A 55,579-nucleotide genomic window follows, 5' to 3' on the forward strand; every position below is an offset into this window, starting at 1 on the left:
GGCGTTGCGCGCCAGCAGGCCGGCGGCGATCACGTTTCGCGGGTTGCTGGTGTTGGTGCAGCTGGTGATGGCGGCGATGATCACCGCGCCATCCGGCATCTGCCCCGGCACTTCTTGCCACTGGCCGGCGATGCCCTTGGCCGCCAGGTCGCTGGTGGCCACCCGGGCGTGCGGGTTGGACGGGCCGGCCATGTTGCGCACCACGCTCGACAGGTCGAAGCTCAGGGTGCGCTCGTACTCGGCCTTGGCCAGGCTGTCGGCCCACAGGCCGGTGGCCTTGGCGTAGGTTTCCACCAACTGCACTTGCTGGTCATCGCGGCCGGTGAGTTTGAGATAGTCGATGGTCTGCTGGTCAATGGCGAACATCGCCGCGGTGGCGCCGTATTCCGGGGCCATGTTCGAAATGGTGGCGCGGTCGCCCAGGGTCAACGCGCTGGCGCCGGCACCGTGGAACTCCAGGTAGGCGCCGACCACCTTCTGCTTGCGCAGGAACTCGGTGAGCGCCAGCACCAGGTCGGTGGCGGTGATGTTCGGTGCCAGGCGACCGGTCAGCTCGACACCGACGATCTCCGGCAGGCGCATCCACGAGGCGCGGCCGAGCATCACGTTCTCGGCTTCCAGGCCGCCGACGCCGATGGCGATCACACCCAGGGCATCCACGTGCGGGGTGTGGCTGTCGGTGCCGACGCAGGTGTCCGGGTAGGCCACGCCGCGATCGTTGTGGATCACCGGCGACATCTTCTCCAGGTTGATCTGGTGCATGATGCCGTTGCCCGGCTGGATCACGTCGACGTTCTTGAACGCCTGCTTGGTCCAGTTGATGAAGTGGAAACGGTCTTCGTTACGGCGGTCCTCGATGGCGCGGTTCTTCTCGAACGCCTGCGGGTCGAAGCCGCCGCATTCGACGGCCAGCGAGTGGTCGACGATCAGCTGCACCGGCACCACCGGGTTGACCTGGGCCGGATCGCCGCCCTTGTCGGCGATGGCGTCGCGCAGGCCGGCCAGGTCGACCAGGGCGGTCTGGCCGAGGATGTCGTGGCACACGACGCGGGCCGGGAACCAGGGGAAGTCGAGGTCGCGCTTGCGCTCGATCAGTTGTTCCAGCGAGGCGTTGAGGGTGGCTGGGTCACAGCGGCGCACCAGGTTCTCGGCCAGCACGCGGGAGGTGTACGGCAGGCCGTCGTAGGCGCCGGGCTTGATCGCCTCGACCGCGGCACGGGCGTCGAAGTAGTCCAGGGCGGTGCCTGGCAGGTTCTTGCGGAATGCGGTGTTCATATCGTTATCGGGCTCGGTCACGGTTTACCTGGGCAGGCATCGGCAGATTCGTGGGAGCGGGCTTGCCCCGCGATTGCGTCGCATGCGCCAGCGAGGTTGAACCTGCTGGCGCAATCGCGGGGCAAGCCCGCTCCCACAACAGACCTACAGCCTGACTCTTCTAATCAACGCTGCTCGATCGGCACGAACTGGCGCTGCTCGACGCCGACGTACTCGGCGCTCGGGCGGATGATGCGGTTGTTGGCGCGCTGTTCGAACACGTGCGCGGCCCAGCCGGTCAGGCGCGAGCAGACGAAGATCGGGGTGAACAGCTTGGTCGGGATGCCCATGAAGTGGTACGCCGAGGCATGGTAGAAGTCGGCGTTGGGGAACAGGCGCTTCTGCTCCCACATGGTCTTGTCGATGGCTTCGGAAACCGGGTACAGGACCTTGTCACCGACTTCGTCGGCGAGTTGCTTCGACCAGCCCTTGATCACCTCGTTGCGCGGATCGGACTCTTTATAGATGGCATGGCCGAAGCCCATGATCTTGTCCTTGCGCTCGAGCATGCGCAGCAGCTCGGCGGTGGCTTCCTGCGGAGCCTGGAAGCGTTCGATCAGTTCCATCGCCGCTTCGTTGGCGCCGCCGTGCAGCGGGCCGCGCAGCGAGCCGATGGCCGCGGTCACGCAGGAGTACAGGTCGGACAGGGTCGAGGCGCAGACCCGGGCGGTGAAGGTCGAGGCGTTGAACTCGTGCTCGGCGTAGAGGATCAGCGAGACGTTCATCACCTTGACGTGCAGCGCGCTCGGTTTCTTGCCGTGCAGCAGGTGCAGGAAGTGGCCGCCGAGGGTGTCCTCGTCGCTGGTGCAGTCGATGCGCACGCCGTGGTGGGTGAAGCGGTACCAGTAGCACATCACCGCCGGGAACAGCGCCAGCAGGCGGTCGGTCTTCTCGCGCTGGGCGTCGAAGGTCAGTTCCGGCTCCAGGGTGCCGAGCACCGAGCAGCCAGTGCGCATCACGTCCATCGGGTGGGCGTCGCGCGGGATGCGCTCGAGCACTTCCTTCAGCGCTTGCGGCAGGTCGCGCAGGCCCTTGAGCTTGCGCTTGTAGTCGGCAAGCTCCGCCTTGCTCGGCAGCTCGCCGTACAGCAGCAGGTAGGCGACTTCCTCGAACTCGGCGCCGGCGGCCAGGTCACGCACGTCATAGCCGCGGTAGGTCAGGCCGGCCCCGGCCTGGCCGACGGTCGACAGCGCGGTCTGGCCGGCCACCTGGCCACGCAGGCCCGCGCCACTGAGTACTTTTGCTTCGGCCATGGTGTTTCTCCTTTCTTGAATTTGTTATCGAAGTCTTTTCTGGCTAATCAGGGGTGGCTGTACCAGCGCATTCGCGGGGCAAGCCCGCTCCTACAGGTACAGCGTCAGGCCTTTCTACCCTTTCTTCTGGGCGAACAATGCATCGAGGCTCTGCTCGAAGGCGTGGTAGCCGATGGCATCGTAGAGCTCCATGCGGGTCTGCATGGTGTCGATCACGTTTTTCTGGGTGCCGTCGCGGCGCAGCGCGGTGTAGACGTTCTCGGCCGCCTTGTTCATGGCGCGGAAGGCCGACAGCGGGTACAGCACCAGCGACACGTCGACCGAAGCCAGTTCCTCGGTGGTGTACAGCGGCGTGGCGCCGAACTCGGTGATGTTGGCCAGGATCGGTGCCTTCACCCGGTCGGCGAAGGTCTTGTACATCGACAGCTCGGTAATGGCTTCCGGGAAGATCATGTCGGCGCCGGCCTCGATGCAGGCGGCAGCGCGGTCCAGGGCGGCGTTCAGGCCTTCCACTGCCAGCGCGTCGGTGCGCGCCATGATCACGAAGCTGTCGTCGCTGCGGGCATCCACGGCGGCCTTGATGCGGTCGACCATCTCCTGCTGCGAGACGATCTCCTTGTTCGGGCGATGGCCGCAGCGCTTGGCGCCGACCTGGTCCTCGATATGAATGGCCGCGGCGCCGAACTTGCTCATCGACTTGACGGTGCGGGCGACGTTGAAGGCCGAGGCGCCGAAGCCGGTGTCGACATCCACCAGCAGCGGCAGGTCGCAGACGTCGGTGATGCGCCGTACGTCGGTGAGCACGTCGTCCAGGCCGCTGATGCCCAGGTCCGGCAGGCCCAGGGAGCCGGCGGCGACACCGCCGCCGGACAGGTAGATGGCCTTGAAGCCGGCGCGCTTGGCCAGCAGGGCGTGGTTGGCGTTGATGGTCCCGACCACCTGCAGCGGATGTTCGGCGGCGACCGCGTCACGGAAACGCTGGCCGGGCGTGCTCTTCACTGTCATGACTCACCTCGTGGGCTATTGTTGTCGGCACCTTGGTAGTGGCGCTCGATATTGCGTTTGGATGCGCCGATGTGGCGACGCATCAGGAGTTCTGCCAGTTCGCCGTCGCGAGCTTCGATGGCATCGAGGATGCGGTGGTGCTCGGCGAAGGCTTGGCGCGGGCGGTTGGGCGTGCTGGAGAACTGGATGCGGTACATGCGCACCAGCTGGTACAGCTCGCCGCAGAGCATCTTGTACAGCGTCTGGTTGCCGCTGCCCTGGATGATCCGGTAGTGGAAGTCGTAGTCGCCTTCCTGCTGGTAGTAGCCCTGCCCGGCCTGGAACGCGGCATCGCGCTCGTGGGTGTCGAGCACGTGGCGCAGCTCGTCGATGGCCGCCTGGCTCATGCGCTCGGCGGCCAGGCGACAGGCCATGCCTTCTAGGGATTCGCGGATTTCGTACAGTTCGATCAGCTCGGCATGGCTCAGCGACACCACCCGGGCGCCGACATGGGGCACGCGCACCAGCAGGCGCTGGCCCTCCAGGCGATGGATCGCCTCGCGCAGCGGGCCGCGACTGATGCCGTAGGTGCGCGCCAGCTCCGGCTCGGAGATCTTGCTGCCGGGCGCGATGTCGCCCTTGACGATGGCGGCCTGGATGCAGCGGAAGACGTGCTCCGAGAGGGTCTCGGTCTCGTCCTGGGGCAATGGGGTGGCCGGGGCTGTGTCCAGCATGATTGTCGACACCTTCAGAATCAGTGACGCCAAAACTAGCCAAATAGAGGACTGGAGTCAAAGACAAAAAGAATATTGTCGACAATCGTCTAATAACGAACTTACCCCGCTTTCATGGGGTCTGATCGCGGGCGCGCTGGCGTCAAGACATCGGCGTGATAGAATGCCGCGCTCCTTCGGGAGCATGGATAGTGTGTCTGTCATCATTTCATGTTGTTGACAGATCAATGAGGACGCTTGGCCAGTCGCCTTGCCCTGAAACCTGCACAGCACCGCGCCAGGATTATGAGACTCAAACCCGCTTTATTGCTGCTCTGCCTGACCCTGCTGCCGGCGCTCGCGCCCGCGGCCGAGAAGACCGTGTACGGTCTGAACGAGTACGCCCGCCTGGGCGACCTTGACCTGGAAGTGGCGGCCAAGCTCGACACCGGCGCCAAGACCGCCTCGCTCAGCGCCCGCGACATCAAGCGTTTCAAGCGCAACGGCGAGAGCTGGGTGCGCTTCTACCTGGCCATCGACGCCGCGCACAAACACCCCATCGAACGCCCCCTGGCCCGCGTCAGCAAGATCAAGCGCCGCGCCGGGGACTATGATGCCGAATCCGGCAAGGCCTACACCGCCCGTCCGGTCATCGAACTCGAGATCTGCATGGGCCAGACGCAACGCACCATCGAGGTCAACCTCACCGACCGCAGCGCCTTCCAGTTCCCGCTGCTGATCGGTTCCGAGGCCCTCAAGCACTTCGGTGCGCTGGTCGACCCAAGCCTTAAATACGCGGCCGGCAAACCTGCCTGCGCCACCGAAGCTCCCAAAGCAGAGTAATTCCGATGCGCTCTCTTACCCTTCACCTGAAAGTCCTGATCACCGTCCTGGTAGTGCTGGGCATCGCGATCACGGCCTACCAGATCTTCGCCCTCGGCATCCCGGTGACCGAGGACGAGACCGACGACCTGTGGAACATCGACGCCAAGGTCGAGTTCGTCGCCAGCGCCAAGGACCCGGTCAAGGTGCAGATGTTCGTGCCCCCGCTGAACCGTGACTACGTCAGCCTCAACGAGAGCTTCATCTCCAACAACTACGGGGTCAGCGTCAACCGCGCCGACGGCAACCGCAAGGTGACCTGGTCGGCCCGTCGCGCCAGCGGCAACCAGACCCTCTACTACCGCCTGGTGCTGACCAAGCGCTACAGCAACGAAAAGACCAAGATCAAGGGCCCGACCTTCCGCGACAGCCTGGCCGTCGAGGGCCCGGAGAAAATCGCCGCCGAAGCGCTGATGGCACCGATCCGCCAGCACTCGGCCGACGTCGAGACCTTCGTCAGCGAGACCATCAAGCGGGTCAACAATGCCAACGACGACAACGCCAAGCTGCTGCTGGCCGGCGACAACTCGCCGCTGAAAAAAGCCCAGGTCATCGACCTGCTGCTGTCCATCGCCCACGTGCCGCTGGAGAAGGTCCACACCATCCGCCTGGTGGCCGATACCCCGCAGAGCCCCGAACTGTGGCTGCGCAGCTTCAACGGCAACGACTGGCTGTACTTCAACCCAGAGACCGGCGAGCAGGGCCTGCCCAGCGACCGCCTGCTGTGGTGGACCGGTGACGACAACCTGATCACCGTCGATGGCGGCAAGAAGGCCACCGTCACCTTCAGCATGAACAACAGCGAGATGAACGCCATCCGCCTGGCCAAGCTGACCGACGAGAACACCGACGCCGACTTCCTCGAATACTCGCTGTACGGCCTGCCGTTGCAGACCCAGCAGACCTTCATGATCATGGTGATGATCCCGATCGGCGTGCTGGTGATCCTGGTGCTGCGCAACCTGATCGGCATCCAGACCCTGGGTACGTTCACCCCGGTGCTGATCGCCCTGGCCTTCCGCGAGACCCAGCTGGGCTTTGGCATCATCCTGTTCACGGTGATCACCGCCCTGGGCCTGTCGCTGCGCTCATACCTTGAGCACCTCAAGCTGCAGATGCTGCCGCGCCTGTCGGTGGTACTGACCTTCGTCGTGGTGCTGATCGCCGCCATCAGCCTGTTCAGCCACAAGCTGGGCCTGGAGCGCGGGCTGTCGGTGGCACTGTTCCCGATGGTGATCCTGACCATGACCATCGAGCGCCTGTCGATCACCTGGGAAGAGCGTGGCGGCGGCCATGCCATGAAAGTGGCCGTCGGCACCCTGTTCGCCGCCTCCATCGCGCACCTGCTGATGACCGTGCCGGAAGCGGTGTACTTCGTCTTCACCTTCCCGGCGGTGCTGCTGATCCTGGTGGGCTTCATGCTGGCGATGGGTCGCTACCGCGGCTACCGCCTGACCGAGCTCGTGCGCTTCAAGGCATTCCTGAAGAAGGCTGACGCCTGATGTTTGGCCTGATCAAGACGTGGAAAGCCCTGGAGGCCCGGGGCATCATGGGTATCAACCGGCGCAACGCGGACTACGTGTTGAAGTACAACAAGCGCCACCTGTACCCGATCGTCGACGACAAGATCATCACCAAGGAGCGCGCCCTGGCGGCCGGCATCCATGTGCCGGAAATGTACGGCATCATCGAGACCGAGAAGCAGATCGAGAAACTCGACGAGATCATCGGCGGGCGCAGCGACTTCGTCATCAAGCCGGCCCAGGGCGCCGGCGGTGACGGCATCCTGGTGATCGCCGACCGCTTCGAGGACCGCTACCGCACGGTGTCGGGCAAGATCATCAGCCACGAGGAGATCGAGCACCAGATCTCCAGCATCCTCACCGGCCTGTACTCGCTGGGCGGGCACCGCGACCGCGCGCTGATCGAGTACCGGGTCACCCCGGACCAGATCTTCAAGAGCATCAGCTACGAAGGCGTGCCGGACATCCGCATCATCGTGCTGATGGGCTACCCGGTGATGGCCATGCTGCGCCTGCCGACCCGCCAGTCCGGCGGCAAGGCCAACCTGCACCAGGGCGCCATCGGCGTGGGCGTGGACCTGGCCACCGGCCTGACCTTGCGCGGCACCTGGCTGAACAAGATCATCAGCAAGCACCCGGACACCACCAACGCGGTGGACGGCGTGCAACTGCCGAACTGGGACGGTTTCATGAAGCTCGCCGCCAGCTGCTACGAGTTGTGCGGCTTGGGCTACATCGGCGTGGACATGGTTCTGGACCAGGACAAGGGTCCGCTGATCCTCGAGCTCAACGCACGTCCCGGCCTGAACATCCAGATCGCCAATGACTGCGGCCTGACCCAGCGCACCCACGCCATCGAGGCGCACCTGGAGATGCTGGCCAAGGAAGGTCGCAGCGAGGATGCCGAACAGCGCGTGAAGGTCTCGCAGGGGTTGTTCGGGCACGTCAATCCGCTCTAACCGCGCTTCCCGTGTAGAAGCGGCCTTGCGCCGCGAAAGGGCCGCGAAGCGGCCCCAGGATCTCAGCGTTGATGCGAAGATCGCCGGGGCTGCTTTGCAGCCCTTTCGCGGCGCAAGGCCGCTCCTACAGGGGGATTGCGCAAATCCGGATGGCGAATGTCGTTGCCAGCGCTAGGCGCATTTCCCCCACAGGTCTACAATCGCCCACCTCGCTTGTTCATCGCCGTCCATCCTGATGCCGACCTGTACGCTCCACCCCCTGCCCTACCAGCCCGACCCCGCCTTCTACTTCGAACGCCTGCGCCGCGCGCCCGGTGCGATCCTGCTCGACAGCGCCCGACCAGGCGCCGAACGCGGCCGCTACGACCTGCTCAGCGCCTGGCCGCTGCAGCAGTTGCAGGCACACCCCGAGGAAGACGGTCGCGACTACCTGCAGCGCCTGCGCCAGGCCCTGGCCGACCTGGGGACGGCACAACTGCCCGAGGGCATCGAGCTGCCGTTCGCCGGCGGCCTGATCGGCTACCTGAGCTACGACTTCGGCCGGCGCCTGGAGCAGTTGCCGACGCACGCGGTCGACGACCTCGGCCTGCCCGACGCCCGGTTAGGGCTGTATGCCTGGGCACTGGTGTCCGACCATCGGCTGTGCAGCAGCCAGCTGGTGTTCCATCCAAGCCTGCCCGAGGCCGAGCAACAACGGCTCATTGCGTTGTTCGAGGCCAGCACCCCGGGCGATAGCGGCGACTTCCACCTGCTCGCGCCCATGACCGGTGACCTTCGCCCCGAGCAGTACCGGGCGGCGTTCGACCAGGTGCAGCGCTACATCCAGGCCGGCGACTGCTACCAGATCAACCTCACCCAGCGCTTTCGCGCCCCCTGCCAGGGCGACCCGTGGCGCGCCTACCAGGCCCTGCGCGCCGCCTGCCCGACGCCGTTCTCCGGCTACCAGCAGTTGGATGAAGGCACGGCGCTGCTGAGCTTCTCCCCCGAGCGCTTCATCCGCGTCAGCCAGGGCGCGGTCGAGACCCGCCCGATCAAGGGCACCCGCCCACGCGCCGCCGACCCGGCCGAGGACGCGCGCAACGCCGCCGAGCTGCTGGCCAGCCCCAAGGACCGCTCGGAAAACCTGATGATCGTCGACCTGCTGCGCAACGACATCGGCCGCACCTGCCAGACCGGCTCGGTGAAGGTGCCGGAGCTGTTCAGCCTGGAGAGCTACCCCAACGTTCATCACCTGGTCAGCAGCGTGGTCGGCCGCCTGGCCGCCGACAAGGACGCCCTGGACCTGATCGCCGGCAGCTTCCCCGGCGGCTCGATCACCGGCGCCCCGAAGATCCGCGCCATGCAGATCATCGACGAGCTGGAGCCGGCGCGCCGGGCGCTGTACTGCGGCTCGCTGTTGTATCTCGATGTGCGCGGCGAGATGGACAGCTCCATCGCCATCCGCAGCCTGCTGGTCAAGGATGGCCAGGTCAGTTGCTGGGGCGGCGGCGCGGTAGTGGCCGATTCGGACTGGCAGGCCGAGTACGAGGAGTCGATCGCCAAGGTGCGGGTGCTGATGGAAACACTGCAGGCCCTGTAAGACTCCGTGGGAGCGGGCTTGCCCCGCGATCGCCAGGCGTCTGCCCCGCCATTTTTTGTTACCATCTGACCACTACGAGCGCACAGCGCCACTCAACCGATGGAAACCGCCTGATGAGCCAACCCTTCGACGTCGCCGCCCTGGCCGCGACCTACGCCAGCAAGTCCCCGCAGGAGATCCTCAAGCTCGCCTTCGAGCATTTTGGCGATGACCTGTGGATCTCCTTCAGCGGTGCCGAGGATGTGGTGCTGGTGGACATGGCCTGGAAGCTGAACAAGCAGGTCAAGGTGTTCAGCCTCGACACCGGGCGCCTGCACCCGGAGACCTACCGGTTCATCGACCAGGTGCGCGAGCAGTACAACCTGCCCATCGAGATCCTCAGCCCGGATCGCGACAAGCTCGACCCGTTCGTCAAGGAAAAAGGCTTGTTCAGCTTCTACAAGGATGGTCACGGCGAGTGCTGCGGCATCCGCAAGATCGAGCCGCTGCGCCGCAAGCTGGCCACCGTCAGCGCCTGGGCCACCGGCCAGCGCCGCGACCAGAGCCCCGGCACCCGCAGCCAGGTGGCGGCGCTGGAGATCGACAGCGCCTTCTCCACCCCGGAGCGCACCCTGTACAAGTTCAACCCGCTGGCGCAGATGACCAGCGAGGAAGTCTGGGGCTACATCCGCATGCTCGAGCTGCCCTACAACAGCCTGCACGAGCGCGGTTTCATCAGTATCGGCTGCGAGCCGTGCACCCGCCCGGTACTGCCGAACCAGCACGAGCGCGAAGGACGTTGGTGGTGGGAAGAGTCGACGCAGAAGGAATGTGGGCTGCACGCCGGCAACCTGATCAGCAAGGCTTGAAATAGTTGGGGCCGCTTCGCGCCCCTTTCGCGGCACAAGGCCGCTCCTACAAGGAAACGTGATCCCCTGTAGGAGCGGCCTTGTGCCGCGAAAGGGCCGCAAAGCGGCCCCAGCTATTTCAGATCAGTGCACCGGCAGCTCAACACCCTCGAACAGCTCTTCGAGTTCCTGCTTGTTATGGCACTGGATCGCCTTGGCCATCACCTCACGGGTCAAGTGCGGCGCGAACTTCTCGATGAAGTCGCACATGAAGCCACGCAGGAAGGTGCCACGACGGAAGCCGATCTTGGTGATGCTGGCCTCGAACAGCTCGCTGGCATCCAGGCACACCAGATCACTGTCGAGCTTCGGGTCGACCGCCATCTTGGCCACGATGCCCACGCCCAGACCCAGGCGCACATAGGTCTTGATCACGTCGGCGTCGGCGGCGGTGAACACCACCTTCGGCGTCAGGCCGCGGTGGTTGAACGCCTCGTCGAGCTTGGAACGGCCGGTGAAGCCGAACACGTAGGTGACGATCGGGTACTCGGCCACCGCTTCCAGGGTCAGCTTCGGCAGCTTGGTCAGCGGATGGCCCTGTGGCACCACCACGCAGCGGTTCCACTTGTAGCACGGCATCATGATCAGGTCGCCGAACAGCTCCAGCGCCTCGGTGGCGATGGCGAAGTCGACGGTGCCGTCGGCCGCCATCTCGGCGATCTGCATCGGCGAGCCCTGGTGCATGTGCAGGGCGACTTCCGGGTACTGCTTGATGAAGTTGCTGATCACCGGCGGCAGCGCGTAGCGCGCCTGGGTGTGGGTGGTGGCGATCGACAGGGTGCCCTTTTTCTCGTTGGAGAATTCCTGGGCGATCTGCTTGATGCTCTCGACCTTGCGCAGGATCTCGCCGGCGGTATTGATGATGCGCTCGCCCGCCGGGGTGACGCGGGTCAGGTGCTTGCCGCTGCGGGCGAAGACCTCGACGCCCAGCTCGTCCTCGAGCAGGCGGATCTGCTTGCTGATGCCCGGCTGGGAGGTGTACAGGCTCTGCGCCGTCGCGGAAACGTTGAGGTCATGGTGCGCCACTTCCCAGATGTAGCGCAGTTGCTGAAGCTTCATAGATATCCCTCAAAGGCGGTAGGTCACCGGCGCGCCGGCAGCGACGAGTTATAACTATATTAGTGGCTTGAGAAATAAATCTAGAACTATTTTGTTACGTTCGCTGGAAAAAGTCCTACCGCTAGGTTCACGATTTCCTACGTCCAAGATGGTGAGCCAACGGCACCATGTACACCGGCACCGGTGACAGTTGCAGCAGCCGCACCGCCGTGCGACCGATCGGCACATCCACTCCCGCGCCGGCGCTGTGACTGCCGAAGATCAGCAGGTCGACCGACAACCGCTGGGCCTGCTCGAGGATCACCTGGGCCGGGTCGCCCTGGCGCACCCGCACCGCGCGGATCAATGCCAGGTCGGCCGGCTCGGTCATCTCGTCGCGAAAGTTCTCCAGCACCCGCTGCTCGATATTGGCCATGACCGTGTTGACGCCCTCGCTGTGCAGCGCATCGAGGGTCTGCTCATCGAGGTAGCTCTGCAGCAACGATTCGGCGAACTGGCCCATGGGCTCCACGGCATGGATCACATACAGCTCTGCGTTGAAGGTCCGCGCCAGGGCCAGGGCGTGCTGCATGACAAAGGGCGCATAGACACCGAGGTCAGTGGCAAACAGCATGGAACGGATCATTCGACCTCCTCGACTGCCGCGACGGCAGAGCAAGCTTGAGCTTAGCAGCGCCATCGGCGGTCGCCTGGCCGTCCGGCGCACAGCTGCCGCGGGCTTCAGGCCTGCCGACTGCGCCGGTCGATGAACGCCAGGGCCTGGTACAACGCCTCCATGCGCGGCAACGCGCAACCGGCCGCACGGGCCCGGGCCAGGGGCTCGGCATAGATCGCCTGCAGCTCAAGCGGCCGCTGCTGGACATGGTCGTGGTACATGCTCGGCCAGTAGTCCGGCATCTTCTCGGTGATGCGGAACAGGTGCTCGGCGTAGCCCGCCGGCAGCTCGCGGCCACAGGCCTTGGCGCCCGTCACCACTTCGGCCATCAGCGCCTGGATCAGCGTGCGGCTGTCGGCATCGCCCATCAAGGGCGTGGTGCTGGCCTGCAGCAACACCGAAAGGCCGTTGTAGGGCACGTTCCACACCAGCTTCTGCCAGCGCGCCTGGTCGAGGTCGGCCATGGCCTGGGAGTCGATGTTCGCGGCCCGGAACAGCCCGGCACCCTCCTCCACCACGGCGGCCCCGCCATCCTTCGCCGGGCCACTGTGATAGCCCAGGTTCACCGCGCCCAGCGACTGGTGGCGGATTTCGCCTGGGCCCTCGCGGTTGACGCAGATGAAGCACAGGCCGCCGAGCAGGTGCAGGTCCGGGCGCAAGGCCGGGCGCAACTGCTCCTCGACCCCAAGGCCGTTCTGCAGCAACACCACCCGGGCGTCGGGCGCCGCTGCCTGCACGATCAGGGGCGCCAGCTCCGCGTTGCTGGTGGCCTTGGCGCCTACCAGCAGCCAGTCGCAGGGCGGCATGTCGGCGGCACGGGCGTACGCCTGCACCGGCATGTGCACCTGGCCGTGTACCGTGCTGTCGAGACGCAGCCCCTGCTCATGCACAATCTGGTACTCGCTGCGCAGCAGAAAGTGCACGTCGAAGCCGGCGCGAGCCAGCATCAGGCCGTAGAAGCCACCGATTGCGCCGCTGCCGATAATGCCGATGCGGGGATTGCCAATGCGAGGGTCGAGGGACGCCATGCCGTGCTCCTGGTCGAGAGTCATTGTTGTTGGACAGCCACTATACCTGCGTACCTGCCCGCATTTGCCAGCCGATGGGCAAAAACCCCGTATCGACGGGCCCCAGCCCATTGTCGCGCCCCCGCTAACGCGCTAAGGTTCGGCCTCCCCGCTGCGAATAATCTGCTGCTGGGCCGCACGGGGAACGTTGGCGGCCGGCACCCGTGACCTGACGAGTAACACGATGGCTGATTTACCGATCGATGACCTTAACGTTGCCTCCAACGAGACCTTGATCACCCCCGATCAGCTCAAGAAGGAAATTCCCCTCAGCGCCAAGGCCCTGCAGACCGTGACTGCCGGCCGCGAAGTGGTGCGCAACATCCTCGACGGCAAGGACCATCGCCTGTTCGTGGTGGTCGGCCCCTGCTCGATCCACGACATCAAGGCCGCCCACGAGTATGCCGAGCGCCTGAAGGTGCTGGCCGAGGAAGTCTCCGACACCCTGTACCTGGTCATGCGTGTGTACTTCGAGAAGCCGCGGACCACCGTCGGCTGGAAAGGCCTGATCAACGACCCGTACCTGGACGACTCGTTCAAGATCCAGGACGGCCTGCACATCGGTCGCCAACTGCTGCTGGACCTGGCCGAGAAGGGCCTGCCCACCGCCACCGAAGCGCTCGACCCGATCTCCCCGCAATACCTGCAGGACCTGATCAGCTGGTCGGCCATCGGCGCCCGCACCACCGAATCCCAGACCCACCGTGAAATGGCTTCGGGCCTGTCCTCGGCGGTCGGCTTCAAGAACGGCACCGATGGCGGCCTGACCGTGGCCATCAACGCCCTGCAGTCGGTGTCCAAGCCGCACCGTTTCCTGGGCATCAACCAGGAAGGCGGCGTGTCCATCGTCACCACCAAGGGCAACGCCTACGGCCACGTGGTGCTGCGTGGCGGCAACGGCAAGCCCAACTACGACTCGGTCAGCGTCGCCCTGTGCGAGCAGGACCTGGCCAAGGCCAAGATCAAGCCCAACATCATGGTCGACTGCAGCCACGCCAACTCCAACAAGGACCCAGCCCTGCAGCCGCTGGTCATGGAGAACGTCGCCAACCAGATACTCGAAGGCAACCAGTCGATCATCGGCCTGATGGTCGAGAGCCACCTGAACTGGGGCTGCCAGGCCATTCCGAAGAACCTCGACGAGCTGCAGTACGGCGTGTCGGTCACCGATGCCTGCATCGACTGGGCGGCCACCGAGAAGACCCTGCGCAGCATGCACGCCAAGCTCAAGGACGTGCTGCCCAAGCGTCAGCGCGGCTGACTTCTTGCGCAAACGAAAACGCCGGGCAATGCCCGGCGTTTTCATGTGTGGGTAGCTTAGACCTTGCTTGAATGGCGCTGCTGGCGCTCCATGTAGCGCTCGACGTAGGAGCACGACGGAATCACGGTGTAGCCCATCTGCTCGGCATAGGCCAGGGCCTGCTCGGTGAGCGCCGCGGCGATTCCGCGACCACGCAAGGCGTTGGGCACGAAGGTGCGATAGATGTCCAGCGTCTGCTTGCCCAGGTCCATGTACGTCAGATAGGCCCGGTGACCGTCCACGGTGGTCTCGAACTGATGACCGGCCTGGTCATGGTGGATGGTCAGCGTTTCGCTCATCACTACTCCTCGCAGGTCTTGTCGGCAGACCCTTACCTTACCGATGTGGTTTATCCGGCGGAGGAACCTCTACGCCACCTGTTGCCCCTTGGACAGCAGCGCGACTGGGATCGTTCTGCGTCGATGGCACCCTCAAATAGTAGGCGCCGCCGGCGAGAATGCTCAAGCTGCGCAGAATGAAAATGCTGACAGCCTCCCGCCCAAGGCCCGGCAACAGCAACCGGATGTTCTTGGGCTATGACGCCCGCCGACAGTTAAAGTCACCCTTAGTTCAACAAAAAGTTCCTGTACTACAATCGCTTGCGAACGCTGGCCAGGATTTTCACAGTTTGTTTACAAACCCCGTCACCGGAGGCCTGCGCAGCATTTTTTTTGCAGTTCTTGCGCTCAGTCAGTTTACTTACTACAAGTAATGGGTACTATGTACGCCGGCCAGTTTCTCTTTTCCGAGAGATGGCTATTTAATAGAAAGTCCTTGAAGGGGAACACGATGAACAACGTTCTGAAATTCTCTGCTCTGGCTCTGGCCGCAGTTCTGGCTACCGGTTGCAGCAGCGTATCCAAAGAAACCGAAGCTCGCCTGACTGCTACCGAAGACGCAGCAGCTCGCGCCCAGGCTCGTGCAGACGAAGCCTACCGCAAAGCTGACGACGCTCTGGCAGCTGCTCAGAAGGCTCAGCAGACCGCTGACGAAGCCAACGAGCGCGCTCTGCGTATGCTGGACAAAGCCAGCCGCAAATAATAATCCTCACGGATTGTTATGGAGCCGACCCACTTGTGGGTCGGCTTTTTTATTGCCTGGAGCAAAAGCCGGACGGTGCCACCCAAACAACTGGGGCCGCCTGGCGACCCACCCCGGGACAAGCCTACGCCTAAAGGCATGGCGTTCGCCGTACCTGTAGGAGCGGGCTTGTCCCGCGATGGGCCGGAAAGCGGCCCCAAAGTGCCCCGCTAGTTGCCAGCGGGCAATCGCTTACTGCAGTTCTGGCGGAATGCTCGATACCATCGGCGCGCTTGCGCCATTGGTTGGCACCGCGATCTCGACCGGCATGCCGTCCTCGGCCGCCACCACATCGCGAACCATGTCCCAGTTCATGCGCAAGTTGTTGGCCAGGTCTTCACGCTTGAGCAGGGCGTTGATGACCGCGGTGTGCTTGTCGACCACCGACGGGTTGCCGTGGTCGTCCAGCGGCGTGTGCGCTTCAAGGTAGACCTTGCCGGCGCTGATACCGAACTTGTACGGCTCGTTGATGATGCGCACCGGAGTGCCCACCGGAACCATCTTCGACAAGGTCAGCACGTTATTGTTGAGCATGCGGAAGCAGCCGTGGCTGGTGCGCATGCCGATGCCGAACTTCTTGTTCGAGCCGTGGATCAGGTAACCCGGCACACCCAGGGTGAACTTGAATGGCCCCAGCGGGTTATCCGGCCCGGCCGGCACCACGGCCGGCAGGATGTCGCCATCGGCGGCATGCTCGGCGCGGATCGAGGCTGGCGGGGTCCAGGTCGGGTTCGGGGTCTTGGCGGTGATCTTGGTGTTGGCGATCGGCGAACCCCAACCCTCGCGGCCGATTCCCAGCGGGAAGGTGTGCACCACGTTCTGCCCTTTCGGGTAGTAGTACAGGCGGTACTCGGCCAGGTTGATGACGATGCCTTCACGCGGGCCCGGCGGCAGGATGTAGCGGGTCGGCAGGACGATCTCGGTGCCGGCGCCCGGCAGCCAGGGGTCGACGCCCGGGTTGGCGGCGATCATCTCGAGGTAGCCGAGGTCGTTGGCGGTGCCGATATCGGCGAAGGTGTCTTCGTACTTGGCCTTGATGGTGTGGACCTGGCCGACGACGTCTTCACCGGGAGGTGGCAACGGCAGTTCCAGCGCAACAGCGGGGCCTGTCGCCAGCATGGCGGCCAGGGTCAGGCTACGGGTGACGGCGGGAAAGCGCGGCAACATCCGGGAAATCCTTCGAAAGATCAGTCAAGACAACGATTGTACACCCGCGCCTATAAAGAGCGGGAGGCGCATGCGTTTCAGATGATGAAAGGCGTTCAGAGTTCCGGCCACACCGGACGCATGCCGCGCCGCTGGGCATCGAGGATCGCCCGGCACAGCGGGCACAGGCGCTCGTCGCGGTAGATCGCCCGCTCCACCCCCGACCAGCGCGGCTGCGCCGGCAGCAGGCCGCCGCACAAGGTACGGTCGACCGGCACGCCCAGCTCGAGCTGGCGGGCGGCCAGGTGGATGCGCACTTCCTGGCAGGCAAACAGGTCGAGCTGCTCATCGGGCTCGATCAGTTGGTAGGCGTACAGGGACCAGGCGGGGCGCGGCATCGGGGGCACTCGAAACGGGGGGCGCAACATTAGCCGAAAGCGGCCCCCGATAAAAGCGTCACAGCAAGGGTTTTATCGTCGGCCAGGCATTTTCCAGCAGGCGCTGCTGGGCAGCCGCCGCCGGGTGGATGCCATCGGCCTGCATCAACTCCGGCACCCCGCCCACGCCTTCGAGGAAGAACGGCACCAGCGGCACCTTTTTATCGGTGGCCAGCTGTTCATAGACCTGGGCGAACGCCGTGGTGTAGCGCACGCCATAGTTCGGTGGCAGGCGCATGCCCAGCAGCACTACCTTGGCGCCAGCCTGGCGGGACTGATCGATCATCGCGGCAAGATTCTGTTGCAATTGTTGCGGCGGCTGTCCGCGCAGGCCGTCGTTGCCTCCCAGCTCCAGCACCACCAGGTCCGGCTTGTGCGCCGCAAGCAGCGCCGGCAGCCGCGCCTGGCCACCTGCGCTGGTATCGCCGCTGATCGAGGCATTGACCACATGATCGTCGAAACCCTCCTGCTTCAGCTGCTGTTGCAGCAGGCTGACCCACCCCTGGCGGGTATCCAGGCCAAAACCGGCGCTGATACTATCGCCGACAACCAACAGCGTTCCCGCCGCCGCGCCCTGGGCCAGGCAACACAGGGCCAGGCCGGCACTCAACCACCACATTCGCATCGGATTCTCCATGGGCCCCAGCATTCTCGTTGCGCAGAACCTTAGCAAAGTGGTCCCCAGCGCGGAAGGCGACCTGACCATCCTCCACGCCCTCTCCCTCGACCTCGCCCAGGGCGACAGCCTGGCCATCGTCGGTGCCTCCGGCTCCGGCAAGTCCACGCTGCTGGGCCTGCTTGCCGGGCTCGACCGACCCAGCGCCGGCAAGGTGATCCTCGCCGGCCACGACCTCGGCCCGCTCGACGAGGACCAGCGCGCCCGGGTGCGCGCCGAGCACGTGGGCTTCGTGTTCCAGTCGTTCCAGTTGCTCGACAGCCTCAACGCGCTGGAGAACGTCATGCTGCCGCTGGAACTCGACGGTCGGCGCGATGCCCGCGAACACGCCCGCGACCTGCTCGAGCGGGTCGGTCTGGGCAAGCGCCTGAGCCACACCCCGCGCCAGCTCTCCGGCGGCGAGCAGCAGCGGGTGGCGATCGCCCGCGCCTTCGCCGCGCAGCCGGCGGTGCTGTTCGCCGACGAGCCCACCGGCAACCTCGACAGCCACACCGGCGAGCGCATCAGCGACCTGTTGTTCGAACTGAACCAGGAGCGCGGCACCACCCTGGTGCTGGTGACCCACGACGAGCGCCTGGCCAAGCGCTGCCGCCGCCTGATCCGCCTGGATGCCGGTCGCCTGGTGGCGCCCCTGGAGCCCTGATGACCCGCCTATCGTTCCCGCGACTGTGTGTCCTGGCCCTGCGCCAGTTACTGCGCGATGCTCGCGCCAGCGAAGTGCGCGTGCTGTTCTTCGCGCTGCTGGTGGCGGTGGCGGCCAGTACCGCCATCGGCTACTTCGGCGCCCGCCTCAATGGCGCCATGCAGTTGCGCGCCAGCGAGTTCCTCGGCGCCGACCTGGTCCTGCAGGGCAGCGCCCCGCCCAGCGCGCAGCAGATCGCCGATGGCACGGCGCTGGGCCTGAGCCATGCGCGGGTGGTGGAGTTCACCAGCGTGGTCGGCGGCGACAGCGGCATCCAACTGTCCAGCATCAAGGCTGCCGACCCCGCCTATCCCCTGCGTGGCCAGTTGCGCAGCGCGGCAGCGCCCTACGCCGAGGAAGCGCCCGGCGGCGGCCCGGCACCGGGCGAAGCCTGGGTCGAGTCGCGCCTGCTCGCGGCGCTGGGCCTGGCCATCGGCGACAGCATCGACGTGGGCATGAAGACGCTGCGCATGAGCCGCGTGCTGACCTACGAGCCCGACCGCGCCAACAATTTCTACAGCCTGACCCCAAGGGTGCTGATGAACCTCGCCGACCTCGACGCCACCGGGGTGATCCAGCCCGGCAGCCGGGTCAGCTACCGCGACCTGTGGCGCGGCGATATCGATGCCCTGCAACAGTACCGGCAGACGGCGGAAAAAAGCCTGGCCGCCAACCAGCGCCTGCTCGACACCCGCGACGGCAACCGGCAGATCGGCGGCGCCCTGGGCAAGGCCGAACGCTACCTGAACATGGCCAGCCTGGTGGCAGTGCTGCTGGCCGGCGTCGCCGTGGCCCTGTCGGCCAGCCGCTATGCCGCGCGGCGCCTGGACGCCAGCGCCCTGTTGCGCTGCCTGGGATTGTCCCGCCACCAGGCCCTCGGCCTCTACAGCCTGCAACTGGCCATGCTCGGCGTCGCCGCCGCGCTGGCCGGCGCCCTGCTCGGCTGGCTGGCGCAGCTGGGGCTGTTCCGCCTGCTCGAGGGCCTGCTGCCCAGCCAGGTGCCACCCGGCGGCCTTACCCCGGCGCTGGCCGGCATCGGCACCGGGCTGGTGGCCCTGGCCGGCTTCGCCCTACCGCCGCTGGCGGCCCTGGGTCGGGTGCCGCCGCTGCGCGTGCTGCGCCGCGACCTGCTGCCGCTGCCACCAAGCAGCTGGCTGGTGTACGGCGCCGCCCTGCTTGCCCTGGGTCTGATCATGTGGCGCCTGAGCCTGGACCTGCTGCTGACCTTCGCCCTGCTCGGCGGCGGGCTGATCGCCGCCTTGCTGCTGGGTGGCTTGCTGTTGCTCGGCCTGCGCAGCCTGCGCCGCTTGCTGGCCGGCGCGCCGCTGGCCTGGCGCCTGGGCCTTGGGCAATTGCTGCGCCACCCGCTGGCCGCCGCCGGCCAGGCCCTGGCCTTCGGCCTGATCCTCCTGGCGATGGGCCTGGTCGCCTTGCTGCGCGCGGAACTGCTCGACACCTGGCAGGCGCAGTTGCCCAAGGACGCGCCCAACCATTTCGCCCTGAACATCCTGCCCGACGAGCGCCAGCCGTTCGCCGAGCGCCTGGCCCAGATCAACGCCAGCGCCGCGCCGCTGTACCCGGTGATCCCCGGCCGCCTGACCCATATCAACGAGCAGCCGGTACGCCAGCTGGTCAGCAAGGAGTCCACCGGCGAGCGCGCCATCCAGCGTGACCTCAGTCTGACCTGGGCCGCCGAGCTGCCCCAGGGCAACGCCCTGAGCGCCGGCCAATGGTGGCAACAAACGCCCGCCGACGATGAAGTCCCCGGAGTTTCCGTGGAGGCGGAGCTCGCGCAGAGCCTGCACCTGCAACTGGGCGACCTGCTGACCTTCGACATCGGCGGCCAGCAGCGCCAGGCGCGGGTCAGCAGCCTGCGCAGCGTGCACTGGGACAGCTTCCAGCCCAACTTCTACATGATCTTCCAGCCAGGCACCCTGCAAGGCCTGCCCACCACCTACCTGACCAGCTTCTACCTGGCGCCGGGCCACGACCAGGAGATCGTCGCGCTGTCCCGGGCCTTCCCGGCGGTGACCGTGCTGCAGGTCGACGCGTTGCTGGCGCAGCTGCGCAGCATCCTCGCCCAGGTCACCCTGGCGGTGGAGTACGTGCTGCTGTTCGTACTGGCGGCGGGGCTGGCGGTGCTGTTTGCCGGCCTGCAGGCGACCCTCGACGAGCGCATCCGCCAGGGCGCCCTGCTGCGGGCGCTGGGGGCGGCGCGCCCGTTGCTGGTCAAGGCGCGGCGCATCGAGTTCGGCCTGCTCGGCGCGGCCAGCGGCGTGCTGGCGGCGCTGGGGTGCGAGCTGATCACCTGGGCGCTGTACCGCTATGCTTTCGACCTGCACTGGGCACCGCACCCGTGGCTGCTGGCGCTGCCGCTGGCCGGGGCGGTACTGGTGGGCGGGGCCGGAGTGGTCGGCACGCGTCGCGCGCTCAATGCCAGCCCGCTGGCGGTGTTGCGCGAGGGTTGAAAATGAAGCCTTGCGCAGTGATCGGAGGCTTACGCTTTCTCCTGTAGGAGCGGCCTCGCGCCGCGAAAGGGCTGCGAAGCAGCCCCGGGATATCAGCACCAAGGCAACGATTGCTGGGGCCGCTGCGCGGCCCTTTCGCGGCGCAAGGCCGCTCCTACAGGAATCGCCAGCTAGAGGTTGTAGCGGATGCTGTTCACATACCAGGTCGCCTCGCCCGTGGGCGTGTGCACCAGCACTTCGTCGCCCTCCCCCTTCTTGAGCAGGGCCCGGGCCATGGGCGAGTCGATGGAGATGTAGTCGTTGCGCCCGTGGATCTCGTCATAGCCGACGATGCGAAAGCGCAGCTGCTCGCCGTCATCGTTCTCGATCTCCACCCAGGCACCGAAGAACACCTTGCCTTCCTGCTGGGGCGAGTACTCGACCACCTTGACGTCTTCCAGACGCTTGCGCAGGTAGCGCACGCGGCGGTCGATCTCGCGCAGCAGCTTCTTGTTGTACTGGTAGTCGGCGTTCTCGCTGCGATCGCCCAGCGAGGCCGCCCAGGTGACCTTCTGGGTGATTTCCGGGCGATAGACCCGCCACAGGTGATCAAGCTCCTGCTTCAGCGCGGCATGGCCTTCTACGGTGATGATGTTGGTGCTCAACGACTGTCTCCTCAGTGCATCCACGGCGAGCGTCATGCGCCCACCGGGAGACCGAGCTTAACGAAAAACGACTGGACGCGACACGCCCTCAACGGCGGGTGATCAGGCCCTGGCGAGCGATGCGGGTGAGCTGGCCGATGACCTCGGCAGCCTCTTCTGCCGCGGGCGCCTGGATCACGGCCAAGTCGAAGCGATCATTGCCGTACTGGTCGAGCTGTTCACAGCTGTCGGAGAACTGGATGAGGAAGGCACAGGCCTGGCCCTTGCGCCGGGAAAAGCCGTCGAGATTGCGCAAAAGCGTGGGTTGATGCTGGCCGCCGAGCAGGATGCGCGGGGTACGGGAAGCCTGGTTCTTGGCCAGGGGGGTCAAGCAGACACTGGTACGTGGGCAACTCATGGAGTCTCTCTCCGCCTCGCTGTTCCCGCTGGGCAGCGGTGGGAGGCGTCACCGAACCAGCGCTTTAGCGGTATTTCGGATGACCCGTCGGGGCCTCTCCTGCGCCCCGCAAGTAGCTGTTTAAATCGGCGCAATCGGTATGCTAGAGGCTGACGCAGGAAGTTACAAGCGCTTGTGCAAACGCAATCGCGGGCCCAGCCCGCTCCCACACGTTTCGTGGGAGCGGGCTGGGCCCGCAATCGATAATCAGCGTGCGATCAGGCGGTCCAGCGACAGGCGACCCGCGCCCTCGATCAGCACCGCCACGGTACCGGCCATCAGCGCCAGGGCGAACTCGTAACCGTTGTTGGACATGAACAGCCCGTTGCCGATATGCACCGAGAAGATCGCCACCACCAGGGTCACGCTCAACGCCAGCGCCGCCGGGCGGGCCAGCAGGCCGACCACCAGGGCCAGACCGCCGAAGAACTCGGCGCTGCCGGACAGCAGGGCCATCAGGTAGCCCGGGGCCAGGCCGATGCTTTCCATCCACTGGCCGGTGCCTTCCAGGCCGTAGCCGCCGAACAGGCCAAACAGTTTCTGTGCGCCATGGGCCATGAAGATGATGCCGACCAGGATACGCACGACGCTCAGGCCATAACCGGCGCGGGTGGTGAACAGGGCTTTGAGGGAGTGATTCATGTTTGCTTCCTTGTTTGAGCAGGTGTGTGTTGGATGAGCGCCATCTTAATCAAATCATCGAATAAGAAAATCGCAATAATCGCGTAAATTCTATCGAGTAATTCGATTTGTTTAGCGCTTCGCCACACGCTCCAGGGAAGCCCGCTCGCGGTTGAACGCGAGGAAGTACTTGTTGACGCTGTTGACGAAGTTCACCGGCCCCATGCCCACCTGCTCCATCGCGATGCGCTCGGTCTGGAAGAACCACTGGTTGCCATTGAGACCCCGTCGCCGGGCCTCGGCACGCATGGCCTGGACCCGCTCCGGGCCGAGGTTGTAGGCGGCCAGGATGAAGGCCATGCGCTCACGCTCGTTGAGCTGCGGGCTGGCGAAGAACTTGCGGCGGATCAGCGCCAGGTAGCGGGCGCTGGCCTGGACATTGCCGTCCACCGTGGTGGTGTTGCTCACCCCCACCCGCTGGGCCGCCGACGGGGTGATCTGCATCAGCCCGTGGGCGCCACCGGTACCACGCGCCTTGGGATCGAGGGTCGACTCCTTGAACGCCAGGGCGGCCAGGTTGAGCCAGTCGAACTGTTGGTCGCCACCGTGCTTCTGCAGCACCGGGCGCACCGACTCCAGGCGCTGGCGATCCTGTCGAGCCAGCGGGTTGTGCACCCGGTACTGGCGCCGATAGATGCGCTCGAAGGCCGCGTCCTGATTGTCGGGCGCGCGGTAGGTGGCGAGAAAGCGATCCACCGCCGCCTGCAGCATCGGCGCGTCCTGGCGCACATACCAGCGCATGGCCTGGGGCGGGGCCAGCTGCAGCTTGCTGTCCACCCGCAGGCGCGGCATCACCCGCGCCCAGCGCTGGGCGATCGGTCGCTCCACCACGGTCAGCGGGTAGATGCCGGCCTGGACCATCTCCAGCACATCCTCCACCGCCAGCGTCGGGTCGACCCATTCCACCTTGATCGGCGCCCGCTTGCGCAAGGCCAACTGCTGGTTGATCGCCTGGATCGCCGCGCCCGCGGCACTGGCGGTGGTCAGCGCGACGGTGCGCCCGGACAGCTGCTCGGGGCGGCTGTAGCCGCGTTCGCCCTTGCGCCCGACCAGTTGCAGCGGCACCTGGTCGACCACCGGGGCACTGACGCCGACTCCGCGCACCACGCTCGGGTCGAGCAGCTCGCCGGGGGCGGCGAGATCGCCCTCGCCGCGCTGCAAGGCCGCGAGCAGCTGCTCCTTGGCGCGGGGGATGATCTTCAGGGTGATTTCCTGGCCGTCGGCGACCCGGGCATTGAGGGCGTGCTCCAGGGCGCGCAAGCGGTAGTACTCGACGCCCACCGGCTCGCCCTTGACCTCGCCGGAGCTGTTGCGGCTCTGGTTGACCAGCACCCGCAGCACCTTGCTCGAACGGATCTGCGCCAGGTCGCGCGCCTGGCTGGTCGGTACATGTTGCTGCGGCCCGGCATCAGCGGCAGCGGCAGGCCCGCCGGCCAGCAGCCCGGACAGCAACAGGCCAGTCAAAAAGGTTCGCAACATGGGGAAAAGGGTCCGAGAGCGGTTGGCGGGCACCATGTGCTGTGATCGATCCGTGATAAATGACCGCAACAGACCACGGCAAACGTTTGAAGTTCTTGGTTTTTTCTCGATATCCCGGTTTTTGCTATGCTGGCCGCCCCGCGGCACGAGGTAGCACCATGCAACTGATCGATATCGGCGTCAACCTGACCAACAGCAGTTTCCACGACCAGCAGGCCGCCATCGTCGAGCGCGCCGTGGAAGCCGGCGTGGCGCAGATGGTCCTTACCGGCACCAGCCTGGACGTCAGCGCCGAAGCCCTGGAACTGTGCCAGCGCCTGGACGAGCCCGGTCAGCGCCTGTTCAGCACCGCCGGTGTGCACCCCCACGACGCCAGCCACTGGAACAGCGGCAGCGAGCGCCAGCTGCGCGAACTGCTCGCCCAGCCACGGGTGGTGGCCGTGGGCGAATGCGGCCTGGACTTCAATCGCGACTTTTCCCCGCGCCCAGCCCAGGAAAAGGCCCTGGAAGCGCAGCTGGCGCTGGCGGTCGAGCTGCGCCTGCCAGTGTTCCTCCACGAGCGCGAGGCCAGCGAGCGCCTGCTGGCAATCCTCAAGGACTACCGCGACCAGTTGCCCGCCGCCGTTGTGCACTGCTTCACCGGCGAGCGCCAGGCACTGTTCGCCTACCTCGACCTCGACCTGCACATCGGCATCACTGGCTGGATCTGCGACGAGCGCCGCGGCACCCACCTGCATCCCCTGGTCGGCAACATCCCCGAGGGCCGCCTGATGCTCGAAAGCGACGCGCCCTACCTGCTGCCCCGCAGCCTGCGGCCCAAGCCGAAGAACGGTCGCAACGAGCCGGCCTTCCTGCCCGAGGTGCTGCGCGAAGTGGCCCTGCATCGCCATGAAACCGCAGCGCACACCGCCGCCCACACCAGCGCCTGCGCCCGCGCGTTCTTTGGCCTGCCTGAGGTTTCTTGACGCATATCAACAAGGCCCCTGGCCTTGGCGGGCACAATGATGGCACCTTGCCAATAATGTTTCCGCCAACTCAGAGAAGACCTGCCATGGGTGCCTGGCTTAGCAACGTTTCCCTCAAATACAAGTTCTGGGCCGTCAATGCCGTGGCCTTCGTCACCACCCTGATGCTGGTGCTCTACGCGGTGTACCTGGAGCAGCAGGCCCGCGCCACCGGCGCCCAGGCAAAAGTCCAGGCCCAGGCCGAACTGCTGGCGGCCTGGCCCGCCGGGCAGGCCCTGCCCGCCCAGGCCAACCTGATCACCTGGCGCAATGGGCAAACGCCACAGTTCGCCGGCGAACCCCTCGAAGCCCTGCGCGACGGCCAGGGCTGGGTCGAGCTGCCCGGTGCCTGGATCCTCGGCGACAACCCGCTGCGCGGCGCCCAGGTACTGCGCCGGGGCGACCAGCAGCTCGCGCTGATCGCCCAGTCGCCGAGCCTGCGCCAGGTCTATTTCGACCGCTTCAGCAACTACGCCGTGTGCGTGCTGATTCTGATGCTGGCGATGCTCTGCGCCTCGCAGCTGTTGATCCGTTTCCTGCTCAGCCAGCTCAACACCCTCAAGGACGTGATGCTGCACGTGGAGAAGACCGGCGACCTCTCGGCCCGGGTGCCACTGGCCTGCGGCGACGAAGTCGGGCAGATGGCCGGCGCGTTCAACGCCATGCAGACCACCTACCACCGCGTGGTCAGCACCGTGGCGCGCACCGCCGCGCAGCTGGACTCTGGCGCTGCGCGCCTGGCCGGCAGCATGGACGAGGTGCGCCACGGCATGATCGGCCAGCAGAGCGAGACCGACCAGGCAGCCACCGCCATCAACGAGATGACCGCCACCGTCCACCACATCGCCCAGCATGCCGGCGCCACCCGCGACCTGTCGCAGACCGCCGACACCCTGGCCGGCAGCGGCCAAGCCGTGGTCAGCCGGGTGCAGGACTCGATTGCCGGGCTGTCCAGCGGCGTGCAGCAGACCGCCGAGATGATCCGCCAGCTGGCCGACGACAGCCAGAAGATCAACGGCGTGGTCGGGGTCATCCACAGCATCGCCGAACAGACCAACCTGCTCGCCCTCAACGCCGCCATCGAGGCGGCCCGCGCCGGTGACCTGGGCCGCGGTTTCGCCGTTGTCGCCGACGAGGTGCGCAACCTGGCCAAGCGCGTGCAGACCTCCACCGACGAGATCACCACCATGGTCGCCGACCTGCAGGCCGGTACCCGCGATGCGGTGGATTTCATGCAGGAAAGCTCGTACAAGGCCGACGATTGCGTCAAGCAGGCCCGCGAAGCCGGCGAAGCCCTGGCCGAGATCACCAGCGCCGTGGCGCAGATGCGCGAAAGCAACACCCAGATCGCCGTGGCTGCCGAGCAGCAGAGCCAGGTGGCCGAGGAGATGAACCGCGCCGTGGTCAGTATCCGCGACGTGACCGAGGAAACCGTGCAGCAGACGGTGGGCTCGGCCACCACCAGCAGCGAGCTGGCAACCCTCGCCGGTGAGCTGAACAAGGCGATCGGCCAGCTCAAGCTGTGACCTTCGCCGGCTATGGCCACCATAGCCAGCCTCGATTGGCCCCCGCCCGGGGGCCGCACTAAGCTTTGGTCAGGCCCCAGAGGATCTGTCCATGAGCAAACGACTGCCCAACCTGCCCGCCTGGCAATGGCGCGGCTATCACCACAACCATCGCCACCCCGCCAACCTGGTGCTGCACCTGATCGCCGTGCCGCTGTTCATCCTCGGCGCGCTGCTGGTACTGTCGGGGCTGTTCGCGCTGGACCTGTCGCAGATCGCCGTGGGCATCATCGCCCTGGCGGCCGGGCTGGGCCTGCAACGCCAGGGGCACCGCCTGGAAGCCGAGCAACCCGAGCCGTTCACCGACCGCAAGGACGCCGTGCAGCGCCTGCTCACCGAGCAGTTCATCACCTTCCCGCGCTTCGTGCTGAGCGGCGCCTGGTGGCGGGCCTGGCGCGAGCGCCACAAGCACCGCCACTGACTGAAAACATCACCCGGCGTGGGAGCGGGCTTGCCCCGCGATTGACTTGATGAGATGGTTCAGGCGAACACGGTCACCGTCTGCCGGCTCAACGCCAGGAGCTCACCCTCTGCCGTCCACAACGCTGCGGCCGCATGCCCATAGCCATCACGGGCATACTCGGTCTCGACCACATAGCGGCACCAGTCGAGGGTCGACAGCTGCGGCGTGGGCTGCACGAACTCGATGGTCCAGGTCAGCGTGCTGCCCGCGGCGGGCTGCTTGAGATACGGTAGCAGGCTGGGCGGCCAGGCATCGACCAATGCCAGCAGGTGCGCCACCCCGACCGGCTCCTCGGCGACATCGCGCAGGCGTACCCAACCACCCATATGGCGTGAGTCGTTGCCACTGAACGGCAGGCCGCCCACCGCCCAGCGAAACGCCACGTGCTGCATGAACTGCGGTGTGATGCCCTTGATGAAGGGCAACTCCGGCGCCGCCTCCTGCAACGGCTTCATCGGCATCGCGGCGGGCGCGTCGACCGCCACCACCGAAGGGCGGCCGGCACCGAAGCTGCCCTGCACCAGGGTCACTACCTGGCCATCCTGCACGGCGCGTCCGAGCAAGGTGCTGACCGCCTTGCCCTCGCGCAGCACCTCGACCTCCAGGCTGATCGGCAGATCCGGCGCCGCCGGGCCGACGAAGGTAATGGCCAGCGAACGCACCGGTCGGTCGTCGCCCAGCTTCTGGCGCATCGCTTCGTGCACCATCGCTGCCATCAGGCCGCCGAATACCGCGCGCCCCTGGGCCCAGCCGGCGGGCACGCTGATGGCCTCGGGGTGCGCGCGGGCGGCTGTCAGCAATTCTGTGAAGTTCATGTGCCAGGGCTCCTGCGGGAAAAGAACCGATAGTAACCAGCGATCACGCCAGCCACAGCCCGCATATCGGTCATTTGCCGGGACTAACGGCGCGCCAGAGCCTTTTGCAGTGCTTCGAGGGTGAGGTCGGAACGCGCCTCGGCGGCATGCAGCTCATGCTCCCAGGCCACCTTGCAGCCGAGCAGGTCGCTGTGCTCGCGCACCTGCAGCAACCACTGCATGCGGTCGTGCCAGTCGCCCAGGTCGCCCTGGGCCGCCTTGAGCAGGCGCTGCAGCTTGTTGCCGGCGTGTTCGAGCTGTGGGTAGGCCTGGTCGCCATAGCGCACCCGCTTGATCAGCAGGCGCAGGCGGTGGCGGTCGTGGGCAGGGTCCGCCAGGGCCGCCTGCAGCTTGTGCCATTGCTTGTGCAGGCGCTTGTCGATGCGCAGTCCCAGCTTCGCCGCCAACCCCTCACGGCCGGCGGCACGCAGGAACATCGGGAACGCATCGAGAATCGCCAGCACGCGGTTGAGCTGGGCGCTGGCCGCGACACCGGCATAGGTGCGCGCCCTGCCCTCCTGGCGACGTTCGCCTGCCTGCACGTGCCCACGGCCGATCAGCTGCGCCGCCAGCACCTCGCGGTCACGCAGCGGCGTGGTCAGCGTGCCCAGCGCCCCGGCCGCCTGCTCGAGCTGCTCGACGCCCGGCAGGCCACGCAACGGCCGCAGCAGGCTGCGCAGACGCCGCAAGGTGATGCGCAGGTCGTGCAACGCCTCACGGTCGGTGTCGGCGGCCAGGCGTTCGCGGCAGGCCAGCAGGCGCACCTGCAGCGTCAGGATCTGGCCGACCACATGATCGAGCATGGCGGACATGGGCAGCTCCTCGGTCAACGCCCGGCGCGGGATTCACGAATGTAGAAACGGGCCTTCTCGGCCTTGCGGGTGCAGCCCTCGAAACCCTCGAACTGCTGCTGGGTCTTGGCGCCGGTCAACAGCGACAGCGCCTTGGAGTAACTCACGGTGCCGGCAAAGCCTTCGGCCTTGGCCAGGTCCAGTTCCTTCCAGGCGGCATCGAGCTGGGTCGCGCAACTGTCGCGATAGGCCGTCTTGCCCGCGCAGCCGGCCAGGGCCAGGGCAATCAGAGGAAGGGTGATCCAGGCTTTCATCGGTAATACCTCGAGGGTGAAAAACTAAGGTGGCCGTTCGACGGCAAAGCAAACGAAAAGTGCCCTGCTCAGCGTAGTCCAGCGCGGACTACATTGAAGCACAGGTGGTAATGGGTGCATTGTTGGACCATGGTGGCACAGCTGCGGGGGAAAAGGTCATGGGCAAACGCGTGGCATTGGTGCTGGGCTCCGGTGGTGCCCGGGGGTACGCGCACATCGGCGTGATCGAGGAGATCGAACGGCGCGGCTACGAGATCGGCTGCATCGCCGGCTGCTCGATGGGCGCGGTGATCGGCGGCATCTACGCTGCCGGCAAACTCGACGAATACCGCAGCTGGATCGAGAGCCTGGACTACCTCGACGTGCTGCGCCTGGTGGACGTCAGCTTCCGCCTGGGGGCGATTCGCGGCGACAAGGTGTTCGGGCAGATCCGCAAGATCGTTGGCGAGATCAACATCGAGCAGTTGCGCATCCCCTACACGGCGGTCGCCACCGACCTCACCAACCAGCAGGAGATCTGGTTCCAGGAGGGCTGTCTGCACCAGGCCATGCGCGCCTCGGCAGCCATTCCCAGCCTGTTCACCCCGGTGGTGCAAGGCAACCGCACGCTGGTCGATGGCGGCATCCTCAACCCGCTGCCGATCGTGCCGGTGGTGTCCAGCCACTGCGACCTGATCATCGCCGTCAACCTCAACGCCACCAACCAGAAACAATACCAACTGCCGGTGATCGAACGCCCGGCGGCGTTCAAGATGCGCTTCGATGCCTTGATCAGTTCGCTCGGCTCGCGCCTGCCGTTTCGCCGCAAGCCGGCCGAGCAATTGATCCGCCTGGAGCAGGAAATCACCGCCGAGGGGCTGGCCAGCCCCAACCCGTGGCTCGCTGAAAGCGCCGCCCCCGAGGGCCAACAGCCGGCGGCCGCGCCGCAGAGCGAGGGGGCGCCGAAATCGGCTACCGGATCCTTCATCGTCGACAACGTCGGGCCCGCCTCCCTGCTCGACCTGATCAACCAGAGCTTCGAGGTGATGCAGACGTCACTGGCGCAATACAAGATCGCCGGCTACCCGCCGGACGTGCTGATCAACGTGCCCAAGCGCGTGTGCCGGTTCTTCGAGTTCTACAAGGCGCCGGAGCTGATCGCCCTGGGGCGGGAGGTTGCGCGGGATACGCTGGACAATCATGAAGGGGTTCGGCGGTAGCTATGCGCGCGCCCTGTAGGAGCGGCCTTGTGCCGCGAGAGGGCTGCGCAGCAGTCCCGGCAATTGCAGCGTCAACGCTGAAATCCTGGGGCCGCCTTGCGGCCCATTCGCGGCACAAGGCCGCTCCTACAGAGAAAGAGAGTTGAGGCAGCAGAGCGTTCAGATCATCGGAAACAAAACAGGCCGCATACGCGGCCTGTTTCGTGATCAGCGCGCCACTCAGTAGCGCGTGATGTCGGCACTGCCTTCAAGCAGCTTGCGATAGGCCGCGAAGTCCTGCGAGCCGGCACGCGAAGCGAGGTAGCGACGGATCTGCGCCTTCTCTTCGTCGGTGGCGGCGGCGCCTTCGTTGACGCCCTTGAGCTGCAGGACCACCAGGCTGCCGTCGGCCAGGACCACGCTGCCGTAGACCGGCTTGTCCTTGGCCGCAGGCTTGCCGAGGCGGAACACCGCCTGCAGCTCGGCCGGGTCGATACCGTCCTGGCCGCGGGTGACCGCTTCGTGGACTTTCCAGCCCTGGCCCTCGGCCTTGGCCGAACCCTCGCGCAGGCCGGCGATCAGCTTGTCAGCCTTGGCCTTGAGTTCGGCAATCGCCTTCTCCTTGGCCAGGTGCTCGCTGATGTTCTTGGCCACGGCCTCCAGCGGCAGTTGCTCAGGCTTGCGGTGCTCCTTGACGCGCAGCACCACAACGGTCTCCGGATCCAGCTCGATGGCGTTGCTGTTGGCGCCTTCTTCCAGCACCTGCTCGCCGAACGCGGCCTGTATCACTGCACGGTTGGCGGTGATGCCTTCGCCACCCTCACGACCGAAGGCCGCCGAGGTGTGCACCTTCAGACCCAGGTCCTGGGCCGGCTGGGCCAGGTCCGAGGCTTCGAAGGCGGTGTCCTCGAGCTGCTTGGTGGCCTCGACGAAGCGCTGCTCCACCTGCTGGGTCTTCAGCTCGTGGGTCAGCTTGTCCTTCAGGCTGGCGAAGCTCGGCACGTCCGGCGCCTGCACGCCCAGCAGCTTGATCAGGTGGTAGCCGAACTCGGTGCGCACCGGTGCGGACACCTGGTCCTTGTTCAGCTTGTACAGCGCGTCCTCGAAGGCCGGGTCATACACGCCAGGGCCGGCGAAGCCGAGGTCGCCGCCAGTATTGGCCGAACCCGGGTCCTGGGAGAATTCCTTGGCCAGCTTGGCGAAGTCCTCACCCTTGTCCAGGCGCTGCTGGATCTCTTCGATACGGGCCTTGGCCTTGGCATCGTCGGTCTTGTCGTTGACCTCGATCAGGATGTGCGCGGCATGGCGCTGCTCGCCCAGGTTGGCGATCTCCTTCTCGTACAGGGCCTTGAGCTCGCCGTCGTCGACCTTGACCTGGTCGAAGAAGGCCGACTTCTTCAGCTCGAGGTAATCGATGACCACCTGGTCCGGGGTCATGAATTCCTTGGCGTGCTGGTCATAGTGCGCCTTGACTTCGTCATCGCTCACCTTGACCGCGGCCGGGTCGGCCTTGAAGGTCTGCGAAGCGAAATCACGGGTCTGCTTCTCGAGGCGGGCGAAGGCCTCGACCTGCTTGTCGGTGACGAAGCTGCTGCCGGCAAGGCCGGTGCGCAGCTGGCCGATCAGCATTTCCTGGGCGAGCATCTCGCGGAACTGCATGCGGCCGTAGCCCATCTGGCGGATGACCGAGTCGAAGCGCTCGGCGCTGAACTTGCCATCGACCTGGAATTCAGGCGTCTGCAGGATCAGCTGATCCAGCGCGGCCTCGGAAAAAGCGAACTTGGCATCTTCGGCACCCTGCAACAGCAGCTTGCGATCGATCAGCCCCTTGAGCGCGGCTTCGCGCAGCATCTTCTCGTCCAGCAGCGCAGGGTCGAAATCCTTGCCCAGCTGTTGCATCAGCTGGCGGCGCTGCATGTCCACGGCCTGGCTCAGCTCGTTCTGGCTGATGGTCTGGCCGTTCACCTTGGCGGCGTCCTGGCTATGGCTGGCGGCCTGGAAAATGGCCTCGAAGCCGGTCAACGCCATCAACACGACGATAAGGCCGATGATGGTCTTGGCAATCCAACCTTGTGAATTGTCCCTGATATTCTGCAGCATGCGTCCCCCAGAAACGGCTGTACCACTGCGTCGACAACCGCGGAGCGTGGGTAGAATCCTGATAGAAGAAAGGCGCATCCAGTGGATGCGCCTTTTCGAAGCGAGCGTGCCAGCGGGAACGTTTGCGACCCGCCGTCACGCGGTCGGCCCTGACGATGCCCGGGCCGGCTGAAAGACGACTTAGTTGACGGCGTCTTTCAGGCCCTTGCCAGCCTTGAAACCTGGAACCTTGGCGGCAGCGATCTTGATCGCCTTGCCGGTTTGCGGGTTGCGGCCGGTGCGCTCGGCGCGCTCCTTGACCGAGAAGGTACCGAAACCAACCAGTACCACATCGTCACCTTGCTTCAGGGCGCCGGTGACGGATTCGATGACTGCGTCCAGCGCACGGCCGGCTACAGCTTTCGGGATGTCAGCAGATGCGGCGATAGCGTCAATCAGTTCCGACTTGTTCACTCTAAGTCCCCTTATTTCTCTATTGAGTTTGTTTCTAAGTATGTAATGAAAAGCTTAATGAAACGAGCGCTGGGTGGCCTGTTGACACTGGCGTGCCGTTTTATAGCAAGGGGCCGAAAATGCTGTCAACCAAAGCCCCCCAGCGAAATACGTACTAGTGCGTGCTGATTCTTTCCTTAGCATCGCCGTCGCGCTTCTCATCTTTCGCGACAATCTCCGGAGCCACATCTGGCAAGGGCTCCGGGGCGTATTGCAGCGCAATTTGGAGGACTTCGTCAATCCATTTGACCGGTTTGATCTGAAGATCCTGTTTGATATTTTCCGGAATCTCCTTCAGATCGCGAACATTCTCCTCGGGAATGATCACCGTCTTGATCCCGCCCCGGTGTGCCGCCAGCAGTTTTTCCTTGAGGCCACCGATGGCCAGGACCTGGCCGCGCAGGGTGATCTCACCGGTCATCGCCACGTCGGCGCGTACCGGGATCTGGGTCAGGGCCGACACCAGCGCGGTGCACATGCCGATACCGGCGCTCGGGCCGTCCTTGGGCGTGGCGCCTTCGGGCATATGGATGTGAACGTCGCGTTTCTCGTGGAAGTCTGCAGCGATCCCCAGGCTCTGGGCACGGCTGCGCACCACCGTCTGCGCGGCGGTGATCGACTCGACCATGACGTCGCCGAGCGAGCCGGTCTTGATCAGCTGGCCCTTGCCCGGGATCACCACGGCCTCGATGGTCAGCAGCTCGCCGCCCACCTGGGTCCAGGCCAGGCCCGTTACCTGGCCGATCTGGTCCTGCTGCTCGGCCAGGCCGTAGCGGAACTTGCGCACGCCCAGCAGTTGCTCGAGCTGCTCGCCGCTGACCTTGACCTTCACCTGCTTGGCCCCGGTGTGCTCCTTGACCACCTTGCGGCAGACCTTGGCGATCTGGCGCTCCAGGCCACGCACCCCGGCTTCGCGGGTGTAGTAGCGGATGATGTCGCGGATGGCCGAGACCTCGACCTCCAGCTCGTCCTTCTTCAGGCCGTTGGCCTTGACCTGCTTGGGCACCAGGTACTTGACCGCGATGTTGATCTTCTCGTCCTCGGTGTAACCCGGCAGGCGGATGACTTCCATGCGGTCGAGCAGCGCCGGCGGGATGTTCATCGAGTTCGAGGTGCACAGGAACATCACGTCCGAGAGGTCGTAGTCGACTTCCAGGTAGTGGTCGTTGAAGTTGTGGTTCTGCTCGGGGTCGAGCACCTCCAGCAACGCCGAGGCCGGATCGCCGCGCATGTCGCTGCCCATCTTGTCGATCTCGTCGAGCAGGAACAGCGGATTGCGTACACCGACCTTGGTCATTTTCTGAATCAGACGACCGGGCATCGAACCGATGTAGGTACGGCGGTGGCCACGGATCTCGGCCTCGTCACGCACGCCGCCCAGGGCCATGCGCACGAACTTGCGGTTGGTGGCGGCGGCGATCGATTCGGCCAGCGAGGTCTTGCCCACACCGGGCGGACCGACCAGGCACAGCACCGGGCCACGGATCTTCTTCACGCGCTTCTGTACGGCGAGGTACTCGAGGATACGTTCCTTGACCTCTTCCAGGCCGTAGTGGTCGGCATCGAGGATTTCCTCGGCCTTGGCCAGGTCCAGGCGCACCTTGCTCTGGGCCTTCCACGGCACCTGCACCAGCCAGTCGAGGTACGAGCGCACCACGGTGGCCTCGGCCGACATCGGCGACATCTGCTTGAGCTTGTTCAGCTCGGCCTGGGCCTTGGCCAGGGCATCTTTCGGCAGGCCGGCGGCATCGATGCGCTTTTTCAGCTCCTCGACTTCGTTGTGGCCTTCGTCGCCATCGCCGAGCTCCTTCTGAATGGCCTTCATCTGCTCATTCAGGTAGTACTCGCGCTGGCTGCGCTCCATCTGCTTCTTGACCCGGCCACGGATGCGCTTCTCGACCTGCAGCAGGTCGATCTCGGCGTCCAGCAGCGCCAGCACGTGCTCGACGCGGGCCTGCAGGTCGACGATCTCGAGGATCTCCTGCTTCTGCTCGATCTTCAGCGCCATGTGCGCGGCCATGGTGTCGACCAGGCGGCCCGGTTCCTCGATGCTGTTGAGCGAGGACAGCACTTCGGCCGGGACCTTCTTGCCCAGCTGCACGTACTGCTCGAACTGCGACAGCAAGGTCCGCACGAACACTTCGGACTCGCGCTCGGCGGTCTCGGCTTCGTCGATCAGGCTGACTTCGGCGCGGATATGGCCGTCGACTTCGTTGAAACGCTCCACGGCGCCACGCTGCTCACCCTCGACCAGCACCTTGACGGTGCCATCGGGCAGCTTGAGCAGTTGCAGCACAGTGGCGACGGTACCGACGCGATACAGGGCATCTTCGCCCGGATCATCGTCGGCCGGATTCTTCTGGGCCAGCAGGAGGATCTGCTTCTCGCCCGTCATCGCCGCCTCAAGGGCTTCGATGGACTTCTCACGCCCCACGAACAGTGGGATGACCATGTGCGGATAGACGACGACGTCGCGCAATGGCAAAAGAGGCAAGTCGAGGGTGGTCTTCATGATTTCGCCTCTACAGCGGCCGTGGTGGCCGGAAACCGTTGGAAATGGTGCTTGGGGCTAATGTGGGGGCAGGCCTGGCAAAATACAAGCGCCCAGGCCATGAAATGCAAAAAGGGGCCAAAAAGGCCCCTTCGTGCGTGCTGCCCCTTGCCCGATCAGGCGTCGGGAGCGGCCTTGGCTTGCGGCTCGCTGTTCTCGTAGATGAGCAGCGGCTGCGACGAGCCTTCGATGACGCTTTCGTCGATCACCACCTTGCTGACATCCTTCTGCGAAGGAATCTCGTACATGGTGTCGAGCAGCACGCCCTCGAGGATCGAACGCAGGCCACGGGCGCCGGTCTTGCGCTCCAGGGCCTTGCGCGCCACGGCCTTGAGTGCATCGCTGCGGAACTCGAGGTCGACGTCTTCCATCTCGAACAGCCTGGCGTACTGCTTGGTCAGCGCGTTCTTCGGCTCGGTGAGGATCTGCATCAGCGCAGCCTCGTCCAGCTCGTCCAGGGTCGCCAGCACCGGCAGGCGGCCGACGAACTCCGGAATCAGGCCGAACTTGACCAGATCGTCCGGCTCGACCTCACGCAGCGACTCGCCGACCTTCTTGCCCTCTTCCTTGCTGCGCACTTCGGCACTGAAGCCGATGCCGCCTTTGGTCGAGCGGTTCTGGATGACCTTTTCCAGGCCCGAGAAGGCGCCACCGCAGATGAACAGGATATTGCGGGTATCGACCTGCAGGAACTCCTGTTGCGGGTGCTTGCGCCCCCCTTGCGGCGGCACGGAGGCCACGGTGCCTTCGATCAGTTTCAGCAGCGCCTGCTGCACGCCCTCGCCCGAGACGTCACGGGTGATGGACGGGTTGTCCGACTTGCGCGAGATCTTGTCGATCTCGTCGATGTAGACGATGCCCATCTGGGCCTTTTCCACATCGTAGTCGCACTTCTGCAGCAACTTCTGAATGATGTTCTCGACGTCCTCACCGACATAACCGGCTTCGGTCAGGGTGGTGGCGTCGGCAATGGTGAACGGCACGTTCAACAGGCGCGCGAGCGTCTCGGCGAGCAGCGTCTTGCCCGAGCCAGTCGGCCCGATCAGCAGGATGTTGCTTTTGCCCAGTTCGACTTCGTCGCCTTTCTTGTCACGCTGGTTCAGGCGCTTGTAGTGGTTGTACACCGCTACTGCCAGGACCTTTTTCGCGCGCTCCTGACCAATGACGTACTGGTCCAGGATGCCGCTGATTTCTTTCGGCGAGGGTAACTTGTGCGCGTTGCTCTCGGCCTGGGCTTCCTGCACCTCCTCACGGATGATGTCATTGCACAGGTCGACGCACTCGTCGCAGATAAATACCGAGGGGCCGGCAATCAATTTACGCACTTCATGCTGGCTTTTGCCGCAGAAAGAGCAGTAGAGCAATTTGCCGTTGTCCTCGCCGTTACGGGTGTCAGTCATTCGATCGATCCAATCCGGTAGGCTTGAAACACAAGATGAAGGCAATCGCTGGCTTTTTCAAGTCCGCGCACGGGCGCAATCCGCGCCCGCGCGCTCTGGCGCATTGCTTCAGGATGCCAGTTGCCGCTTGTCGTAGACCGAGTCGATCAGGCCGTACTCGGCCGCGCGCGCGGCGCTCATGAAGTTGTCGCGCTCGGTGTCGCGCTTGATGGTCTCGAGGTCCTGGCCGGTGTGATGGGCCAGCAGCTCGTTCAGGCGCGCCTTGATGTTGAGGATTTCCTGGGCGTGGATCTCGATGTCGGTCGCCTGGCCCTGGAAGCCGCCCAGCGGCTGGTGAATCATCACCCGCGAGTTGGGCAGGCAGTGGCGCTTGCCGGCGGCACCGGCCGCGAGCAGGAAGGCGCCCATGCTGCAGGCCTGGCCGATGCAGATGGTCGAGACGTCCGGCTTGATGAACTGCATGGTGTCGTAGATCGACATGCCGGCAGTTACCGAGCCGCCCGGGGAGTTGATATAAAGATGGATATCCTTGTCCGGGTTTTCCGCCTCAAGGAACAATAGCTGCGCCACCACCAGGTTGGCCATGTAGTCTTCTACGGGGCCGACCAGGAAGATCACGCGCTCCTTGAGGAGGCGCGAGTAGATGTCGTAGGCACGTTCGCCACGGGCGGACTGCTCGATAACCATCGGGACCAGGCCGCCTGCGGCCTGGATGTCAGAGCTTTGCTGAATATAAGAATTGCGGGACATGTCCTGCACTCGCTCCCAAATAGTCATGGCTTGAATACGCACAAGCCAGCGCGAAGGCTGGCTTGTGGGGGTTTCCTACGAGAGTAGCCTGTTACTCAGCGGCGGCAGGAGCCTGTGCTGGTTTGACGGCTTCTTCGTACGAGACCGATTTGTCGGTCACAGTCGCTTTCTGCAGGACAGTATCTACAACTTGCTCTTCCAGCACAACCGAACGGACTTCGTTCAGTTGCTGGTCGTTCTTGTAGTACCAGGCGATGACCTGCTCAGGCTCCTGGTAGGCCGAGGCCATCTCTTCGATGACTTCGCGAACCTTGGCTTCGTCCGGCTTCAGGTCGAACTGCTTGACCACTTCGGCGACGATCAGGCCCAGCACGACGCGGCGCTTGGCCTGCTCTTCGAACAGCTCGGCCGGCAGTTGGTCAGGCTTGATGTTGCCACCGAACTGCTGGACGGCCTGCACGCGCAGACGGTTGACTTCGTTTTCCAGCAGGGCTTTCGGCACGTCGACCGGGTTGGCAGCCAGCAGACCGTCCATGACCTGGTTCTTGACCTTGGCCTTGATGGCCTGGCGCAGCTCACGCTCCATGTTCTTGCGAACTTCGGCGCGGAAACCTTCCAGGGTCGATTCCTTGATGCCGAACTGGGCGAAGAAGGCTTCGTTCAGCTCAGGCAGCACTGGGGCGGAAACGCTGTTGACGGTGATGGTGAACTCGGCGGCTTTGCCAGCCAGGTCGAGGTTCTGGTAGTCCTCTGGGAAGGTCACGTTGACCACGCGCTCTTCACCAGCCTTGGCACCGACCAGGCCTTCTTCGAAGCCCGGGATCATGCGGCCGGAACCCAGCACCAGCTGGGTGCCCTTGGCCGAACCACCGGCGAAGGCTTCACCATCGATCTTGCCGACGAAGTCGATGTTGACCTGGTCGTCGTTCGCCGCGGCGCGCTCGACGGCCTCGAAACGGGTGTTCTGCTTGCGCAGGACTTCCAGCATGTTGTCCAGGTCGGCGTCAGCCACTTCGGCGCTCAGGCGCTCGACGGCGATCGACTCGAAACCGGCAACGGTGAACTCAGGGAAGACTTCGAAGATGGCGACGAACTCGAGGTCCTTGCCCTTCTCGAACGACTTTGGCTCGACGGCAGGTGCGCCAGCCGGGTTCAGCTTCTGCTCGACGATGGCTTCGTAGAAGGAAGCCTGGACCAGATCACCGAAGGCCTCTTGGCGGGCATCGGCCTCGAAACGCTGGCGGATCACGCTCATTGGCACCTTGCCCGGACGGAAGCCGGCAACCTTGGCGCGCTTGGCAGTCTGCTGCAGACGCTTGTTGACTTCGTTCTCGACGCGCTCGGCCGGAACGGCGATGGTCATGCGGCGCTCGAGAGCGGAAGTGTTTTCAACAGAAACTTGCATGGATATTCCTCGTTGCACAGACGTTAGCCGGCGATAGCCCGACTCCAGAATCAAGGGCAAACATTCTAGTGACTCATCAAGCAGAAGTCACCCCACCCGGATTGTCGGCGGACCGCGCCGGTCGATTTCCTTGAAAGGCCCGCCCGCCTTGGCGTCGAGCCTGTCTCATTCACGGCCGCGCAGGCCCTTGTGACGTGCGCGGTTGTAAAACCTTGTCAAACAAACAACAGCCAGAACGATCGTCCACCTTACTGCGGATCGAGGTCGTTGAACTGGCAGTATTCTTCCCAGGCCATGCCCAGCGCCTCGGCCACCTCGCGATGCGTCTCCAGGCGCATGGCCTGCAGTTGCTCCGGCGACTCGGCGATCAGCTGCAAGGCATATTCCCAGGGCTCGACACCCTGCTCCTGCGCCGCATCCTCGAACGCCCACTCGATCTGCTGGGCCTGCTCACGGGCATCCAGCTCGCGGATCTCCTCGAGCAGCTGCGGATTGGCCTCGGCGAAACGTTGCAGCGCCAGGGCCTGGCGCGCTTCTTTTGCGATCATCTGCGCTATTCCTCTACCGGCATCTCGGCCAGCCCTTCAACCGGCTGAAATCTATCAGCTTTTATCGCTCCACCACCAGTAGCCACGAGGGCCGTACGGCGAAAACGAAAAAGGCGCCCGATCATCCGATCCGGGCGCCTTCTTCAAATATGGGGTGGACGATGGGAATCGAACCCACGACAACCGGAATCACAATCCGGCGCTCTACCAACTGAGCTACGCCCACCATAATGCAGTGTTGCGGTACAGCCTTACAGAAACATGGTGCGGACGAAGAGACTCGAACTCTTACAGCTTGCGCCGCTGGAACCTAAATCCAGTGTGTCTACCAATTTCACCACGTCCGCATGAAACTCAAAAACAAAGGCGCCGGATCATTCAATCGAGGCGCCCCTGCAGAATCTGGGGTGGACGATGGGAATCGAACCCACGACAACCGGAATCACAATCCGGCGCTCTACCAACTGAGCTACGCCCACCATATTGCGGTACTGCTTACTTGCCCAGGCCTTGATGGCGCACCCGGCAGGACTCGAACCTGCGACCATCCGCTTAGAAGGCGGATGCTCTATCCAGCTGAGCTACGGGCGCTTAAGCTTACAGTCCAGCCGAACAAACTAACCGCTTATTCTGCCCGACTTTGCCAACCCGTGCCAGGCAGTGCCCGACAAGTGCGGCGAATCTTATAGGCGACCCTGCAGGTCGTCAACACCTTTCGCAAAAAAATTTAAATTATTGAAGGGGTTAGGGGATTTGCCCGACCACGCGCCTTTGCCCTTGGGCCATGTCGTGCGAGAATGCGCGCTTCTTATATATGTTCCCTTCTCGATGGTTAATCACGCGTCTATGACTGCACACCTAATCGATGGCAAGGCGATCGCCGCCAACCTGCGCCAGCAGATCGCCCAACGTGTCGCCGAGCGCCGCCAGCAGGGCCTGCGCACGCCAGGCCTGGCGGTGATCCTGGTCGGCACCGACCCGGCCTCCCAAGTCTATGTCTCGCACAAGCGCAAGGACTGCGAAGAGGTCGGCTTCATCTCCCAGGCGTTCGACCTGCCCAGCGAGACCACGCAGCAAGCCCTGACCGACCTGATCGATCGCCTCAACGATGACCCGGCCGTCGACGGCATCCTGCTGCAGTTGCCGCTGCCTGAGCACCTGGACGCCTCCCTGCTGCTCGAGCGCATCCGCCCGGACAAGGACGTGGACGGTTTCCACCCCTACAACATCGGCCGTCTGGCCCAGCGCATCCCGCTGCTGCGCCCGTGCACGCCGAAGGGCATCATGACCCTGCTGCACAGCACCGGCCAGGACCTGTACGGCATGAACGCGGTAATCGTCGGCGCGTCCAACATCGTCGGCCGGCCGATGGCCATGGAACTGCTGCTGGCCGGCTGCACCGTCACCGTCTGCCACCGCTTCACCAAGGACCTGGCCGGCCACGTCGGCCGCGCCGACCTGGTGGTGGTCGCCGCCGGCAAGCCGGGCCTGGTCAAGGGTGAGTGGGTCAAGGAAGGCGCCATCGTCATCGACGTCGGCATCAACCGCCAGGACGACGGCAAGCTGGTCGGCGACGTGGTCTACGAGACCGCCCTGCCCCGCGCCGGCTGGATCACCCCGGTGCCGGGCGGCGTGGGCCCGATGACCCGCGCCTGCCTGCTGGAGAACACCCTGTATGCGGCTGAAGAGCTGCACAAGTAGGTTGTTCCGGCAATGACGCAACGGCGCCTCTCGAGGCGCCGTTTTCATTTGCGCATTTCATCCTCGTGGGAGCGGGCTTGCCCCGCGATGGCGATGGGGCTGCCGACGCCATCGCGGGGCAAGCCCGCTCCCACTAGTGCGATATCAGCAGATTCCGCTGCCAAGCTAGCCATTTCAGCTGGACCGGCTGCCGCCCCCCCGCGCTTCAGCCGGGATTGCCTCGCGATCCCTCTGACAATGGTCACACAGCCCACCCGTGGATGCGTGCCCAATGCAAACAACAAATACCGTCCTCATGATTCGCCCGGCGCGGTTCGCCTTCAACCCCGACACCGCCGCCAACAACCGCTTCCAGCAGGCGCCGCCGGACCCGCAGGCCGCCAGCGAGAAGGCCCTGGAAGAATTCGACGGCTATGTCGACACCCTGCGCCAGCACGGCGTCGACGTGCTGGTGGTGCAGGACACCCCCGAACCCCACACGCCCGACTCGATCTTCCCCAACAACTGGTGGAGCAGCCACGCCGATGGCAGCCTGGTGCTGTACCCGATGGAGGGCGAGAACCGCCGCCTGGAACGCAGCAAGGGCGTGCTGGGCGTGCTGCAGGAGCGCTTCGCCATCCAGCGCACCATCGACCTGAGCCCGCTGGAACAGCAGAATCTGTTCCTCGAAGGCACCGGCAGCATGGTCCTGGACCGTGAACACCGCATCAGCTACGCCTGCCACTCCGGGCGCACCCATGAACACGCCCTGCGCCAGTTCGCCGAGCGCCTGGACTACCGCCTGTGCCTGTTCCACGCCGTCGACCGCCGCCAGGCGCCGATCTACCACAGCAACGTGATGATGAACGTCGGCCGCCAGCTCGCCGTGGCCTGCCTCGACGCCCTGCCCCGCCACGATGAACGCCGCGCCCTGGAGCATTCGCTGCGCGATACCGGCAAGCAGGTGCTGGCGCTGAACTTCGACCAGTTGGAGAACTTCGCCGGCAACATGCTCGAAGTCCATGACCGTGACGGCCGCTCCCTGCTGGTCATGTCGCGCAGCGCCTGGAATGCCCTCGACGCCGAGCAGCGCCGCCAGGTCGAGCGGCACAGTCACCCACTGGTGGTGAACATCGACCATATCGAACGCATCGGTGGCGGCAGCGCGCGCTGCATGCTCGCCGAAGTCCACCTGCCCTCGCGCCACTGACTCGACAAGGAGAATCATCATGACCCGCTACATCGACGTGCACGACCTCGCTCACCTGGTCAACCGCAAGGGATTGCCCACCTGCCTGGCCGAGATGGCCGAATACATCCGCCAGGACTACCTGCGCTGGCACGACTTCGAGAAATGCCCACGCCTGGCCAACCACTCGGCGGACGGGGTGATCGAACTGATGCCAGTGTCCGACGCCAACCTGTACGCCTTCAAGTACGTCAACGGCCACCCGAAGAACACCCGCAACGGGATGCTCACCGTGATGGCCTTCGGCGCCCTGGGCGATGTCGACACCGGCGCGCCGGTGCTGCTCAGCGAGATGACCCTGACCACCGCCATCCGCACCGCCGCCACCTCGGCCCTGGCCGCCCGCTACCTGGCGCGCCCGGACAGCAAACGCATGGCGTTGATCGGCAACGGCTCGCAGAGCGAGTTCCAGGCCATCGCCTTCCATGCGCTGCTCGGCATCGAGGAGATTCGCCTGTTCGATATCGACCGCAAGGCCTCGGAGAAACTGGCGACCAACCTGGCCGACTTCCCACAGTTGAAGCTGATCATCGCCAACAGCGTGGCCGAGGCGGTACGCGGCGCCGACATCGTCACCACGGTCACCGCCGACAAGGCCTACGCCACCATCCTCACCCCAGGGATGATCGAGCCGGGCATGCACCTCAATGCCGTGGGCGGCGACTGCCCGGGCAAGACCGAGCTGCACCGCGACATCGTCGAGCGGGCGCGGGTGATCGTCGAGTACGAACCGCAGAGCCGGATCGAGGGCGAGATCCAGCAGATGCCGGCGGACTCGCCGACCACCGAGTTCTGGCAGGTGGTCGAGGGGATCGCTGCCGGGCGCGAGAGTGCCGCACAGGTGACGCTGTTCGACTCGGTCGGCTTCGCCCTGGAGGACTACTCGGCGCTGCGCTATGTGCTGGATGTGGCCAGGGCGCTGGACATCGGGCGCGATATCGCGCTGGTGCCGGCGCTTGAGAATCCGAAGGATCTGTTTGCCCTGCTGCAGCCCAAAGCGGCGGCACGTAAGGTCAACGCCGCCTGACCGCCCCCCTGTAGGAGCGGCCTTGTGCCGCGAAAGGGCCGCAAAGCGGCCCCGGCAATCTGTGTTCAATATTGAGATCCTGGGGCCGCGATGCGGCCCTTTCGCGGCACAAGGCCGCTCCTACAGGGTACGCATAAGCCCAATGGACGCCACTTGGGCGGTACCAATGACAGAAACCGCTGTCGCACTTCCATAAATCTTTGTCGGGACAGCCGATTCGGCTGCAAAAAGAAACTTTACAGCCGAATCCGGCAGCCCACGCGCAGGCAAACGACACAAAAAACCTGTCTATCTCGCGCATTCTGAGCCCGACCCATGAGTCACCGACGGACCTACACGCGCTAATCGCCCTACTACCAATAACAACACCCAGGGACCCAAGACCATGCCCACCATGCGAAAACGCCTCGGCGTGCTGCTGTTCTCGTTGTGCGCCACCACCCTCACCCAGGCCAAGGAGTGGACCGAGATCCGCTTCGGCGTGTTCCCCGAATACCCACCGTTCGAATCCGTCGCCGCCGATGGCAGCCTGCAAGGCTTCGACATCGACCTGGGCAATGCCATCTGCGCCAAGCTGCAGGTCAAGTGCACCTGGGTGCATAACGAATTCGACGGCATGATCCCCGCCCTGCGCGCCCGCAAGTTCGACGCCATCATGTCGTCGATGGCCGTTACCCCGGCGCGGTTGAAGCAGATCGATTTCAGTAACCGCCTGTTCCTCAGCCCCACCTCGGTCATCGTGCGCAAGTCGGCCGACTTCGGCGACAGCGCCGAATCGCTCAAGGGCAAGCAGGTCGGCGTGCTCCAGGGCTCGCTGCAGGAGGCCTACGCCCGCGCCGTGCTGGCGCCGCTGGGCGCGCAGGTCAAGGCCTACCAGGGCCAGGACCAGAACTACGCCGACCTGCTCAACGGCCGCCTCGACGCCACCGTCACCGACAAGCTCGAAGCCCAGCTGAACTTCCTCTCCAAGCCCGAGGGCGCCGACTTCAGGAGCGGCCCGGCGATCAAGGACCCGACACTGCCGCTGGACATCGCCATGGGCCTGCGCAAGACCGACCCCGAGCTCAAGGCCCTGCTCGACAAGGGCATCGCCATGATCCACGCCGACGGCACCTATGCCGAGATCCAGAAGAAATACGTCGGCGACCTGGACATCTACAACGAGTGACCCGGCAGGCCGCCCGCCTTCCCCTGTGGGAGCGGGCTGGCCCCGCGATAGCCTCCCCGCGAGATCCCTCCCATGCACGACTTCCTCACGAGCGGCCTGCAAGGCTTCGGCCCGCTGCTGGCCCAAGGCACCTGGATGACCATCAAGCTGGCCCTGCTGTCGCTGGCGCTGAGCCTCGCGCTCGGCCTGATCGGCGCCAGCGCCAAGCTGTCGCGATCCCGGCTGCTGCGGCTGCCGGCCACCCTCTACACCACGCTGATCCGCAGCGTCCCGGACCTGGTGCTGATCCTGCTGATCTTCTACAGCATGCAGATCTGGCTCAACGACCTCACCGAGGCGCTGGGCTGGGACTATGTCGAGATCGATCCGTTCGGCGCCGGGGTCATCACCCTGGGCTTCATCTACGGCGCGTATTTCACCGAAAACTTTCGCGGCGCCATCCTCAGCGTGCCCGTCGGCCAGCTGGAGGCCGCCACCGCCTACGGCCTGAGCCGGGCACAGCGGTTTCGGCTGGTGCTGTTCCCGCAACTGATGCGCTTCGCCCTGCCGGGGCTGGGCAACAACTGGCTGGTGCTGCTCAAGTCCACCGCGCTGGTGTCGATCATCGGCCTGGCCGACCTGGTCAAGGCCGCGCAGAACGCCGGCAAGAGCACCAACGACGTGTTGTTCTTCCTGTGCCTGGCGGGCCTGGTGTACCTGCTCATCACCACCTTGTCCAACCGCCTGCTCAAGCACCTGGAGCGGCGCTACAACATCGGCATCAAGGAGCTGGCGCGATGATCGAACTCCTTCAGGAATACGGCCTGGCTTACCTGTACCACGACGGCAGCGGCCTGTCGGGCCTGGCCATGACCCTCTGGCTGTTCCTGGCCAGCATGGTGCTGGGCTTCGCCCTGTCGCTGCCGCTGGCCCTGGCGCGTACCTCGCGCCATGCCTGGCTGCGCCTGCCGGTGCAGCTGTACACCTTCGTGTTCCGCGGCACGCCGCTGTATATCCAGCTGCTGATCTGCTACACCGGGCTCTACGGCCTGCAGGTGGTGCGCGAGCATGCCCTGCTCGACCAGTTTTTCCGCAACGCGCTCAACTGCACCCTGCTGGCGTTCGTGCTCAACACCTGCGCCTACACCGTGGAGATCTTCGCCGGGGCCATCCGCAATCTGCCCGCCGGCGAGCTGGAAGCGGCCCAGGCCTATGGCCTGCGTGGCTGGAGGCTCAACCTGTTCCTGGTGTTGCCGGCGGCCCTGCGCCGTTCGCTGCCGGCCTACAGCAACGAGCTGATCCTGATGCTGCACGCCACCTCGCTGGCCTTCACCGCCACCGTCGCCGACATCCTCAAGGTGGCCCGCGACGCCAACGCCGCGACCTTCCTGACCTTCCAGGCCTTCGGCGTGGCCGCCCTGCTGTACATGCTGCTGTCCTTCGCCCTGGTCGGCCTGTTCCGCGTGGCCGAACGTCGCTGGATGCGCTTCCTTGACCCTGTACGAGGCTGAACCCATGACCGCTACCGCACTGCCACTCACCACCTTCGAACAGGCTCCCCAGGCGCGCGCCCATGCCGGCGCCACCAAGCTCAGCGTCGAGGGGCTGCACAAGCATTACGGCGAGCACCAGGTGCTCAAGGGCGTCTCGCTGCAGGCGCGCAAGGGCGACGTGATCAGCCTGATCGGCGCCAGCGGCTCGGGCAAGAGCACCTTCCTGCGCTGCATCAACTTCCTCGAAAAGCCCAACGCCGGCAGCATCACCCTCGACGGCCAGACCCTCGACCTGAGCAAGGGCACCCCGCCAGTGGCCCAGCTGCAGAACCTGCGCACGCGCCTGGCCATGGTATTCCAGCACTTCAACCTGTGGAGCCACCTGACGGTGCTGGAGAACATCTGCCTGGCGCCGCGCAAGGTGCTGGGCATCAGCGCCGGCGAAGCCGAGGCGCGGGCGCGCAAGTACCTGGACAAGGTCGGCCTGCCGGCCCGCGCCGCCGACCAGTACCCGGCGTTTCTCTCCGGTGGCCAGCAGCAGCGCGTGGCCATCGCCCGGGCGCTGGCGATGGAGCCGGAGATCATCCTGTTCGACGAGCCCACCTCGGCGCTGGACCCCGAGTTGGTCGGCGAAGTGCTCAAGGTGATACAGACGCTCGCCGAGGAAGGACGTACCATGCTCATGGTCACCCATGAAATGGGGTTCGCCCGCCAGGTGTCGAGCCAGGTGCTGTTCCTGCACCAGGGCCTGGTCGAGGAAAGCGGCAGCGCCGAGATCCTCGACCGGCCACAGAGCGAGCGCCTGCGGCAGTTCCTCTCCAATCGTCTGAAGTGAAGTCACGCCGCATATGGATACCAAGGCCATCACCCCCGCCGCCGCACCGCTGGATCGCATCGACGAAGCGATCATCGACGTGCTGCGACACCAAGGAAGGATCACCTACGAGAAGCTCTCCACCCTCGTGCACCTGACCCCCAGGCCCTGCCTGGAACGGGTGCGCAAGCTGGAGCGGCGCGGGGTGATCCGCGGTTACGGGGCAATCATCGACCTGCAGCAGGTCTCCCCCGGGTTGTCGTTACTGGTGCTGGTGGCCTTGTCCAACCAGAGCGGGCGCTCGGCGCAACGGGCCTTCGAGGCCACCGTGCGCGCCTGCCCGCAGGTCTACGAGTGCCAGCTGATCAGCGGGCACTTCGACTACAGCCTGCGCATGCGCTGCCGCGACATGGAGCATTACCGGGTGCTGACCGAGACCTGGATGAACAACGACGAGCTGCATATCGACAAGCTGGTGGCGCATCCTGAGCTGGCGGCGGTGAAGAGCACGGCGCCGCAGGCGTGAACAGGCACTCCCCCTGCAGGAATGGGTTTGTCCGTTCCTGCAGGGGCACGCTCAGCACCACTGCTGCGGCTGCCGATAGTCCGCCACCCACTGCGCCACCGCCTCCACCGGCATCGGCCGGGCGATGCCGTAACCCTGGGCCAGCTCGCAGCCCAGCCCCATCAGCACCCGCCCGTGTTCGACAGTCTCCACCCCCTCGGCGATCACTTCACGCCCGAACGCCCGCGCCAGGCCGATCACCGCTCCGGTCAGGGCCAGGTCGTCATGGTCATGAAGGATGTCGCGCACGAAGGACTTGTCGATCTTGATGGTCTGCGCCGGCAGGCGCTTGAGGTAGCTCAACGAGGAATAGCCGGTACCGAAGTCGTCCAGGGAAAAACGCACACCCAGGGCTCGGCAGGCATCCAGGCAACGGCCAACCCGCGGCAGGTTGTCGATCGCTACCGACTCGACGATCTCCAGGTCCAGATGCCCGGGCGACACCCCGGGGTGACGCGCCAGCAGGCGCTCAAGGCGCTGGGCGAAGTCGCCGCGTTGCAGCTGGCGAGCGGCGATGTTGACGCTCAGTGACCAGTCACGCCCGGACAGCTGCCACTGCTGCAACTGGGTCAGGGCCTGGTCGATGACCCACTCGCCCAGCTCGACGATCAGGTCGGTCTGCTCCACGAAAGGCAGGAACTCCCCTGGCGGTACCGGCCCCTTGGACGGATGCATCCAGCGCAGCAACGCCTCGAAACCAATCACCTGGCCGCTGCGCATGTTCACCTTGGGCTGGTAGTGCAGGCACAGCTCGCCCTGGCGCAGGGCCTGGCGCACCCGCGCCACGGTCTGGTGGGTGGCCTTGAGCTCGAGCTCCTGGGACACGTCGAACAGGTGGTAGCGGTTGCGCCCGCGCTGCTTGGCCACGTACATGGCCTGGTCGGCGTGGCGCACCAGGGTGTCGGCATCCTCGTCATCCTGCGGGAACAGGGTCACGCCGATGCTCGCGCTCAGGCTCAGCGACTGCTCGCGCACCACATAGGGCGCGGCCAGCGCCTGGAGAATGCGCTGCAACGCCGCATGCAACTGCTGCGGGCCTTCGATATGGCGCAAGATCAGCACGAACTCGTCGCCCGACAGCCGCGCCACTGCATCGCCGCCGCGCAGGATGTTCTGCAGGCGCTGGGCGACTTCCACCAACAGCAGGTCGCCGGTGGCATGGCCGTAGCCGTCGTTGACCGCCTTGAAGCCATCGAGGTCGAGCATGCACACCGCCAACGGAATACTTTCCCGCCGGGAGAACGCCAAGGCCTGGTTGAGCAGGTCGGACAGGTAGGCGCGGTTCGGCAGGCCGGTCAGCACGTCATGCCCCACGCGCCACTGCAGGGTGTGCAGCAACTGGCGCTTCTCGGTGACGTCGAAGCGGATCGACACGTACTTGCGCACCTGGCCGGTGTGCGGGTCGATCAGCGGCACCATGGTGCTGTCCACCCAGTACAGCGAGCCGTCCTTGGCGCGGTTGCAGATCTCGCCCTTCCACACCCGGCCCGCGGCCAGGGCGCGCCACATCTCGAGGAAAAAGGTCGGCTCGTGCAACCCGGAATTGAGGATGCGGTGGTTGGCCCCCAGCAGTTCCTCGCGGCTGTAGCCGGAGATGCTGCAGAACTGCTGGTTGACGTAGGTGATGCAACCGCGCAGGTCGGTTTCGGAAAAGATCGCGGCCGCATCGACGGCCGCGCGGTAGTTATCGTCCATAAGCCTCGCAACCTAGCGGTTGAAGCGCTCCACCAGGGCGCGCAGCCCGGCGCACACTTGCTCCAGTTCCGCGCCGCGCACAGCCGCGGCATTGGCGCGGCGGGCACTTTGCTGCACCGTGCCGGCCACGCCGTTGATCTGCCGCGAGACATCCTCGGCCACGCTGGACTGCTCCTGCGAGGCCGCGGCCATCTGCTGGCTCATGTCGCTGATGCGCTGCACCGCGTGCTGGATGCCCTGCAGGGCCTCCCGGGTCAGGGCGACCTGGGTCACGCCCTGCTGCGCGCCTTCCAGGCCCTGGCTGGCGATGCTCACCGCCTGCTCTGCACCGCCGCGCAGGCTGTCGATGATCGACTGGATATGCAGGGTCGACTGGCGGGTCTTGTCGGCCAGGGCGCGGACCTCGTCGGCGACCACCGCGAAGCCGCGCCCCTGCTCGCCGGCGCGGGCCGCTTCGATGGCGGCGTTGAGCGCCAGCAGGTTGGTCTGCTCGGCGATGGCGCGGATCATTCCGGCTGCCTCGGCAATGGCACCGGTCTGACCGGCCAGATCGTTGACCGCCTGGTTGATCTGCCCGACCGTGCCGGCCAGGCTCTGGATCGCCGCGCCGCTGGCGTCGGCCACCTGGCTGCCCTGCCCGGCCAGCAGGTGCGCGGTGTGCGCCTGCTCGGCGGTCAGTTGCACGTGGCCGGCGACCTCGCCGATGGAGGCGGCCATCTCGGTCATGGCGGTGGCGGTGAGGTCAGTCTCGGCTCGCTGTTCGAGCAGCGCCGACTCGGTACTGCGCGACAAGCGCCCGGCATCCTGGGCGGCGCCAGCCATCTGCACGGCGAGGTCGCTCAGGCGGGTGAGCGCGGTCTTCAGACGCGCCTCCTCGCTGACCAGGATCAGCTCCAGCTGCCCGGCGGCACCGGGCAGGTCGCTATAGGTCAAGGCCGCGACCGGGTCGCTGAAGGTGTTGTCCGCAACCTGAACGATGCGCCGCAAGTGGCGCCCCATGCGGCTCTGCGCCCACAGGCCGACGCCGGCGAACAGCGCCAGGGTCAGGCCTTGGGCGGGCAGGTCCGGCAATACCTGACCGGCGCCAATGGCCACGGCCCCCGCCAGCAGCGGCAGCGCCATGGCCCGCCCCAGCAGGGCCAGGCGCCGAGTCGGCGACAGCGCCGCCTTGCCTTCACGCAGCCGGGCGTACAGGGCTTCGGCGCGGGCCACCTGCTCGCGGGTCGGACGCACGCGCACCGACTCGTAGCCGACCACCTGGCCGTTGTCGAGCATCGGCGTGACGTAGGCGTTGACCCAATAGAAGTTGCCGTTGCGACAGCGGTTCTTGACGATGCCCATCCAGCTGCGGCCAGCCTTGAGGTACTGCCACATCAGCTCGAACACCGCCTCGGGCATGTCCGGGTGACGCACCAGGTTGTGCGGGCTGCCGATCAGCTCGTCCTGGCTGTAGCCGCTGATGGCGGCGAATTCGGCGTTGCAGTAGGTGATCAGGCTGGCCGTGTCGGTCGCCGAAATGAGCCGCTGGTGCTCGGGAAAGCTTTGCTCGACCGGATTGACCGGCAGGTTCTGACGCACGATGAGACTCCGTTCATACACGGCCCGACGCATGGCCTGACAGGAGGCCAGGGGCGCCGGAACCGTTCATCCTGGATCAGTTCCAATGTCCGACAACGCTTGCACACGAGCCGGCAAATGGCCGGATCGCCCTGGACGACAACTTGAATGACTGATCAATCAAAGCGGCGAATTCTACGAATTCCATCACATTTTGCAAATAAAGGTGACGAATCATGCCGTTGCGCCATATCGACATATATCGTTAAGTGCTTGATTCTAAATGGGAATTGAGCGATGACGAGAACAGATCTAGGTCCAGCCCTGCGCCGCTACCGCAAACTGGCGGGCCTCACTCAGGCGCAACTGGGCGAGCGAACCGGCTTCGACCCCAAGACCATCAGCCGTTTCGAAACCGGTACCTACTCCCCCAGCATCGAGTCGTTGGTAAGCTTCGCCGAGGCCCTGGGAGTCAAGCCGAAAGTGTTCTTCAGCGATCCCGACGACGAAGACGAACAGCGCGCCTACCTCTTCGGCGTGATCCACAACGCCCCTCCCAAGGACCTCGGCAAATTGATCGCCGCCGTCGATCAGGTGCTTTCCAAGCCCTGAAATCCCCCCACGCACCACACTAGAGCAGAAGCCTCTTCACTGCACCACAACTGGTCAGACCGGTAAGGCCGAAATCACTTGCAAAGTGAAAAAAATCGGCGTTTTATGGCTTGGCAGTGAACAAACCGGTAAGACCACAATAATTAAGTCCTGCGCTCTTTCGCTCCGTGTGGCTTGGGGGGCAAGGACACCGACCAGAGACTCCTCCCATGCTCAAATGGTGTTCGCGTTCGATCTTCCTCCAGGTTGTGCTCGGCCTTGCCCTCGGCATTGTCTGCGGCCTGAGCTTCCCCGACCTGTCCCTGCAACTCAAACCCCTGGGCGACGGCTTCATCAAGCTGATCAAGATGCTCATCGGCCTGATCGTGTTCTGCGTGGTGGTCAGCGGTATTTCCGGCGCCGGCGACCTGAAGAAGGTCGGACGCATCGGCCTGAAGTCGGTGATCTACTTCGAAGTGCTGACCACCCTGGCCCTGGTGATCGGCCTGGTGTTCGCCTTCTCCACCGGCATCGGCAGCGGCGCCAACATCCACCTCGACCAGTTGTCCAGCGCCGACGCCGGCGCCCTGGCCGAGCGCGGCGCGCACATCCACAACACCACCACCTTCCTGATGGACCTGATCCCCACCTCGGTGGTGGGCGCCTTCGCCGACAACAACATCCTCCAGGTGCTGCTGTTCTCGGTGCTGTTCGGCAGCGCGCTGAACCTGGTGGGCGAGTCGGCCTCGGGCATTTCGCGGCTGATCAACGAACTCAGCCACGTGATCTTCCGCATCATGGGCATGATCGTGCGCCTGGCCCCGATCGGCGTGTTCGGCGCCATCGCCTTCACCACCAGCAAATACGGCCTGAGCTCGCTGCAGCACCTGGGCGGCCTGGTGGCGCTGTTCTACCTGACCTGCGCCGGCTTCGTGCTGATCATCCTCGGCACGGTGATGCGCCTGTCGGGCCTGAGGCTGCTGCCGCTCATCAAGTACCTGCGCGAGGAGCTGTCCATCGTCCTCGGCACCGCCTCCTCCGACGCCGTGCTGCCCCAGGTGATGCGCAAGCTCGAGCACCTCGGCATCGGCAGCTCCACCGTCGGCCTGGTGATCCCCACCGGCTACTCGTTCAACCTCGATGGCTTCTCCATCTACCTGACCCTGGCCATCGTGTTCATCGCCAACGCCACCGGCACGCCGCTGGCGATGACCGACCTGCTGACCATTCTTCTGGTGTCGCTGGTGACTTCCAAGGGTGCCCACGGCATCCCAGGCTCGGCCCTGGTGATCCTGGCCGCCACCCTGACCGCGGTACCGGCGATTCCGGTGGTGGGCCTGGTGCTGGTGCTGGCCGTGGACTGGTTCATGGGCATCGGCCGGGCGCTGACCAACCTCATCGGCAACTGCGTCGCCACCGTGGCCATCGCCCGCTGGGAGAAGGACATCGACCTGGAGCGCGCCCATAACGTGCTGGCCAACAAGCCTGGCTTCGCCCCGATCACCCGCAAGCAGGGCCAACCCCATCAACAGGAATTCTAAGCCCAAGGCCGACGGCGCCCAGCGCCGGCCGGCCAAGCGCAAAGATGCCGCGTCAACCAAGGAGCGAACCGTGATCAGCTCTTCGACCGTAGTCAATTCAGTGGTGGAGAAACTCCGCCAGGCCCTGGCCCGCGGCCAGTGGCGCAGCGGCGACATGCTGCCCGGCCAGCGCGAGCTGGCCGAACAACTGGGGATAAGCCGACCAAGCCTGCGCGAGGCGGTGATCGTCCTGGAAACCCTGGGCCTGGTGCGCTCGATGCCCGGCAAGGGCGTACTGGTGCTGGATGCCGACGCCGCCCAGGCGCAGGAAGCGGACACCGTCGCCGAGGCCAGCCTGGCCGACGTGCTGGAGCTGCGCTACACCCTCGAGCCCTTCATCGCCGGGCTGGTGGCGCAATCGGCCGGCAGCCAGGACATCGGCCAGCTGCGCCTGACCCTGATGGACATGCGCGAAGCCCTCGAGGCCGGTGACAGCGAGGCCGGCATCAACGCCTACATCACTTTCCACGAAGCGCTGTTCGCCCTGACCACCAACCCGATCTTCCAGAGCGTGGTGCAGCAGACCGGCAATGCCCTCAAGCAGAGCGCCGCCATGCTGCGCAACTCCCCCGAGCACCTGGCCGCACGCCTGAGCGAAAACGAGGCGGTGGTGCGCGCGATCCGCGAGCGCAACAGCGCCAAGGCCAGCCAGCAGATGCGCCAGCACATCCTCGCCGAAGGCCAGCGCATGGGCATCGCCCTGAACATCCCGGACGACCAACCAGGCACCTGAACAAAGAAGGAGAGCGACCATGACCGCCTGCGCCCAAGCCGCCCCCCGCCTGCCTGCCCTGCTCGGTGCCGGCGAGACCCGCCTGTCGGCGGAGCAGATCTACCCCCGGCTGTTCGACGCCATCCTCGAACAGCGCCTGCCACCCGGCAGCGCCCTGCCCGAGCAGGCGCTGGGCAATGCCTTCGGCGTCAGCCGCACGGTGATCCGCCGGGTGCTCGGGCGTCTGTCCGACCAGCAGGTGGTGGTGCAGCGCCCCAGCCATACCGCGCACCTGGCCGCGCCCGACCCCGAGCAGGCGCGCCAGGTGCTCAGCGCCCGGCGCCTGGCCGAGACCACATTGATCGGCCTGGCCACCCAGCGCGCCCGACCGGCGCAGATCCGCCAACTGCGCCAGCTGGTCGAGCGCGAGCGCCAGCACCATGAGCGCGGCGAACGCTGCACGGCGATCCGCCTGGGCGGCGAGTTTCACATGAAGCTGGCGCAGATGGCCGCCAACGCGCCGCTGGCACGTTTTCTCAACGGCCTGGTGCCGATGACCTCGCTGATCATCGCCCGCTATGAGTCACCGTACTGCGAGCACTGCGCGTGGCAGGAGCACGCGGCGATCATCGATGCAGTGGAAAGTGGCGACGGCCAGACCGCCCTGAGCCTGATGCACGAGCACCTGGATCGCCTGGAGGACAAGCTGGAACTGGACGGGCCCAAGGGAAGCCGTGCCGTATGATCGTGCGGCGGGATCCGGGCGAGACTCCAGGGCATCCCGACATCCCGTCGGGCTTGTCCAGCCGAAGGTGCCATGAACACAACTGCAACCCTTGCCCAATCAGTCAGCCATTCACCCGATCGCATTCCCACGGCCCCGCCGGAGGCCGCGCCAACGCCAAGACCAAGCCCGGCGGGTGGTGAACTCAGCGCGGCAATGTCGCTGGACACACTGGCCAGTGACGAGTCGTATGTACTGTTCGACGAACACGGGCGAGTCCTGTGCGCCCAGCAGCAAGGATCCTGGGGCTGGGCCTACCTGGGCGACTTCGACACCTACAACTCGGATGTGCTCTACATCGCCGTGTCGGCCACTGGCCACAGGCGCCTAGCCACACTGGACGTCTCGGCGAACGATCGCCCCTGGAGCCTTTACGCCAATGGTCCCATCGGCAGGGACCCTTGGCTGTTCGCCTCCGGCCAAAACTGGCCAGGCTATCCGCGCATCAAGCTGTGCCCCGTCAGCCACGGCAACGACGCCCAGCAATTCACCCTGCAGGTCGAAATCGACGGTGACCGCAAAGCCTTCAAGGCCGGCAACAGCACCTGGGACTGGCTGTACCTGGCAAGCCCCGCAAAGGAACCCACGCGTTTCACCCTGCATCGTTACCATATCACCGGCCAACGCCTGTTCGACCTCATCAAGACGACCTGGCCGACGGTTGCCGCCGACGCGCTTTGTGAAGCCGACAGCGCTTACCAGGCCATCTCGTCATACCACGCCAGGCAAATCTGGCAAGACACGGGCCTTGGCCGTTGCCGCTGGCGCAGCGAAAGCTTCGACTGCGATGACTTCGCCTTCGTCTACAAAGGCCAGGCCTCACTCGACGCCTACCACGGCAATGCAACTTACCCCTACGCCGTGGGCTGGATTGCTGGCACGTGCGGCGACGAGGCGCACGCGGTGAACCTGTTCCTGGACCTGGATGGCCATCTCAAGACCCTGGAGCCTCAGACCGGCGAGATCATGCTGGCGCAAGACTGGCCCTATGCGCCGTACCAGGTGCTGATCTGAGACCTGTCACGTTCCACCTGCTGCATCGACCGGGCTGAACGCCACCGAGTCGACGCCAGGCAGGATCAGCACTTCGTCCCCCAGCGACCATTCCGCCGCCCGCGCCGCCAGGGCGGCGGGCACACCCGGCGAGCCGCCTGGGCCGGGCGGCACGTCGTAGGTGGCGTGGGCGTCGTGCGCCAACAACACCTCGAAACCCCGTTGCAGCGCGGCGCGCGCGGTGGCGGCCAGGCACATTTCAGAGAGCAGGCCGCACAGGGCCAGGCACTGGACACCCAGCTCATCCAGCAAGGCCTGCAGCCTGGTCTCGACAAAGCCGTCATCCTCGGTCTTGAACAGCACGTGCTCACCC

54 protein-coding genes and 4 tRNA genes (2 of these 58 cut by a window edge) are annotated in these 55,579 nt (G+C 65.3%); 26 read left to right on the forward strand and 32 right to left on the reverse strand.

Features of this window, described 5'->3' with window-relative positions; genetic code table 11:
• From acnD to VUG52_RS17960, 4 genes are all read right to left on the reverse strand, one after another.
• On the reverse strand, positions 1-1,275 hold the 5' end (the start) of the coding sequence (gene acnD, locus VUG52_RS17945; protein WP_050705073.1) for a Fe/S-dependent 2-methylisocitrate dehydratase AcnD. 1,314 nt of this gene lie to the left of the window's left edge; only the first 1,275 of its 2,589 coding nucleotides appear in the window; its start codon is at positions 1,273-1,275; the stop codon falls past the left edge of the window.
• Positions 1,276-1,439: 164 nt separating this feature from the next.
• Positions 1,440-2,567 (reverse strand): bifunctional 2-methylcitrate synthase/citrate synthase, encoded by a 1,128-nt coding sequence (gene prpC, locus VUG52_RS17950; RefSeq protein WP_331831839.1) that lies wholly within the window; start codon positions 2,565-2,567, stop codon positions 1,440-1,442.
• Positions 2,568-2,681: 114 nt separating this feature from the next.
• A complete protein-coding gene (gene prpB / locus VUG52_RS17955; protein ID WP_028692606.1) occupies positions 2,682-3,572 on the reverse strand; it encodes a methylisocitrate lyase in 891 nt (296 codons plus the stop codon).
• Positions 3,569-4,285 (reverse strand): GntR family transcriptional regulator, encoded by a 717-nt coding sequence (locus VUG52_RS17960; protein WP_050705071.1) that lies wholly within the window; start codon positions 4,283-4,285, stop codon positions 3,569-3,571. Before VUG52_RS17960 ends, prpB begins: the two co-directional genes overlap by 4 nt.
• 285 nt (positions 4,286-4,570) lie before the next feature.
• On the opposite strand from VUG52_RS17960, the gene rloA reads away from it, so the two are divergent.
• From rloA to VUG52_RS17985, 5 genes are all read left to right on the forward strand, one after another.
• Complete coding sequence (gene rloA / locus VUG52_RS17965; protein ID WP_050705070.1) at positions 4,571-5,107, forward strand: retropepsin-like aspartic peptidase RloA; 537 nt, start codon at positions 4,571-4,573, stop codon at positions 5,105-5,107.
• Between the two features lie 5 nt (positions 5,108-5,112).
• Positions 5,113-6,648 carry an osmotic stress tolerance membrane protein RloB gene (gene rloB / locus VUG52_RS17970; RefSeq protein ID WP_262952963.1) on the forward strand — a complete coding sequence of 512 codons (1,536 nt, stop codon included), beginning with the start codon at positions 5,113-5,115 and terminating at the stop codon, positions 6,646-6,648.
• A complete protein-coding gene (locus tag VUG52_RS17975) occupies positions 6,648-7,628 on the forward strand; it encodes an alpha-L-glutamate ligase-like protein (protein ID WP_028692610.1) in 981 nt (326 codons plus the stop codon). The genes rloB and VUG52_RS17975 overlap by 1 nt, the downstream gene beginning before the upstream one ends.
• 235 nt (positions 7,629-7,863) lie before the next feature.
• Positions 7,864-9,207 (forward strand): aminodeoxychorismate synthase component I, encoded by a 1,344-nt coding sequence (gene pabB, locus VUG52_RS17980; RefSeq protein ID WP_262952961.1) that lies wholly within the window; start codon positions 7,864-7,866, stop codon positions 9,205-9,207.
• 113 nt (positions 9,208-9,320) lie between these two features.
• Positions 9,321-10,055, forward strand: coding sequence for a phosphoadenylyl-sulfate reductase (locus VUG52_RS17985; protein WP_050705067.1), 735 nt, complete (start codon positions 9,321-9,323; stop codon positions 10,053-10,055).
• Positions 10,056-10,178: 123 nt separating this feature from the next.
• On the opposite strand, the gene cysB is transcribed toward VUG52_RS17985, so the two are convergent.
• The 3 genes from cysB to VUG52_RS18000 form a co-directional block, all read right to left on the reverse strand.
• Complete coding sequence (gene cysB / locus VUG52_RS17990; RefSeq protein WP_011533140.1) at positions 10,179-11,153, reverse strand: HTH-type transcriptional regulator CysB; 975 nt, start codon at positions 11,151-11,153, stop codon at positions 10,179-10,181.
• Positions 11,154-11,280: 127 nt separating this feature from the next.
• Entirely contained in the window at positions 11,281-11,778 is a 498-nt protein-coding gene (locus tag VUG52_RS17995; RefSeq protein WP_028692613.1) for a universal stress protein, read from the reverse strand.
• A gap of 95 nt (positions 11,779-11,873) precedes the next feature.
• Complete coding sequence (locus VUG52_RS18000; protein ID WP_331831840.1) at positions 11,874-12,836, reverse strand: putative 2-dehydropantoate 2-reductase; 963 nt, start codon at positions 12,834-12,836, stop codon at positions 11,874-11,876.
• A gap of 223 nt (positions 12,837-13,059) precedes the next feature.
• On the opposite strand from VUG52_RS18000, the gene VUG52_RS18005 reads away from it, so the two are divergent.
• Positions 13,060-14,136: a 3-deoxy-7-phosphoheptulonate synthase gene (locus tag VUG52_RS18005; RefSeq protein WP_011533136.1), complete on the forward strand. Its 1,077-nt coding sequence runs from the start codon at positions 13,060-13,062 to the stop codon at positions 14,134-14,136.
• 56 nt (positions 14,137-14,192) lie between these two features.
• Here VUG52_RS18005 and VUG52_RS18010 read toward each other — a convergent pair whose 3' ends face one another.
• A complete protein-coding gene (locus VUG52_RS18010) occupies positions 14,193-14,474 on the reverse strand; it encodes a GNAT family N-acetyltransferase (RefSeq protein ID WP_028692616.1) in 282 nt (93 codons plus the stop codon).
• Positions 14,475-14,964: 490 nt separating this feature from the next.
• Between VUG52_RS18010 and oprI the strand changes: the two genes are divergently transcribed.
• On the forward strand, positions 14,965-15,216 hold the full coding sequence (gene oprI, locus VUG52_RS18015) for an outer membrane lipoprotei OprI (protein ID WP_003259780.1): 252 nt from the start codon (positions 14,965-14,967) through the stop codon (positions 15,214-15,216).
• A 231-nt stretch (positions 15,217-15,447) separates the two neighbouring features.
• On the opposite strand, the gene VUG52_RS18020 is transcribed toward oprI, so the two are convergent.
• The 3 genes from VUG52_RS18020 to VUG52_RS18030 form a co-directional block, all read right to left on the reverse strand.
• On the reverse strand, positions 15,448-16,422 hold the full coding sequence (locus tag VUG52_RS18020) for a L,D-transpeptidase family protein (protein ID WP_050705065.1): 975 nt from the start codon (positions 16,420-16,422) through the stop codon (positions 15,448-15,450).
• Positions 16,423-16,517: 95 nt separating this feature from the next.
• Positions 16,518-16,799 carry a hypothetical protein gene (locus VUG52_RS18025; protein WP_028692618.1) on the reverse strand — a complete coding sequence of 94 codons (282 nt, stop codon included), beginning with the start codon at positions 16,797-16,799 and terminating at the stop codon, positions 16,518-16,520.
• Between the two features lie 58 nt (positions 16,800-16,857).
• Positions 16,858-17,463, reverse strand: coding sequence for an arylesterase (locus VUG52_RS18030; protein ID WP_262950465.1), 606 nt, complete (start codon positions 17,461-17,463; stop codon positions 16,858-16,860).
• Between the two features lie 10 nt (positions 17,464-17,473).
• On the opposite strand from VUG52_RS18030, the gene VUG52_RS18035 reads away from it, so the two are divergent.
• On the forward strand, positions 17,474-18,157 hold the full coding sequence (locus tag VUG52_RS18035) for an ABC transporter ATP-binding protein (RefSeq protein ID WP_050705063.1): 684 nt from the start codon (positions 17,474-17,476) through the stop codon (positions 18,155-18,157).
• Positions 18,157-20,664 (forward strand): ABC transporter permease, encoded by a 2,508-nt coding sequence (locus VUG52_RS18040; protein WP_331831841.1) that lies wholly within the window; start codon positions 18,157-18,159, stop codon positions 20,662-20,664. The genes VUG52_RS18035 and VUG52_RS18040 overlap by 1 nt, the downstream gene beginning before the upstream one ends.
• Positions 20,665-20,834: 170 nt before the next feature.
• Here the strand turns inward: VUG52_RS18040 and greB are convergent, their stop codons facing one another.
• The 4 genes from greB to VUG52_RS18060 all read right to left on the reverse strand — a co-directional run bounded on the left by greB (position 20,835) and on the right by VUG52_RS18060 (position 23,904).
• Positions 20,835-21,308 (reverse strand): transcription elongation factor GreB, encoded by a 474-nt coding sequence (gene greB, locus VUG52_RS18045; protein WP_050705061.1) that lies wholly within the window; start codon positions 21,306-21,308, stop codon positions 20,835-20,837.
• A gap of 88 nt (positions 21,309-21,396) precedes the next feature.
• Entirely contained in the window at positions 21,397-21,705 is a 309-nt protein-coding gene (locus VUG52_RS18050; protein ID WP_050705060.1) for a hypothetical protein, read from the reverse strand.
• Positions 21,706-21,951: 246 nt separating this feature from the next.
• Complete coding sequence (locus VUG52_RS18055; protein WP_050705059.1) at positions 21,952-22,386, reverse strand: DoxX family protein; 435 nt, start codon at positions 22,384-22,386, stop codon at positions 21,952-21,954.
• A gap of 111 nt (positions 22,387-22,497) precedes the next feature.
• Positions 22,498-23,904, reverse strand: a complete 1,407-nt coding sequence (locus VUG52_RS18060; RefSeq protein ID WP_050705058.1) for a transglycosylase SLT domain-containing protein — start codon at positions 23,902-23,904, stop codon at positions 22,498-22,500.
• A gap of 158 nt (positions 23,905-24,062) precedes the next feature.
• On the opposite strand from VUG52_RS18060, the gene VUG52_RS18065 reads away from it, so the two are divergent.
• From VUG52_RS18065 to VUG52_RS18075, 3 genes are all read left to right on the forward strand, one after another.
• Positions 24,063-24,869: a TatD family hydrolase gene (locus tag VUG52_RS18065; RefSeq protein WP_050705057.1), complete on the forward strand. Its 807-nt coding sequence runs from the start codon at positions 24,063-24,065 to the stop codon at positions 24,867-24,869.
• Positions 24,870-24,955: 86 nt separating this feature from the next.
• Positions 24,956-26,434, forward strand: a complete 1,479-nt coding sequence (locus VUG52_RS18070; RefSeq protein ID WP_050705056.1) for a methyl-accepting chemotaxis protein — start codon at positions 24,956-24,958, stop codon at positions 26,432-26,434.
• Positions 26,435-26,525: 91 nt separating this feature from the next.
• On the forward strand, positions 26,526-26,894 hold the full coding sequence (locus tag VUG52_RS18075; protein ID WP_050705055.1) for an Mpo1-like protein: 369 nt from the start codon (positions 26,526-26,528) through the stop codon (positions 26,892-26,894).
• A gap of 59 nt (positions 26,895-26,953) precedes the next feature.
• On the opposite strand, the gene VUG52_RS18080 is transcribed toward VUG52_RS18075, so the two are convergent.
• From VUG52_RS18080 to VUG52_RS18090, 3 genes are all read right to left on the reverse strand, one after another.
• Positions 26,954-27,751 (reverse strand): acyl-CoA thioesterase, encoded by a 798-nt coding sequence (locus VUG52_RS18080; protein ID WP_050705054.1) that lies wholly within the window; start codon positions 27,749-27,751, stop codon positions 26,954-26,956.
• An 83-nt stretch (positions 27,752-27,834) separates the two neighbouring features.
• Positions 27,835-28,602, reverse strand: a complete 768-nt coding sequence (locus tag VUG52_RS18085) for a CHAD domain-containing protein (protein WP_050705053.1) — start codon at positions 28,600-28,602, stop codon at positions 27,835-27,837.
• Positions 28,603-28,616: 14 nt separating this feature from the next.
• A complete protein-coding gene (locus tag VUG52_RS18090; RefSeq protein ID WP_046854892.1) occupies positions 28,617-28,895 on the reverse strand; it encodes a hypothetical protein in 279 nt (92 codons plus the stop codon).
• Positions 28,896-29,053: 158 nt separating this feature from the next.
• On the opposite strand from VUG52_RS18090, the gene VUG52_RS18095 reads away from it, so the two are divergent.
• The gene (locus VUG52_RS18095; protein ID WP_050705052.1) at positions 29,054-30,094 is read left to right on the forward strand and encodes a patatin-like phospholipase family protein; all 1,041 of its coding nucleotides are present in this window, start codon (positions 29,054-29,056) and stop codon (positions 30,092-30,094) included.
• A gap of 219 nt (positions 30,095-30,313) precedes the next feature.
• Here the strand turns inward: VUG52_RS18095 and VUG52_RS18100 are convergent, their stop codons facing one another.
• The 11 genes from VUG52_RS18100 to VUG52_RS18150 form a co-directional block, all read right to left on the reverse strand.
• Positions 30,314-32,173 carry a SurA N-terminal domain-containing protein gene (locus VUG52_RS18100; protein WP_050705051.1) on the reverse strand — a complete coding sequence of 620 codons (1,860 nt, stop codon included), beginning with the start codon at positions 32,171-32,173 and terminating at the stop codon, positions 30,314-30,316.
• Positions 32,174-32,353: 180 nt separating this feature from the next.
• On the reverse strand, positions 32,354-32,626 hold the full coding sequence (gene hupB / locus VUG52_RS18105; protein ID WP_011533117.1) for a nucleoid-associated protein HU-beta: 273 nt from the start codon (positions 32,624-32,626) through the stop codon (positions 32,354-32,356).
• A 154-nt stretch (positions 32,627-32,780) separates the two neighbouring features.
• Positions 32,781-35,177: an endopeptidase La gene (lon, locus tag VUG52_RS18110; RefSeq protein WP_050705050.1), complete on the reverse strand. Its 2,397-nt coding sequence runs from the start codon at positions 35,175-35,177 to the stop codon at positions 32,781-32,783.
• Between the two features lie 155 nt (positions 35,178-35,332).
• Complete coding sequence (gene clpX, locus VUG52_RS18115; RefSeq protein WP_050705049.1) at positions 35,333-36,616, reverse strand: ATP-dependent Clp protease ATP-binding subunit ClpX; 1,284 nt, start codon at positions 36,614-36,616, stop codon at positions 35,333-35,335.
• 108 nt (positions 36,617-36,724) lie between these two features.
• Positions 36,725-37,366 carry an ATP-dependent Clp endopeptidase proteolytic subunit ClpP gene (gene clpP / locus VUG52_RS18120; protein WP_043213484.1) on the reverse strand — a complete coding sequence of 214 codons (642 nt, stop codon included), beginning with the start codon at positions 37,364-37,366 and terminating at the stop codon, positions 36,725-36,727.
• 91 nt (positions 37,367-37,457) lie between these two features.
• Positions 37,458-38,771, reverse strand: coding sequence for a trigger factor (gene tig / locus VUG52_RS18125; RefSeq protein WP_050705048.1), 1,314 nt, complete (start codon positions 38,769-38,771; stop codon positions 37,458-37,460).
• Between the two features lie 248 nt (positions 38,772-39,019).
• Positions 39,020-39,319 (reverse strand): DUF6388 family protein, encoded by a 300-nt coding sequence (locus tag VUG52_RS18130; protein ID WP_028692638.1) that lies wholly within the window; start codon positions 39,317-39,319, stop codon positions 39,020-39,022.
• Positions 39,320-39,469: 150 nt separating this feature from the next.
• Positions 39,470-39,545: transfer RNA gene (locus VUG52_RS18135), tRNA-His, on the reverse strand.
• A gap of 36 nt (positions 39,546-39,581) precedes the next feature.
• A tRNA-Leu gene (locus VUG52_RS18140) sits at positions 39,582-39,666 on the reverse strand.
• 56 nt (positions 39,667-39,722) lie between these two features.
• A tRNA-His gene (locus VUG52_RS18145) sits at positions 39,723-39,798 on the reverse strand.
• 35 nt (positions 39,799-39,833) lie between these two features.
• Positions 39,834-39,910: transfer RNA gene (locus VUG52_RS18150), tRNA-Arg, on the reverse strand.
• A 255-nt stretch (positions 39,911-40,165) separates the two neighbouring features.
• On the opposite strand from VUG52_RS18150, the gene folD reads away from it, so the two are divergent.
• The 8 genes from folD to VUG52_RS18190 all read left to right on the forward strand — a co-directional run bounded on the left by folD (position 40,166) and on the right by VUG52_RS18190 (position 47,255).
• Entirely contained in the window at positions 40,166-41,020 is an 855-nt protein-coding gene (gene folD / locus VUG52_RS18155; protein ID WP_050705047.1) for a bifunctional methylenetetrahydrofolate dehydrogenase/methenyltetrahydrofolate cyclohydrolase FolD, read from the forward strand.
• A 271-nt stretch (positions 41,021-41,291) separates the two neighbouring features.
• Entirely contained in the window at positions 41,292-42,209 is a 918-nt protein-coding gene (gene ctlX, locus VUG52_RS18160; RefSeq protein ID WP_050705046.1) for a citrulline utilization hydrolase CtlX, read from the forward strand.
• A 19-nt stretch (positions 42,210-42,228) separates the two neighbouring features.
• On the forward strand, positions 42,229-43,275 hold the full coding sequence (locus tag VUG52_RS18165; RefSeq protein ID WP_050705045.1) for an ornithine cyclodeaminase: 1,047 nt from the start codon (positions 42,229-42,231) through the stop codon (positions 43,273-43,275).
• Positions 43,276-43,660: 385 nt separating this feature from the next.
• Positions 43,661-44,443: an ABC transporter substrate-binding protein gene (locus tag VUG52_RS18170; RefSeq protein WP_050705044.1), complete on the forward strand. Its 783-nt coding sequence runs from the start codon at positions 43,661-43,663 to the stop codon at positions 44,441-44,443.
• Positions 44,444-44,515: 72 nt separating this feature from the next.
• Entirely contained in the window at positions 44,516-45,223 is a 708-nt protein-coding gene (locus tag VUG52_RS18175; protein ID WP_262950460.1) for an ABC transporter permease, read from the forward strand.
• Positions 45,220-45,933 carry an ABC transporter permease gene (locus tag VUG52_RS18180; RefSeq protein WP_050705042.1) on the forward strand — a complete coding sequence of 238 codons (714 nt, stop codon included), beginning with the start codon at positions 45,220-45,222 and terminating at the stop codon, positions 45,931-45,933. The genes VUG52_RS18175 and VUG52_RS18180 overlap by 4 nt, the downstream gene beginning before the upstream one ends.
• A 4-nt stretch (positions 45,934-45,937) precedes the next feature.
• Positions 45,938-46,750, forward strand: coding sequence for an ABC transporter ATP-binding protein (locus tag VUG52_RS18185; RefSeq protein WP_052896422.1), 813 nt, complete (start codon positions 45,938-45,940; stop codon positions 46,748-46,750).
• A gap of 13 nt (positions 46,751-46,763) precedes the next feature.
• Positions 46,764-47,255: an Lrp/AsnC family transcriptional regulator gene (locus tag VUG52_RS18190; protein WP_050705041.1), complete on the forward strand. Its 492-nt coding sequence runs from the start codon at positions 46,764-46,766 to the stop codon at positions 47,253-47,255.
• A gap of 51 nt (positions 47,256-47,306) precedes the next feature.
• Here VUG52_RS18190 and VUG52_RS18195 read toward each other — a convergent pair whose 3' ends face one another.
• Positions 47,307-48,989 carry a putative bifunctional diguanylate cyclase/phosphodiesterase gene (locus tag VUG52_RS18195; protein WP_050705040.1) on the reverse strand — a complete coding sequence of 561 codons (1,683 nt, stop codon included), beginning with the start codon at positions 48,987-48,989 and terminating at the stop codon, positions 47,307-47,309.
• 12 nt (positions 48,990-49,001) lie between these two features.
• Positions 49,002-50,567: a methyl-accepting chemotaxis protein gene (locus VUG52_RS18200; protein WP_050705039.1), complete on the reverse strand. Its 1,566-nt coding sequence runs from the start codon at positions 50,565-50,567 to the stop codon at positions 49,002-49,004.
• Between the two features lie 276 nt (positions 50,568-50,843).
• Between VUG52_RS18200 and VUG52_RS18205 the strand changes: the two genes are divergently transcribed.
• From VUG52_RS18205 to VUG52_RS18225, 5 genes are all read left to right on the forward strand, one after another.
• Entirely contained in the window at positions 50,844-51,158 is a 315-nt protein-coding gene (locus VUG52_RS18205) for a helix-turn-helix domain-containing protein (protein ID WP_331831843.1), read from the forward strand.
• Between the two features lie 209 nt (positions 51,159-51,367).
• Positions 51,368-52,678, forward strand: a complete 1,311-nt coding sequence (locus tag VUG52_RS18210) for a C4-dicarboxylate transporter DctA (RefSeq protein WP_050705037.1) — start codon at positions 51,368-51,370, stop codon at positions 52,676-52,678.
• Between the two features lie 70 nt (positions 52,679-52,748).
• On the forward strand, positions 52,749-53,450 hold the full coding sequence (locus VUG52_RS18215) for a FadR/GntR family transcriptional regulator (protein ID WP_050705036.1): 702 nt from the start codon (positions 52,749-52,751) through the stop codon (positions 53,448-53,450).
• A gap of 19 nt (positions 53,451-53,469) precedes the next feature.
• Positions 53,470-54,174 (forward strand): GntR family transcriptional regulator, encoded by a 705-nt coding sequence (locus VUG52_RS18220; RefSeq protein ID WP_050705035.1) that lies wholly within the window; start codon positions 53,470-53,472, stop codon positions 54,172-54,174.
• 195 nt (positions 54,175-54,369) lie between these two features.
• Entirely contained in the window at positions 54,370-55,227 is an 858-nt protein-coding gene (locus VUG52_RS18225) for a lectin MOA-related protein (RefSeq protein ID WP_050705034.1), read from the forward strand.
• Between the two features lie 6 nt (positions 55,228-55,233).
• Here the strand turns inward: VUG52_RS18225 and VUG52_RS18230 are convergent, their stop codons facing one another.
• Positions 55,234-55,579, reverse strand: partial view of an isochorismatase family protein gene (locus tag VUG52_RS18230; protein ID WP_050705033.1) — the 3' portion only. The gene runs 239 nt beyond the window's last position; the window shows 346 of its 585 coding nt (coding positions 240-585); the start codon falls outside the window, past its right edge — the gene reads right to left on this strand; its stop codon occupies positions 55,234-55,236.

This window comes from Pseudomonas sp. LH21 (assembly GCF_036549575.1).
In the GTDB taxonomy this organism is placed as follows: Bacteria; Pseudomonadota; Gammaproteobacteria; order Pseudomonadales; family Pseudomonadaceae; genus Aquipseudomonas; species Aquipseudomonas peradeniyensis.

What these genes read in the sequence shown, in the direction of transcription:
- oprI (WP_003259780.1), top strand. Translation starts at nt 14,965, where the DNA reads ATGAACAACGTTCTGAAATTCTCTGCTCTGGCTCTGGCCGCAGTTCTG.
- VUG52_RS18220 (WP_050705035.1), top strand. Translation starts at nt 53,470, where the DNA reads ATGACCGCCTGCGCCCAAGCCGCCCCCCGCCTGCCTGCCCTGCTCGGT.
- folD (WP_050705047.1), top strand. Translation starts at nt 40,166, where the DNA reads ATGACTGCACACCTAATCGATGGCAAGGCGATCGCCGCCAACCTGCGC.
- VUG52_RS17960 (WP_050705071.1), bottom strand. Translation starts at nt 4,285, where the DNA reads ATGCTGGACACAGCCCCGGCCACCCCATTGCCCCAGGACGAGACCGAG.
- lon (WP_050705050.1), bottom strand. Translation starts at nt 35,177, where the DNA reads ATGAAGACCACCCTCGACTTGCCTCTTTTGCCATTGCGCGACGTCGTC.
- VUG52_RS18060 (WP_050705058.1), bottom strand. Translation starts at nt 23,904, where the DNA reads ATGTTGCGAACCTTTTTGACTGGCCTGTTGCTGTCCGGGCTGCTGGCC.
- VUG52_RS18025 (WP_028692618.1), bottom strand. Translation starts at nt 16,799, where the DNA reads ATGCCGCGCCCCGCCTGGTCCCTGTACGCCTACCAACTGATCGAGCCC.
- VUG52_RS18190 (WP_050705041.1), top strand. Translation starts at nt 46,764, where the DNA reads ATGGATACCAAGGCCATCACCCCCGCCGCCGCACCGCTGGATCGCATC.
- VUG52_RS18035 (WP_050705063.1), top strand. Translation starts at nt 17,474, where the DNA reads ATGGGCCCCAGCATTCTCGTTGCGCAGAACCTTAGCAAAGTGGTCCCC.
- VUG52_RS18165 (WP_050705045.1), top strand. Translation starts at nt 42,229, where the DNA reads ATGACCCGCTACATCGACGTGCACGACCTCGCTCACCTGGTCAACCGC.
- prpB (WP_028692606.1), bottom strand. Translation starts at nt 3,572, where the DNA reads ATGACAGTGAAGAGCACGCCCGGCCAGCGTTTCCGTGACGCGGTCGCC.
- rloA (WP_050705070.1), top strand. Translation starts at nt 4,571, where the DNA reads ATGAGACTCAAACCCGCTTTATTGCTGCTCTGCCTGACCCTGCTGCCG.
- VUG52_RS18130 (WP_028692638.1), bottom strand. Translation starts at nt 39,319, where the DNA reads ATGATCGCAAAAGAAGCGCGCCAGGCCCTGGCGCTGCAACGTTTCGCC.
- VUG52_RS18055 (WP_050705059.1), bottom strand. Translation starts at nt 22,386, where the DNA reads ATGAATCACTCCCTCAAAGCCCTGTTCACCACCCGCGCCGGTTATGGC.
- VUG52_RS18195 (WP_050705040.1), bottom strand. Translation starts at nt 48,989, where the DNA reads ATGGACGATAACTACCGCGCGGCCGTCGATGCGGCCGCGATCTTTTCC.
- VUG52_RS17985 (WP_050705067.1), top strand. Translation starts at nt 9,321, where the DNA reads ATGAGCCAACCCTTCGACGTCGCCGCCCTGGCCGCGACCTACGCCAGC.
- VUG52_RS17995 (WP_028692613.1), bottom strand. Translation starts at nt 11,778, where the DNA reads ATGATCCGTTCCATGCTGTTTGCCACTGACCTCGGTGTCTATGCGCCC.
- VUG52_RS18000 (WP_331831840.1), bottom strand. Translation starts at nt 12,836, where the DNA reads ATGGCGTCCCTCGACCCTCGCATTGGCAATCCCCGCATCGGCATTATC.
- rloB (WP_262952963.1), top strand. Translation starts at nt 5,113, where the DNA reads ATGCGCTCTCTTACCCTTCACCTGAAAGTCCTGATCACCGTCCTGGTA.
- tig (WP_050705048.1), bottom strand. Translation starts at nt 38,771, where the DNA reads ATGCAAGTTTCTGTTGAAAACACTTCCGCTCTCGAGCGCCGCATGACC.
- VUG52_RS18070 (WP_050705056.1), top strand. Translation starts at nt 24,956, where the DNA reads ATGGGTGCCTGGCTTAGCAACGTTTCCCTCAAATACAAGTTCTGGGCC.
- clpP (WP_043213484.1), bottom strand. Translation starts at nt 37,366, where the DNA reads ATGTCCCGCAATTCTTATATTCAGCAAAGCTCTGACATCCAGGCCGCA.
- VUG52_RS18075 (WP_050705055.1), top strand. Translation starts at nt 26,526, where the DNA reads ATGAGCAAACGACTGCCCAACCTGCCCGCCTGGCAATGGCGCGGCTAT.
- VUG52_RS17975 (WP_028692610.1), top strand. Translation starts at nt 6,648, where the DNA reads ATGTTTGGCCTGATCAAGACGTGGAAAGCCCTGGAGGCCCGGGGCATC.
- VUG52_RS18210 (WP_050705037.1), top strand. Translation starts at nt 51,368, where the DNA reads ATGCTCAAATGGTGTTCGCGTTCGATCTTCCTCCAGGTTGTGCTCGGC.
- VUG52_RS18100 (WP_050705051.1), bottom strand. Translation starts at nt 32,173, where the DNA reads ATGCTGCAGAATATCAGGGACAATTCACAAGGTTGGATTGCCAAGACC.
- VUG52_RS18050 (WP_050705060.1), bottom strand. Translation starts at nt 21,705, where the DNA reads ATGAGTTGCCCACGTACCAGTGTCTGCTTGACCCCCCTGGCCAAGAAC.
- VUG52_RS18085 (WP_050705053.1), bottom strand. Translation starts at nt 28,602, where the DNA reads ATGTCCGCCATGCTCGATCATGTGGTCGGCCAGATCCTGACGCTGCAG.
- VUG52_RS18205 (WP_331831843.1), top strand. Translation starts at nt 50,844, where the DNA reads ATGACGAGAACAGATCTAGGTCCAGCCCTGCGCCGCTACCGCAAACTG.
- VUG52_RS18175 (WP_262950460.1), top strand. Translation starts at nt 44,516, where the DNA reads ATGCACGACTTCCTCACGAGCGGCCTGCAAGGCTTCGGCCCGCTGCTG.
- VUG52_RS18005 (WP_011533136.1), top strand. Translation starts at nt 13,060, where the DNA reads ATGGCTGATTTACCGATCGATGACCTTAACGTTGCCTCCAACGAGACC.
- ctlX (WP_050705046.1), top strand. Translation starts at nt 41,292, where the DNA reads ATGCAAACAACAAATACCGTCCTCATGATTCGCCCGGCGCGGTTCGCC.
- VUG52_RS18065 (WP_050705057.1), top strand. Translation starts at nt 24,063, where the DNA reads ATGCAACTGATCGATATCGGCGTCAACCTGACCAACAGCAGTTTCCAC.
- VUG52_RS18095 (WP_050705052.1), top strand. Translation starts at nt 29,054, where the DNA reads ATGGGCAAACGCGTGGCATTGGTGCTGGGCTCCGGTGGTGCCCGGGGG.
- VUG52_RS18090 (WP_046854892.1), bottom strand. Translation starts at nt 28,895, where the DNA reads ATGAAAGCCTGGATCACCCTTCCTCTGATTGCCCTGGCCCTGGCCGGC.
- VUG52_RS18185 (WP_052896422.1), top strand. Translation starts at nt 45,938, where the DNA reads ATGACCGCTACCGCACTGCCACTCACCACCTTCGAACAGGCTCCCCAG.
- VUG52_RS18225 (WP_050705034.1), top strand. Translation starts at nt 54,370, where the DNA reads ATGTCGCTGGACACACTGGCCAGTGACGAGTCGTATGTACTGTTCGAC.
- VUG52_RS18020 (WP_050705065.1), bottom strand. Translation starts at nt 16,422, where the DNA reads ATGTTGCCGCGCTTTCCCGCCGTCACCCGTAGCCTGACCCTGGCCGCC.
- VUG52_RS18030 (WP_262950465.1), bottom strand. Translation starts at nt 17,463, where the DNA reads ATGCGAATGTGGTGGTTGAGTGCCGGCCTGGCCCTGTGTTGCCTGGCC.
- cysB (WP_011533140.1), bottom strand. Translation starts at nt 11,153, where the DNA reads ATGAAGCTTCAGCAACTGCGCTACATCTGGGAAGTGGCGCACCATGAC.
- VUG52_RS18180 (WP_050705042.1), top strand. Translation starts at nt 45,220, where the DNA reads ATGATCGAACTCCTTCAGGAATACGGCCTGGCTTACCTGTACCACGAC.
- clpX (WP_050705049.1), bottom strand. Translation starts at nt 36,616, where the DNA reads ATGACTGACACCCGTAACGGCGAGGACAACGGCAAATTGCTCTACTGC.
- VUG52_RS18170 (WP_050705044.1), top strand. Translation starts at nt 43,661, where the DNA reads ATGCCCACCATGCGAAAACGCCTCGGCGTGCTGCTGTTCTCGTTGTGC.
- VUG52_RS18010 (WP_028692616.1), bottom strand. Translation starts at nt 14,474, where the DNA reads ATGAGCGAAACGCTGACCATCCACCATGACCAGGCCGGTCATCAGTTC.
- pabB (WP_262952961.1), top strand. Translation starts at nt 7,864, where the DNA reads ATGCCGACCTGTACGCTCCACCCCCTGCCCTACCAGCCCGACCCCGCC.
- VUG52_RS18080 (WP_050705054.1), bottom strand. Translation starts at nt 27,751, where the DNA reads ATGAACTTCACAGAATTGCTGACAGCCGCCCGCGCGCACCCCGAGGCC.
- prpC (WP_331831839.1), bottom strand. Translation starts at nt 2,567, where the DNA reads ATGGCCGAAGCAAAAGTACTCAGTGGCGCGGGCCTGCGTGGCCAGGTG.
- VUG52_RS18040 (WP_331831841.1), top strand. Translation starts at nt 18,157, where the DNA reads ATGACCCGCCTATCGTTCCCGCGACTGTGTGTCCTGGCCCTGCGCCAG.